Origin of the sequence: Arminella tubonensis (assembly GCF_003240585.1) — a bacterium.
Classification (GTDB): Bacteria; Pseudomonadota; Alphaproteobacteria; order Rhizobiales; family Rhizobiaceae; genus Rhizobium; species Rhizobium tubonense.
In genome coordinates this window covers 57473-99434 of sequence record NZ_PCDP01000045.1, presented here as the reverse complement: position 1 = coordinate 99434, position 41962 = coordinate 57473, and the positions used below count along the sequence as shown (strand labels likewise).

Here is a 41962-nt window from a genome sequence, read left to right as displayed (position 1 = left end):
AGCGCGACGTGCCGTCGGGCATGACGCCCTGGCCCTGGGTCGAGCGGATCGCGGTGCAGAGGTTCGTCTTGCGCGAGAGGCAAGAGGGGCATTGGCGGCATTCCGGCGTATAGAGCGGGATGACGTGATCGCCCTTTTTCACCGAGGTGACGCCGGGGCCGACGTCGACAACGATGCCGGCACCCTCATGGCCGAGAATGGCGGGAAACAGACCTTCCGGGTCAGCGCCGGACAGGGTGAAATCGTCGGTGTGGCAGATGCCGGTGGCCTTGACCTCGATCAGCACTTCGCCGGCGCGGGGGCCTTCGAGCTGAACGGTCATGATCTCGAGCGGTTTTCCTGCCTGAACGGCAACGGCGGCGCGAACGTCCATCGTCTTGTCTCCCTGGTGTCTTTGCTTTGATAAGTTTGATTGCAACGACATTGACACGGGCCAAGCGCGCCGCTCAAGCGAAAAATCAGTTGCTTAGCCGTGTTTGTTGCAAGAATGAGATGAACGGCGTGGTTGTTTGGATCGTGCTTGTCAGGATGCGCCACGGGGTGGGCGATCCGCGTCAAAACAAGGCTGCTGCCGCGTAGATGATCGCGTAGCTGTGCATCGCAACCGCTGAGTAAAGACCGAATCCGACCAGCATGCGTTCGGCGCTGCCCATCGGGTCCAACTTCTCCTTGGGCTTTACCGAGCCAGAGCCGATAAGGCTGAGAAGGGTAAAGACTGCAAGGCCTGCGAGAAGAGCGTTGTTTGGTGCGCCGATGAGCCAACCGACGCAGAGGATCGCCAGCGTCACGGCGAAGCTTGCGCCGAGGAGCGACTTTTTCGTCAGAAATACCTGACGCAATACCTGGCCGCCGTCGAAACGGTACATCGGCAGCAAATTGAGAAGATTAAAGCCGCCAAGGATCAGAAGGAACACCAGCAGCGGGCCGGCGAGCTCATGCGGCAATAACCCTAGCACAGACGCTTCGCGACCGGCGATCAGGATCGGCACGAGAAAGGCGGACATGCCCGGACCCATCAGTGCGCAGGTTGCGACCTCGAAAACGCTGTTGTAGGGCCGCCCGCCAATCGCAATGCCGCCGAGCAAGGGGACGAAGATCATGCGCACCTTTGCGTGCCCGAAGGCGCGGTAGGCGGCCATGTGGCCAAGTTCATGCAGAACGATCACCATCGTCAGAAAGGTGGAGATCATCAGGCCTACGGCATTCAACCCGAAAAACGGCCAGAGCATCAGCGTCGACGCTATCGCCAGGACCGCTTGGACCAGCGGATGTTCGAAATATCCGTTCGGCTTGGAGCGCCCGGTCGCGACCCAGCCCGCGAGGGCTCGCATTTCACGGCGCAGGACAAAATATCGGAACAGGAGGAAGGCGAGGCCTCGGTAGCGATCGGTTTGTTCGATCACCAGCATCGCGCCGTCGGGTGTCGCGATGACGTCCCGGCGTTCCCGGAAATCGCGCCAGAAGCGGCTGTCCAGCGCGCTGTCGTCAACGATACGGGCGCTGTAGGCGTGATCGTGCGGATGAGCTCCGTCTACCGGCCCTATGGAGAGCAGGCGGCGGATCGGCTGACCTCGACGATCCGAGTGGCGATAAATCTGTTCGACGATGCCGGGTCTGTCTTCAAGTTCACGGCTGGAAATTACCTGATGATGCCAATCGGCCATTTCCCCTGCCGGGTCGATCGCGCGCCAGAGCGTGTCGGAGCCGGTTCGAAAGTGGCGGCGAAGCCGGATCGTTCGCATGCCGAGCGGCGCTGCCATCAGCAACCAGAGCAGTCCGATATTGATGGTCAACAGCAGAACCGCGGAATGAACCGTCGACATCAGGCGCCTCCAGCGGGAACACTTCACCACTGTCCTGTTCTACTGTTGTCATCCTTAAGAAAACACGCGCGGAATTGGTTAGAATCTTAACGGTTCGGCCGGTTCAGGCGAACTCCATGATCACGGCGTCGACCGCCAGACTTTCGCCCTGCTTGGCGTTGATCTTTCCAACGATGAGATCCCGCTCGGCGCGGAGAACGTTTTCCATCTTCATTGCCTCGACGACCGCAAGCGTTTCGCCCGCCTTGACTTCCTGACCCTCGGCAACAGCAATGGCGACGACAAGACCGGGCATCGGACAAAGCAGCAGTTTCGAGGTATCTGGCGGCAGCTTGACCGGCATCAGGCGATCGAGTTCGGCCTGACGCGGGGTGAGTACGCGCGTCTTCACCGAGAGGCCCTGCCAATCGAGGCGCAGACCGTTCAGGAAGGGCCGGACCTGCGCGATTATGGTGGCACCGCCGACGCTGCCATTCCAGATCACATCACCCGGTCTCCAATCGGTGACAACGTTTATTGTCGCGCCGCCGATTTCGATGTCCATCTCGAAGGGGATGGTGATCATGCCGTCGAGCAGGCGTGCCGCGATATAGTCGTCAGTACCGAGTTTCACGATCCAGTCTTCACGCAGCGGCGGGGCGGCTGGTCGAAGCCGGTCGGCGTAGCGCTCCCGCCGGTTGGCCTCGATCAGGCTTGCGGAAAGGGCAATAGCAGAAAGTGCGGCAGTCTGCTGTTTGTCGGGCGTCATGGGCGCGAAACCGTCCGGATACTCCTCGGCTATGAAGGCTGTCGAGAGCCGGCCCTCACGCCAGCGCGGATGCTTCATCAAGGCGGACAGGAAGGGGATGTTGTGCTCGATGCCCTCGACCACGAAGCCGTCAAGCGCCCGGCCCATGGCCTCGATCGCTTCGGTTCGCGTGGGAGCCCAGGTGCAGAGCTTGGCGACCATCGGGTCGTAATACATCGATATCTCGGCGCCTTCGAAGACGCCGGTGTCGTTGCGGACGATGCAATTGCCGAATTTCCCTTCCTGCGGTGGCCGGTAGCGTGTCAGCCGACCGATCGACGGCAGGAAATTGCGGTAGGGGTCCTCGGCATAGAGGCGGCTTTCGATCGCCCAGCCATCGAGCTTGATGTCCCTCTGCGAGAAGGGCAGCTTTTCACCTGCAGCGACGCGGATCATCTGTTCGACGAGGTCTATGCCGGTCACAAGTTCGGTGACGGGATGCTCGACCTGGAGGCGGGTGTTCATTTCGAGGAAATAGAAATTCCGGTCGCTATCGACGATGAACTCCACTGTGCCGGCACTTTGATAATCAACGGCCCTGGCAAGCGCCACCGATTGTTCGCCCATGGCTTTTCGCGTCTTTTCATCGAGGAAAGGCGAGGGCGCCTCCTCGACTACCTTCTGATTTCGCCGCTGGATCGAGCACTCTCGCTCGCCGAGGTAGACGACGTTGCCATGTCCGTCAGCCAGTACCTGAATCTCGATGTGGCGAGGGTCGACGATGAACTTCTCGATAAAGACCCGGTCGTCCCCGAAAGAACTCCTGGCTTCCGAGCGGGCACGATCGAATCCGTCGCGCACGTCATCTTCGCTCCAGGCGATGCGCATGCCCTTGCCGCCGCCGCCGGCAGACGCCTTGATCATGACAGGGTAGCCGATCTCCCTGGCTATCTTCTCGGCGTGATCGGCGTCATCGATGACGCCGAGATAGCCCGGCACGGTTGAAACCTTGGCGGCATTCGCGAATTTCTTCGATTCGATCTTGTCGCCCATCGCCATGATGGCCTTGGGCTTTGGGCCGATGAAGATAATGCCTTGTCTTTCCAGGGCCTCGCAGAAAGAAGCGCGCTCGGAAAGGAAGCCGTAGCCCGGGTGTACCGCCTCGGCGCCTGACTGTTTGCACGCGGCGATGATCTTGTCGGGGACAAGATAGCTTTCCGAGGCCGGTGCTGCTCCGATATGAATGGCTTCGTCGGCCATTTCGACATGCAACGCATCCCGATCCGCATCAGAATAGACGGCGACCGTCGCGATACCCATGCGGCGCGCAGTCTTGATGACGCGGCAGGCGATCTCGCCGCGGTTTGCGATCAGGATTTTCTTGAACATCTGTACTCCACCCGGCCCATTCCCGGCTGCTGTTCTAGCCTCGAATCGCCTGATGGTTCAATGTATCAATAGTGATCGTGGCATGAAGCGATTGGACACTAGGCAGCTCGGCCGTCGGAAGCGAAAATATCGTCGGATACACGCAGCCAACGGCTTGTCCTTGGACGTTCTTCTTCGCACAGCTGTACACAGGCCATCAATTCTTCCCAGCCGGGATGGTTGACGGCGGCGCTCGTGGCCGCGGCGATTTTGCCCAATGCCGCAATTTCGGACGCCGATAGCAGCAGTCGTCCCCGATCATGGGCCGCGCGCAGGATCCGGTTGATGTAGTCGAGATCACGGAGGGTGATGCCGGGGCGATGCGCTGGGTCGGTGGGGCGAGTATAGGCACCGGCACCGCGGGTTATCGCCAAACGAAGCTGGTCGAGTGCAAGGGTGCTCAGGTCAGTCGATCTGTCACTCGACACCTCGATGATATGTAGTATCGCTTCCAGCTCGAGCGGCGACTTGACGACTCCGTCGTCCGACAGCATGCGTATCAGCCAGTCGACTTTGTTTTCACTGAGCAATCCTTGTGGATGGCTGTGATGAACGACGAATTCGGTGAGTGCCTCGACGAAGAACGTGTTCCATTGTTCGCATTTTTCGGGGCAGGCGTTTTGCAGGGCAAGCAGTGTAATCGCATCGTCCGGTGTCCGGATGCCATCCGGAAAGGTCACCTTGCGGAGCGTCATCAAATCTTCGGCCGACAGCCTGCTCTTCCCGGCGATAAGACTTGCCGGAAAAGAGAAACGAAACTCGTTCATCTTTTATCTCCAGTTTCATCATGAAACTGAGGCTGGCTTTTATGCCCGTCGCGTTGATAAAGCCTCAAAGAGACGAGTTAACGGAACCTTCCGCCGACATGGCAGATTTGAGCGAACGCGACTGAACCCGTTCGCGCCAGATGATGAAGAGGCCGGAGCCGACGATGATCAGGATGCCGAGCCACTTCGCGGCGTTCGGGAAATCACCGAAGACGGCGTAGCCGAGCACGGTCGCGGAGATGATCTCGAAATATTGGAACGGCGCCAGCAGGGACAGCGGCGCCAGCCGGAAGGCCCGCACGACGAGTATGTGAGCGTAGCCCGATATCGAGCCGAGAATCAAAAGCAGCAGCAGGCCAAGCCATGACGAGGGCAGGGAAAGAGCGAAATCGGCGCTGCCGATGGCAGATCCCGTCCAGAGCGCTGCGGCCATGAAAACTGTTCCGCCGATGCCAGCCATCGTCTGCATCGTCAGTGGCGAATCGGCTTCCCCGATCGCGCGGTTCATGAAGAGATAGACTGCGTAGAGGAAGGCGCAGGCGACCGGTAGCAACGCTTTCCAGCCGAAGATCTCGAAGCTTGGCTGGATGACGATCATTGCGCCGCCGAAGCCGACCGCGATCGCAAGCCAGCGCCGCCAATCGACCCTGTCGCCGAGGAAAATTGCCGATAGCGCCGCCAGCATGAACGGCTCGACGAAATAGATTGCGAAGACATCGGCGAGCGGCATGTATTTGACAGCGACGAAGAAAAGCAGGCTGGCAGCACCGTGCAGCATCCCGCGCAACAGGTTCAGCCAAGGCCGTTTTGCCGAGAGAGCCTTTGAGCCGAGCATGGTGAAAAGCAGTGGCAGGGTGCAGACGAGCTGGAAGAAGAAGCGATAGAAAGTCACCTGTCCCGGGGACATGTTCTCGAAGTTCGCCATGTATTTGGCGATCGCATCCATCGTCGGCAGGATAATCATGGCGGTGGCCATGATGATCATGCCTTGCAACGGATTTTGATGGGCGGAAATGGCAAATTGCTTCGACATGGGACTTCTTTGCTTCAGCAGCCATGAAACACAGGAGCCTTGTCCGATCAAGCGGGCGATGAAGGCCGGTGCGGCCAGACGTCGACTTGCCGGAGAGATTTTGTCGAATTAGACATGCCGGGCTGGCAGCATGCCGCTCACGGACCTATGTTCGACATGCAATTGGTCTAAAGACTTAAGTCTGTCCGTGAGTTTCGCTGCGTGGGGATTGAAGGAGAGCATCCGATGCTGAAGACGGAACGCGAGATCACCGTTTTTTCTGAAGAGAACGACGACACGCTCGGCGGACGCCTTTCCGCGGCGCTCGACGCGGCCGGTATCAGTGCCGAATCACTTGCCAACCAGCTGGGCGTTCGCCAGGAAACGGTAGTTGCGTGGGAATCGGATCGTTCGGAGCCGCGTCCGTCGCGACTAGTCGATATCGCCGGTATTCTCGGTGTATCGCCGATGTGGCTGATGACCGGGGCCGGCGAGGGGCCAGGGGAGCTCAACGACGAACGGGCACTCGAGGCCGTGAAGATCGAACTCGGGCGACTGCAGTCCGCCTATCAGGAAATCGGCCGGCTGATCGATACGACGAGCCGACAAATCGAGAAACTCGACCATCAAATCAAGTTGCGCAACCTGACCAGGGATGTGACGCACTAGTCATTCGGCGGTCGTATCGCCGAACACGGCCTCGAATGCCTGGCGCAGCTTGACGTCCACATCAGGCATCATCACCAGCAGGCCGAGATCGACGAGGCTGGTGACGCCATAGGCGGAGATCCCGCAGGGCACGATACCGGTAAAATGGGCAAGGTCTGGGTCGACGTTCAGCGACAGGCCGTGGAACGTCACCCATTTGCGAAGGCGGATACCGAGTGCTGCGATCTTGTCCTCGGCCATCGTTCCGTCGGGCAGCAGCGGCTTTTCCGGCCGGCGTACCCACACCCCGACGCGATCCTCCCGCCGCTCGCCGCGGACGTTCATCAGGTCGAGCGTGCGGATGATCACCTCTTCCAATGCAGCGACGAAGGCGCGCACATCCTGGCGACGGCGCTTCAGGTCCAGCATCACATAAGCGACGCGCTGGCCCGGGCCGTGATAGGTGTATTCGCCGCCGCGCCCGGTGGCAAAGACGGGAAAGCGATCCGGTTCGATGAGGTCGGCGGCGTCGGCGCTGGTCCCGGCGGTATAGAGCGGCGGATGCTCGACGAGCCAGACCAGCTCATCGGCGCTTCCGTCGGCGATATCAGCGACTTCACGCTCCATCGTGGCGACTGCTTTCTCATAGGGTACAAGGCCGTCGGCGATGCGCCAGCGCACTGGCGGGGAGCCCGCCAGCGGCAGCATGGAAAATTCGAGATCGGCGCGCAGCATCGACATATTCCTCATCACTGTTCGGGCACGCTGCTTTTTGCAAATCCGCGTCAGACAGGCAAGTTCACCGCTATATGGAGGCTTTCGCGAAGTAATTCAAACATCGGGGAAAACTCATGAAAAAAATCTGTCATATCGCTCTTGTGCCCCCCCAATGCTTTTGCTACATGCAGCCCCGCCGGAGCAATTCGGCTCTACCACGATGCGGTCGTGGCGGAATTGGTAGACGCGCAGCGTTGAGGTCGCTGTGGGGCAACCCGTGGAAGTTCGAGTCTTCTCGACCGCACCAAAGAAACCCGCTTCGGCGGGTTTTTTGTTGCCTTGACGTCAGGTTCGATTCCCTTTGCCTGCTCCCGGCCTTCCTTCGAAAACGCGGTCAAATAGTTTCTACAGCGTCGTCCGGCGATCTGCTCCGCTTCAGCCCCCGGCTGCAATTTCCCTGGGATGTTTCACATTTCGCTGGTGTTGTTGCCATATTTGGCTGCCAGTCTGCGAAGTGGCGCGACGGCTTTCGCGCGTCGATTGACAATCGCAAATGCGAGGTCAATAGTCGGTATATCATTGATAAATACGGAGGATCACACCATGACAAGTCGTACAGTCTTATTGATGTCGTTCGCGTCTCTCGCCGTCCTGGGTTCGCTGTCCTTCGTGACACCGGCAGCGGCGCTTACGATGAAAGAGTGCAGCACGAAGTACAAGGCCGCCCAAGCCGCTAACACGCTGAACGGCATGAAGTGGAACGATTTCCGAGCCGCGCAGTGCGGTACCGATGCGGGCGCGACAACGGCAGCTGCACCGGCCGCCGCTGCAACAGCGCCTGCCGCGACCACTAAGCCTGCGGCGACCACTAAGGCGATGACTGCGGCCGCTAAGCCGGCTGCAGCAGATGCCGAGCCCGATGCCGCGATGCCGCCGGCAAAAGAGCCGCCGAAGCCAACAATGAAAGCACCGGCCGGCGTCAGCTTCCCGTCCGCAGTGTCGCCTAAATACGCCACTGAAACCGCTGGCAAGGCCCGGTTCCATACCTGTGTCGACGCTTATAACGACAACAAGGCGAAGAACACGCTCAACGGCGTGAAGTGGATCGAGAAGGGCGGCGGCTATTACAGCCTTTGCAACTCGAAGCTGAAGGGCTGATTAGTCCGACGCTTACAAAATACGGGCGCCAGTGGGCGCCCGTTCTCGTTTGACCGGTGCGGTCATTCGTCGTCGTCCGGGATGTTGGCGTCGACGCCGATGATGCTCAGATTATTTTTCACCTGTGTCACGCCCGGTATTCCGAGTGCTTTGAGTTCCAGATGGCGAGCGGTGATGGCGTCATCTACCTGACCTTCGAGTATGATAGTCGACCCCTCGGCACGAACGTCTATCAGCTCGGGGCTGACGCCCTCAAAACCGCTGAGAGCGTCCATGACCCTTTCTTCCAAATCGTCGGCGTTTTCTCGACCACGGGTTCCGGCAGACAGCTGCTCGGCCTGGCGTTCCTGTTGTCCGGTTTCATCAGTGTCAACGACGGTGTAGCCCTTGTTGGTGTCTTCATCGAAATTTGCCGCGGTTTCGCCATAGGGGCGGTTGCCGGGCTCTTGTGATTTGGCGCCTGCGTCGTCGTCATAGGGCCATCCGTCCTGGAGGTCCCGCTCTTCATAGTCTCTATAGTCTTCTTCGCGCGTCAGGACTTTCTTCTTGGCGGTCATGCTCAGCCTCCTTGTTGATCTGACGGTAGAACGAGGAGATGGTGCGCTTGGTTCAATTTCCTTTCAAGCTTTCATCTTTTCCCACTTCCTGACCAGCCGGTCGCGCTTCAGTTTCGACAGCCGCTGCAGCCAGAATATGCCATCGAGCTGGTCGATCTCGTGCTGGATGCAGATGGCGAGGAAACCCTCGGCGTCCTCTTCATGGAGGACGCCACTCAAATCCTGATAGCGGAAACGGATCGACTTCGGGCGGGTTACATTTTCCGTAGCGCCAGGCATGGAAACGCTTCCCTCAATATGCTGCATGGTTTCCGGCGAAGACCATGTGATCTCAGGATTGACGTAGGTGCGGATGCCGTCGTCACGACTGAGCTCGATCACGGTCACGCGGCGGTGAACGCCGATATGCGCGGCGGTAATGCCGACGCCGGGTGCGGCGCGCATCGTCTCGAGAAGGTCGTCCGCGAGAAGGCGTAAATCGTCGTCGAAGCTTGAAACCGGGGCACATGCAGTTCTGAGGCCGGGATGGGGGAATTTTAGCAGGGGCTGGATGGTCACGTGATTGCTCTGTTAAGGGAACGACATGTCTGCGACTTGAGGATATGCATGCGGCATAGCAAATGCCATGGGCCTGATTCTGGTCTGCGGAATATCAACTATTGATCCTATCTATTTGTTGACAATACCTTTTTTGCCGCCATTCTCCTAGGCGGCACCTATGGTCCGAAGGTTCGGGCGGAATGCGAGGCGGCAGATGATGACGGTTGAAGAAGACGAACGCATTCGCAACAACCTTGATACGGACGATGATATCTACGACGAGGACGGCAATGTTCGCTCGGACTTTCTGACGCTGGTCGTTAGCGCCCTGACAGAGCGCAACGTCCCGTTTCTTCAGCACAACGTTGCCCGCCTGCACGAATCGGAAATCGGCGATCTGCTGGAATCGCTGCAACCGGAACAGCGCCTGTCATTGGTGCGGCTGCTTGGCGACGACTTCGACATGACGGCACTGACGCAGGTCGACGAGGCGATCCGCCGCCAGATCGTCGACCAGATGCCGAACGACCAGATCGCGGCCGCGATCGGCGAGCTGGACTCGGACGACGCCGTCTATATTCTCGAAGATCTCGATCAGGTCGACCGCGACGAGATCCTGTCGCAGCTGCCGTTCACGGAGCGGGTGCGCCTGCGTCGCGCTCTCGACTATCCCGAGAGTTCAGCCGGGCGCCGCATGCAGACGGAATTCGTCGCCGTGCCGCCGTTCTGGACCGTCGGCCAGACGATCGACTACATGCGCGACGAGGAAGACCTGCCGGAGAGCTTCTCGCAGCTCTTCGTCATAGACCCGACCTTCAAGCTGCTCGGCGGCGTTGACCTCGATCGCATCTTGCGCGCAAAGCGGCACGAGAAGATCGAAACCATCATGCGGGAAACCTCGCATCCAATCCCGGCCGAGATGGACCAGGAAGAGGCGGCACAGCTTTTCGAGCAGTACGACCTTCTGTCCGCAGCTGTCGTCGACGATAATGATCGTCTCGTCGGTGTGCTCACCATCGACGATGTGGTCGACGTCATCCACGAAGAAGCCGACGAGGACATCAAGCGCCTCGGCGGTGTTGGCGACGAAGAACTGTCCGACAACGTCACATCGACGGTGCGCTCGCGCTTCGTCTGGCTGTTCATCAACCTTCTGACGGCGATCCTGTCATCGAGCATCATCAGCGTTTTCGACGGTTCGATAGAGAAAATGATCGCACTCGCAGTATTGATGCCGATCGTCGCCTCGATGGGCGGCAATGCCGGTACGCAGACAATGACGGTTACCGTGCGCGCATTGGCGACCGGTGATCTCGATATCCACAATGCCTGGCGGGTCATCAACAAAGAGACCTGTGTAGGGTTTCTCAACGGCATACTCTTTGCGATCATCATGGGTGCGATCGCCACGTTCTGGTTTCATGATTCCCAGCTTGGCATCGTCATCGGCGCTGCAATGATCATCAACATGGTTGCGGCCGCGCTTGGCGGTATCCTCCTGCCATTGGCGCTCGATCGCATGGGTGCTGATCCGGCCATCGCGTCATCGGCGTTCGTGACGACGGTTACCGATTGCACGGGCTATTTTGCCTTCCTGGGCATCGCCACATGGTGGTTTGCCATCCACTGAGGCCACTATACACCAAGATTGAATTTTACTGCTTCCCGCTGTGGCCGACTTCAGCGCAGGTTGCCAAAAATTGACTTTTACGTAACAGTCAATATGATGTTTGCATCGGCGCGCGAGCTCGGACGGCAGGTGGCCGGGCAAAGGATTGCGCGCCTCATCGAACATTTGCCGCCCTCCCTGACGCTCGAGTACAGGCCTGGCGCGGCGGTACTGGGGGACGATTTGCCGGTGAGCAAGTACTACAGCATCACGGAATTGACGCGGGAATTCGGGGTTTCCACGCGAACGCTTAGGTTCTACGAGGACGAGGGGCTGATACATCCAGAGCGGCGCGGGCGGACGCGGCTCTTCCGGCAGGCGGATCGTAGGCTGATCATTGAAATCCTTCGCGGAAGGCGCATCGGTTTCACCATTGCCGAAATCCGCGAGATCATCCAGGTCTACAAGGAACCGCCTGGTGAAATCGGGCAGCTCAAGCTGCTGATGAAGCGTGTCGATGAGAAGCGCGAGGATCTGCGCCAGAAGCGCAAGGACATCGACGACACCTTGGCGGAGCTCAATCACATCGAGGAGTCCTGCCTCGGTCGGCTTGCTGAAATCGGAGTGGGCACCTGATTGAGCCTTATGCTTCTTCAGATCCAGCGGCGGGTATGTTTGCAGTAGGATTCGAAGTCGCAGCCGAAGCGCGACAGAAGAACGATCTCCTCCCGCTTGATCGCGACTGACGTCGTAATCGTCGCAGCAATGATAGCGGTGACCAGGAACCAAGGGTTGCCGGTCAGCAGCCCGAAGCTGGCTGTCATCAGCGTGTAGCCGAGATAGATCGGGTTGCGCGTGTAGCGAAACGGCCCTCTGGTCACGAGATGCCTAGCGCTACGCCTCCGCATTGCGGGCGCCCGGCTTTCAAGGAGCGTCTTAATCGCCCAAACGTTCAGCCAGATAGCGGCGATCGTCAGGCTGGCGCCGGTGATCCAGGCCACGGTCGATTGAAATTGTGGGACGGGGAGGCTAGCGATACGCTCAAGAACAAGGGCGGCGAGAATGGCAAGGCCGTAAAGCAACGGCGGCCACGGATACTTCAGAGGCTTCGAACGAAAGGCATTCATTGAATAATCCCGTCATTGTGCGTCTGTCGTGCACTGTATTGCGATTCGCCCTATTTGTTCATTGTCATCCGCCTTTATTTTACCGGACTGCAGGGGCTCGAAAAGTTGCTGCGCCTGAAGTTTATCAAGCGTGCACTGGCAGAAGCTTCGGCAAAGCGGTTCACCGGCAGACTTGATGCAGGACGCGTTGCATTGGCGCAGATAGCTCTGGACGGGATCCGGTTTCGGCGCCGGAGCTACCACTGACAGAAGATAAACAAGGCCGAACAGCAGGGGCTGATGGATAAGGTAGAAAAGCAGGCTGTGGCGCCCGGCGCGAGCGATCAGGTTTGTGCCGGTGCCGAGCCTGGCAAGCGGCGACAGCCAACCGCGAACAGTGGCGATTTGCGCGATCCCGAGACCGAAGAGAAACGGTGTGAGCCAGGGGAAAATCGGCACATAGTCGTTCGAGCGCGGCAGATGAGCTGACAGTCCAATCCACCGAAGCCAGGGCGCGTCGAAGAAGTCCGAGTGGAGATAGAAAGGCGCGGAGATATTGTCGACATAGACGCCGACAAGGAGGATGACCGCCACAAGAAGCGTCACCGCTGCCGGCAACCTCAGGAAGATCAGGCCGATAATGCTGGCCGCGGCAATCGAATGGAGGATACCGAAGAATATCCACTCGTCCCGCATGCCGATGAAAGTGACGACGGAGATCGCTGCTGCGGCTCCAGCGATCATGCCCAGCCGTTTGAAATATGACCGCCAGCGGATATCGGGAGAGTTCGCGAGAACAAGGCTAAAGCCTGCCAGGAACAGAAACGTACTGGCGATGACGCGGGCATAGATCTTCAACCAGCCCGTCTCCGCGGTTCCCGGTTCGAGATAGCCGAAGAACTCGAAGTCCCACGTGAAGTGGTAGCTCGCCATGGCGAGCAGCGCGACGCCTCTTGCCGTATCAAGGATGCCAATGCGTGGCAGTTCGCGCGGTGCATCGACGCTCTCGGCAATAGCGGCCATCAATGGGTCCTTTCAGGCGGGAATTCGTGTTGCGTCTTGCGCGCCGGGAGACAGGACAAGCGCGGCGATTTCATGGCGCATTGATGTCGAGGATGGCCAGTCTTGCGTCCGAGAAAAATTGCCGACGAATAAGTATGACGATGATGAAGACGCTGGTGACCATGAAGACATAGGGGCTGAGGAACCAGCCGAGATAGCCGATCGACAGGAAGATCGCGCGCAGTCCCGCATTGAAGTTTCTGGCGGCGATGATGTTCATGCGGATGACGCGCTCGACGGCCCGTTCCGTTGTGGCGCGATCGGCATCGACATAATCCATCATCGGAACGGCGCCGAAGAGGATGGTGCAATAATTGAACAGCCGATACGACCAGCCGAACTTGAAGAAGGCATAGCCGAACAGGCCAGCCAGGCCGGCGACCTTCAGTTCGAATGCCGTGCGGCCACCGTTGAACATGAAGGGCAGGTCGGCGAAGAACGCGTTGACCTTGTCCGTCGCGCCCAGCAAGGCGAAGCAACCGCCGATCGCGAAGATCGATGTGGAGGCGAAGAAGGCGGTGCCGTTCTGCAGGCCGGCGAGGATCTGCGTATCGATCATCTTCAGGTCGCGGCGCAGCGAATTATAGATCCACTCGCGCCGCCGCTCGATCATCGCCTGCGTCAGGCTCGTGCGGTCGAAGAAGCGGGCGCTGGTGGTGATCCAGTTCAACCCGATCCAGAGAAGAATAAAAGCGGCGAGAGCGACATAGTCGGCGGTCGTCATGAAAACTGATCCTCAAAAATCCATTGGCGTCGACTCTATCCATCGCCGACGAAGGTGCAATGGCGGGGCGGGCGTTGTTACTTGTTATGTTTGCCTCCGCTTGCGCCTGCCTGTAATGTCGCTTGGATGAAACCCGATGTCGGTCGGTCACCGTGTCTCTCGGTGCCATTGACGTAGCCTCGTATCGGCGATCTCTCCACAAGGTGCAAACAACCCATGTTTCTTTCCGTATTCGACGTCTTCAAGATCGGCGTGGGACCGTCCAGTTCGCACACGATGGGGCCAATGTCTGCCGCCAATCGCTTTCTCGACCTGTTGCTGTCGAACGAATGGCCGAGACCATCATCCAACGTGCACGTTACCTCCCTCAAGGTTAGCCTGCATGGGTCGCTGGCCTATACCGGGATCGGGCACGGAACGGGAAGGGCGGTCGTCCTCGGCCTGATGGGCGAACGACCTGATACGGTCGATCCGGATCACATGGATGCGATCATTGCCGAGGTGGAGCGGACCGGGCGTATCAACCCAGCCGGCCACCCGGCCTACGAATTCCAGCCTAAGACCGATCTTGTCTTCGACAAGAAGACGCCGCTACCGGGCCATGCCAACGGCATGAGCTTTTCGGCTTTCGACCGGGACGACCGTCTGCTCGTCAAGCGCATCTACTATTCGGTCGGCGGCGGGTTCGTCGTCACCGATACGGAGCTTGAACAGATGCGCGCTAACAAGTCGAAGCCGGCCGCCGGCGAGCGCGTCCCGTTTCCGTTCGCGACCGCAAAGCAGATGCTGGAGATGTCGACGCGTTCCGGGCTGACGATCGCGCAGATGAAGCGGGCAAACGAAGAGAGCCACATGTCGTCGGAGGAGCTGGACGCCGGGCTCGATCGGCTGTGGACCGCAATGAACAGCTGTATCGATCGAGGACTGAAGGGCGAGGGCGTCATGCCGGGCGGCCTGAATGTCCGCCGCCGTGCGCGAAAGATCCATGACAAGCTTCAGGAAGAATGGCGTAGCAACCACGTCAACCCGCTGCTCGCCAACGATTGGCTTAGCGTCTACGCCATGGCGGTCAACGAGGAGAATGCGGCAGGTGGCCGGGTGGTCACTGCGCCAACCAACGGTGCCGCCGGCGTCATTCCCGCGACGATCCGTTACTATACCCATTTTCATGAAGATGCGGACGCCCATGGCATCCGCGAATATCTGCTGACCGCGGCCGCCATCGGTGGCATCATCAAGCACAATGCCTCGATTTCCGGCGCCGAAGTGGGCTGTCAGGGCGAGGTGGGCTCCGCGGCCGCGATGGCTGCTGCCGGCCTTGCTGCCGTGATGGGCGGTTCGCCTGAGCAGATCGAGAATGCCGCCGAAATCGCGCTGGAGCATCACCTCGGGATGACCTGCGATCCGATTGCCGGATTGGTGCAGGTTCCCTGTATCGAGCGCAATGCGCTCGGTGCCGTCAAGGCAGTCACGGCTGCTTCGCTGGCGCTCAAGGGTGACGGTCAGCATTTCGTGCCGCTGGACGCTTGTATCGAGACGATGCGCCAGACCGGCAACGACATGAGCGAGAAATACAAGGAAACGTCGACCGGTGGCCTTGCTGTCAATGTCGTCGAATGTTGAACCGGTCGCGGAGTGTCGAGCTTGTGGACGCCGCTGTCTAAAAGCTTGACGCTGCCGGCCAAAAGGATTTCAACGGCGGCATGGCTTTGCATCTCATCAAACTGTGCGTGGGCGCCGACTCGATCGACGACCTGCGCGAATGGGTTTCCGGGCGCTCGCTGACGGCAATCGCCGCGGGCCTCGAGCCGCACACCACCCACACGACCCGCATGGTACCGAAACGCGTCGACGAGCTGCTGGAAGGCGGATCGCTCTATTGGGTGATCAAGGGACAGGTCCAGGCGCGGCAGAAGCTGCTGGATGTAAAATCATTTACGGACGCGCAGGGCATATCGCGATGCCATCTGGTGCTGGCCCCGCAGGTTGTCGAAACCGCGATCCAGCCGAGGCGCCCGTTTCAGGGATGGCGCTACCTGCCGCAGGAGGACGTCCCGCGCGATCTGGACAGCCTTGGCGAAGGGGTTGCCGAGCTTCCGGCGGAGCTGCGCCGCGAACTTTCCGAGCTGGGATTGTTGTAGGCTACGCCTTCAGCGCAGACGCATCAGGACCGGTGCTTGACCGACTGGAGAGGTGATGTGCAGGTGTATGCGCGCCTCCGGCTGGGAATAGCGCCAGGCGCGAGCGCCGTGGCAGAGGAGGACGTTTATCAGGTCCTTCGTCTTGGTACGGGGCCGATTGAGGCCGAGGTCAGCGATGCGCATCGCCGCTTCGTGAAGCGGATGCAGGGCGTGCCCCTTCTGCTTCGTCTTTGCTCCAGTATCGAGCGAGAAGTTGGGATAGTTCTCGTTCATAGCCATGTTGTTTCCCCGTAACGCAATACAAAACTCAGGGCCGAACCCGATAAACGCCGGGGTTCGATGGAACCGGCCGCCAACTGCAGCAACCGGCAAAGCTGGAAATATCGTTGCCGCGACTATGCGGCATCGACGATTTACTGTGCACTCGCCCAGCACTTCATGCCGGACCTCTTCAGTACGTTGCAGGCATTCACAGCATCGCGCTGATCGTCGAAGCCACCGAAGCGGGCGCGGTAGATCTGCGAGCTGCCGCTTCCGAAGGCGACGGCGTAGGGCTTGGCAGATTGAAGTGCCTTGCCGCCCTTGCTTTTGGCGTCATCCAAAAGGTTGCTTGCCAATTCCTTGCTCGGCGACACGCCCACCTGGATGACCCAACCGCCGGGGCCAGCGTTGGCCGACTTTTGGATTTTGCCAGTCGACCCGGTGGTTACAGTGTCGACCAAGTTCGTGTCGGTGGAGGCTTCCGCGTAGGACGGCGCGATGGACGCAACTTCGTTGGCCGGCACCTTCTGCTGATGCAGCTTGCCCACGACAAGCGGATTGGAAGACTTTGGCGTTACAGCGGCGAATGCTGCTTCGCTGGAGGGCCTGGATTCGTCGTAGCGCTGGTCCTGGGCCGGGATGCTCTTGGTTATATTCGTGTCGAGGGCCATACGGGCAGCTGCAGCGTTCGCGTCCGGCGCCGTGGGAACGGCTTTCTGCGGCGTGGCTCTGTCAGGTGCGGTCTGAGCAATGAGATTGCTCGGTCCGGCGTGAACAGATGCCTGTGGCAGGTAAGTGGCGACCAGCTTGCGCATCTGGTTGTCGCGGGCAGGGGTAGAGACACCGCCGAGGACGACGCCGACAATCGAACGGCCGTCGACTTGCGCTGAAGTCACCAGATTAAAGCCGGCTGCACGGGTGTAACCGGTCTTGATACCGTCGACGCCTCGTACCGAGCCGAGAAGACGGTTGTGATTGCCAATGACGCGGTTGCCGAACTGGAAGCTGTGCGTGGAGAAATAGCCGTAATACTGCGGAAAATGCTCGCGAAGGGCCATGCCAAGGCGGGCCTGGTCGCGGGCGGTCGTCATCTGGGCGGTGTTAGGCAGGCCGTTCGGGTTTCGGTAGGTCGTGCGCGTCATTCCGAGCGCATGCGCCTTGTTGTTCATCAGATGCGCGAAATTCTCTTCGGAGCCGCCAATATATTCTCCGAGCGCCATGGCCGCGTCGTTTGCGGAGAGCGTTACCATGGAAAGGATCGCCTGCTCGACGGTCACGGAACCACCGGCACGGACATTGAGCTTGGTCGGTGCTTGCGCAGCTGCGTGGGCGGAAAAAGGAACCTGCGAGTCAATCTTGATGCGACCCGACTCAAGTGCCTCGAATGTCAGATAGAGTGTCATCATCTTGGTCAGCGAGGCTGGATAGTGCAGGGTGTCCGCGTTGTCGCTGTAGAGCACGTTGCCGGTCTTTGCGTCGACGACGATACCGGCGTAGCCCGGGCCGCCCGAAGCCTTAGATGGAGAAGCCACCGCGACTGAAGCGATCGCCACGGTGAAACCAAGAAGCATCGACCTGAAAAACTTAGCCGGGCGGGATGACGATGCGGATAAAATTGACCTGGACACTACTTCACTCTTCGCTTGCATTTCGTTCTTAACTATTGGGCCGCTGGCCCCCACGGACGGCCGTTGACAGACAGAGTAGGACGTCAGCGTTACCAATCGGTTTATGATGAACATTTGGTTTCGAGAATTCGCCGTATTTTTATCGATCCGTTCCAAGGCCACGCCCACCGACTGGCTTGCTGTTGTCGAGACGATTTTCAACGAACGTCTGAATAGCTGCATCAATGTGATCCCAATCGCCCAACAATGTGCTCGAAAAACGGTAAAGGACGCTCAAATCCTTTCCGACTTTAATATCCCGCTGGCAGTCTCCACTCGTTGCCTTGTCCGAAGCAGTCGGCAGCAGGCAGCGGACAACAAAATCCGGCTTGCCTGCGCGGGGGGCGGTCAAGAGCACTTCGCCGCCGTAGCCCGCGTCGGCGCGAAGGCGGTGCGCCGTCAGGCCGTGCGGGCCAGCGAACGGGGCGCCTTCGATCAGGTGGGAATAGATCGGGTCCATACGGCCCGACATATCACGCGACATGGTGCTCTGGGTGAGCTGCATGAAAATCAACGTTGACGACTGTGAAATATCGTTGAAGCGCAGGCGATCGGCTTCGCTATAGCCCTGCATCTGTGGCCAGGTGAGGTAGAGATCGACGCGCTCAGCTGGGCCGTCCGCCCGCTCGCTCGGAAAGCGGATGGTATTGGCGGCAAGTCGAACGCTGTCGTCGCCGACGGTGACTGTGAATTCTCTCGTGCTGTCGGTGTGTCCGGCAAGCGAGATACGCTGGCCAAGCGAGCGTCCGCCGATGGTGATACCGACCGTCAAGACGGCAAGGACAGCAACCGCTGCCGTCAGGCGATAGACGAAACCGCTCGAGATCATCGGCGTTTCATGGATGGTGGCGGCGGGTGACGGAGGGGCCATGCAACTGCCTTTGATTCCATTGTCCCGTGGTCGATACAGGAGGGTTACGACAACCCGGGCAGGAACGCCAGATGAGTCTCGTTATGGAATAGTTGGAGCCGCGATGGTTAACGTGACGTTAATCGGGCGTGTTCTTGCCTCCGTGGCAAAAAATAAAAGAGCCGTTCCTGGGACAGCAGGAACGGCTCTGGGCACCGGTCGGGACGGGATTTGGGACGGAGACCGGGCCCTTCGTTCAATCGCCAACGGAGGTCGCTGGCGATTGAATGTTTGTTATTAGTTGACGCTACCAACCGCCACGGTGTGACCGTCCTGCAGCTTGACCCAGCGCGACGGATCGGCCGCGGACACACGCTTCAGAAAAGTATATTCCGTGTCCGACCAGAGCAGCACCTTGTTGCGCATGTTATCGAGGATGAAGTCGCCGTGATCTGTACGCACTGTCAGCACCGCGTGGCCCTCGCCATTCGGCTGGAGCACGACCGTCATCAGGGTGTCCGAAGGAGAGAAACCGGCAGCGATGAGTTCCTTGCGCTTCAGCAGGGCGAAGTCTTCGCAATCGCCAGCGGTTGTCGGGATAGCCCACTTCTCCTCGACGCCGTATAGCTCCATGTCGGTCATGGGCTTGATGGTGGTATTGACCGTATAATTGATGCTGAGCATCATCTTCCAGCGATCCTGCGTCAGGATTGCCGGCCCGGCGTCGCCGCCAGCGTAGGAGCATTCTGTCGGATTGTCGCGGCAGAATTCATAATGCCCGATCGGCGGCGCTGCGTTTCCGGTAATCGTCATGCTCGCCGGCGTCGCATTGGCCAGACCAAACATTCCGAAGGTCAAAACCGCAGCGGTGACGCCGCTGCGAAGCCAGGATGAAATTGTCATTACCGTCTCCCCGTTATGGAGAGGAGAATGACATCGAGCTTTTTATTCCACGCAAAATTACGTAGTCAAATTAAAGACTTAATAGAATCAAATGAAAATCTAAACGTAATAAAACAAGACTAAAACTTGCGTCAAAGTTGATCCTAATTTTCGTCAAATTTTACGGAAATCAGCAATATCAAGCGGAAGCCCGCCGCCTCTACCTTTCTGATTTTCAAGGGGTTTGGTCAGATGCGAATGCCGAAAAGGTTACGATTTCTCGCGGGCTGTTGAATTTCCACGATCTTGCGCACCTAAATTGAGCGCCTGTGAATGACAGGCATCGGTCTCAAAACGATCGAGTTGTGCCATTTCGGGAAAATGGGTCGGAATTTTTTATTGTGAAACACGTCGTTTTATCGCGCTGCGGCGAAGAGCGAACTGAAGGAGGCTCCGCGCAGATCGAGCGGGTCAGGCAGCAAAGACCTTGAGCATGGACGGCGCCGACATTGTTTCGTTGGCACGTCCGGCAATGATGTACCTTAAGGTGTCCTCGACGGTGCGGGGGCTCACCGGCTTGGAGATCACGCCCAGTGTGCCGGGCACTCCAGCTGCAACGACCTCGGCATTGCCGGTCATGAAGACGACAGTGATGCCGAACTGTTCAGCCAGAACGCGTCCGATCTCGGGACCGCTGGCGCCATCGGAAAGGTTGACGTCGACGAAGGCAATATCGCAAACAGGGGCAAGCTTGAGCGCATGGTCCCGACCGCTGGCCAAGCCGACGACGTCGAAGCCCATATCGGAAATCATATCTTCCAGGTCGAGTGCGATAATGAGGTCGTCTTCCACGATTAATATTCTGCATCGCGGTGCGTCATTCACCGCCGTCTCACGCGTGGAGATCGTCTGCATGATTATTTGCCCAATATTTCCCGGTAGCTTTGATAGTGCCAATCAAATTGCGCCAAGCAACCGGTTCCCAGCCTCGCTCGGACATGCCCGAAACGTCGAAGCATCGAATAGGTTCCATGCATTCGGCGTCTTGTCGGAACTCACTGGGAAAGGCTGCTGCGAACGACGGCTATCCGCTCAGAGAAACTCGCGCAGTGTGTCGCGTGATTGGATGGAGAGGAATTCGATCGCAACGCCCTCGGAGAAATGACGTATGACGCGGCCGCGCATATTGCCGAGCCGGACAGGGGTGCCAAGTGAGGGTCTTATCTCCATGTCCAGGGCCGCACCCGAAAGCGACAGGTCCATGATCCGACAGCTGTAGACCGTACCATCTTCCATCGTCAGCTCGCTGACGACGGTGCGCGGTGTCAAGCGGTCGTGGCGACGATCTTCCGGCAGACCAAGCTCATGCTTGTTGGCAAGCCAGGTCAGCTGTGCGGCCAACTTCTCGCGCTTACGATCGGTGGCATTGATCGACATGGTGAAGCCACGACTGTCGATGGTCAGTACGCTGCCTTCGACGCGGCCAAGATGGTCGATGTAGGCAATGACGCGTTCACCAGATCGGGGCCGGCCCTTGCATATGACGTACATGTCGCCCGGCGACATATCGACGACCATGCATTCAAACTCTTCGTAGGTTGCCAGCATCAGGCGGCCCTGCATATTGATCGGCACCCGTTGAAAGGCCCGCTGATCTGTGCGAGGGACATTCCGCGTCGTCTGAGCTGGCTGGAATGAGTGCATCAAAGTGCTTCTTAAATAAGATCTGCTTCACTCAATCATTAGCCGCAATCCCTTAACAGAAGATTGTGCCTCGCCGCTAGTTTCCGCAGTGCGAAGAAGCTTGTGGGCGTTTATCGTCTCGAAAAGGGTCAATTGGCGAGTAAGCGCTTTATCAGGTTCGTCCGCCCTCGAATATCTTCAGATGAAGCATGCGTCGCATGGTGCCTCCAAAGTCGCTGCCCGTGCTGACCAGGAGGGCGTTCGAGGCTTGTTGTTCCTCGGGCTCTTCTGTCTGCAGGGTCGAGCGGTCGGTGAGCATGCGGCTGCGGTCGAGGGAAAGAAATTCGACCGGTTCGGCGCCAAGTGAGGTGGAATTCGCCACAGGCGTCAGGCAGCCGAGTAACCGGTCGCAAGTCTCGCTCGAGGACCGTATCGGCATCATCGCCAATTCGACTGCCAATTGGCGACCGCTGACGGTGTAGCCTGTCGCGTTCATTAGCGCCGGTACGGCATGTGCCATCACGCTGCGGGCGATCCTGACCGGATCGTCCGACTGGTCGCCAGCCCAAAGCGAGGCGAAACTCCGCTCCCGAAGTTCGCGACCGAACAGATTACAGATCGCAGTTCCCGCCAGCCGGAAGCGTGATGTGCCCGAGGGCATTTCTTCAAGGATGAAAAGGTGCGGCAGAATGTGGCGCACCGACGCTGGGTCGATCTGCGCGCGCAGTGGTGCATCAAATTGACCGCGTATCCGGTCCCAATAGTTAAGGATTTCGATGCTGGCTTTCTGGCACATGGCAGTTCATGTTTCATTTCGGTTCAGAACAGGATCACTCGCACCCCTCAGACTTTCTCTTGCGAATTTCATGCCACGGGCAGGCCGTTAAGGTTAAGAGAGAGTTTCGATTGAGTTTCGTTGTCGGCCATGGGATGAAGGCTCAGCACTTCACGAAGGGTTGACCTTCGGCACCAACTGTTGAGGGGCAATGCTCCGAAAGCCGTCCGGCCCAGCTGGATGGCTTTTTTTTTGACATGCGCTCCTGTATGCCTGCTCTTCCCTACGAATTTGATTTCGAAATGATCGAGCAAGACATGGATGATGCATCGCCGCCGCCCGTACCTCAGGAAGGCGAATTCGAGCCGCGCCCGCCGCGCAATCCAGTCTTCAATCTGCCATCGGCGCTGGTTGGGACGCTTGGGCTACTGGCCGCTATCTTTCTCATTCAGAGCCTGCTGCTGCCACCCAAAGCCCTCGACTGGTTCTATTTCACCTTCGGTTTCATTCCGGCACGCTATGTGACGCCGCTGTCGAGACAGGGGCTCGAATGGCTCTGGACGCCGGTAACCTATTCGCTGCTGCACGGCGGTGTCGAGCACATCGTTTTCAATGCATTGTGGCTGATGGCTTTTGCTGCGCCTGTCGTCAGGCGGATCGGAACTACCCGATACGTCCTGTTCTGGATTCTGTCGGCCATTGCATCGGCCTGTTTGAATGCGGCGCTGCATTGGGGCGCGCTGACATTGCTGATTGGCGCCTCGGGTGTCGTGTCGGCACTGATGGGTGCAGCTTGCCGGTTTGCTTTTCCGACCGAGCGCCGGGGAGCAGCTATGCAGGAAGCCCACCTCAATCCACGGCTGTCGATCATCGAGGCGCTACGCAGCAGAACGGTGATGATGTTCATCCTGTTCTGGTTCCTCGGGAATATCTTGATCGCCTTCGGTATTCCACTGATCGGTGACGGCTCGCAGGAAATCGCCTGGGATGCCCATATCGGCGGCTTCCTGTTCGGATTCCTGCTGTTTTCCTTCTTCGATCGGGCGCCGCCGCCGATCGAGATCGTCAATATGGATGTGATCGAGCAAAATTGAATAATTGCATTCTGCAGGTCAGAAGAGCACCATTTGATTCCATTTCCGTGCGGGTGGCGGAGCGGCGCGGGGCTGTAAACGAGGAGAGTTCGTCTAACTTTCGGGAGGATCGAATGTCAGTTTCCATAAAATCCATACTGGACGCCAAAGGTCGCGATGTCGTGACGACCGGGCCGAATACCACGCTTTCAGAAGCGGCGAAGATGCTGAACGAAAACCGCATCGGCGCGATTGTCATCGTCGGGGCGGATGGGCGTATTTCCGGCATCTTTACCGAACGCGACGTGGTCAATGCGGTCGCCAAACACGGTGCGGACAGCCTCGGCAAGCAGGTGTCATCCCTGATGACGACGAAGGTGCATCGCTGCAGGGAGGATGCAACTATCAACGATCTCATGGAACTGATGACGCAACGGCGGTTCCGGCATGTCCCCGTCGAGGACAAGGGAAAGCTTACTGGCATCATATCGATCGGCGACGTGGTCAAATCCCGTATCAGGGAGATCGAGCTCGAGGCAGAGCAGATCAAGGCCTATATCGCCGGATAGAATCAAAGCAGGACGGTGGTGCGTTGCCGCCGTCCTCACAAGTCAGCGCGCGTAGGCTTCCTGCATGCGCCGGATTTCGGGAAGTCGTGCCAAGGTTTCCTCGTAGCCGCGCTCGATCGCCTCGCCGGCGCGATGAAACTCCGACAGACCGATATCGCTCATTCGCGGATGCAACGCCAGATCCGGCGGATCACCGGCAAGGCGAGCCCGCGAAATCCTGTCCTGGATGATGTTGAAAGCCTGCACCATGACGCCGGTCATGCCGAGCTTGGTATAGGGTGATTCCGCCTGGCGCTGGATTTCCGTCGCGGACAGGGTGGCATTATGCTTGACGACGGCCGAGCGGCCGTAAAGATCGTAGTGGAGGTTGACGGCGACGACGAGCGGTTGCTCGTAGGCCCTGCATACCGAGACTGGTACTGGATTGACCAGGGCGCCATCGATCAGCGTGCGGTTGTTGCTGCGCACCGGTTCGAAAATGCCGGGCAGGGCATAGGATGCCCGCAACGCGGTGATCAATGAGCCGTTGGCTATCCAGACCTCATGGCCGGTGTTGATTTCAGCCGCGACGGCGACAAAGGGACGGTCCAGGTCCTCAATGGTCAGGCCCTCGAGATGTTCCTGCATTCGCTTCGTCAGTCGCATGCCGCCGAATAGGCCGCTGCCGCCGATGGTCAGATCAAGGAGGCTGGCAATACGGCGCATTGTAAGGGAGCGTGCAAAGGTTTCCAGTTCGTCCAGCTTGCCCGCGAGGTAGCAACCGCCGACAAGGGCGCCAATGGATGTGCCGGCGATCATGCCGACTTCGATGCTTGCCTCGTCCAGCGCACGCAGCACGCCGATATGAGCCCAGCCGCGCGCGGCGCCCCCGCCGAGCGCCAGGGCTATCTTTGCCTTTGGCGGCGGAGCGGGCAGAAGGGGCAATTCCGGAACATCATGTGCGGGAGGCAAACTTGAATCGGCCGAAGCTGGTCCGGCCCCCTGACGATTCAAACCCCAGTACAGCATTTCATGCTTTCCTCCAGGACTTATGATTGTCCTTTGCTTTTAAGTAGTGTCCCTTTTTTGTTTCCAAATCGTATATATCAGAGTTGCCTGGCTATTTGGAGGCCAGTTGCCGGCTTCGATCCTATCGGTCGTAGACTTCGCCCGGATCAAAATGCCTGTGCTCATCGGTGATGCGCACGACCGGCTTTCCGTCCTTGAGCTCCACCGTCCGGTAGAAACATGAGCGACGGCCAGTATGACATGTCGCATGGTGCCCTGCGACCTCCACTTTCAGCCAGATTGCATCCTGATCACAATCGGTGCGAATTTCCTTCACGGTTTGAAGATTGCCGGAGGTCTCGCCCTTTTTCCAGATTTTTCCGCGAGAACGGCTGAAGTAATGCGCCGTCCCCGTCTGAATGGTGAGTGCCAGTGCGTGTGCGTTCATGTGCGCCACCATCAGCAATGCGCCGTCATGCGCGTCGGTGACGATCGCGGTGATCAGTCCGCGGTCGTCGAAGCGGGGCGTAAAGTCCCCGGCATCTTCCAGTTCATGCTTGTCGGCGGAGGGTTCGTCGAATGTCACGCTCATATCCGGCTCTCAATTGGATGCCGATCAGCGGCCCCGCACCATTGTCATGAAACGCACCTGTTCGGCAGGGTCGACCTTGAACGAACCGGTGAAGGTCGTCGTCAGTGTCGTTGAACCTTGCTTCTGCACGCCGCGCATTGCCATGCACATATGCTCCGCTTCGATCATGATCGCGACGCCGCGCGGGCGCAGCGTCTCGTCGATCGCAGCCGCGATTTGCGCCGTCATGGCTTCCTGCGTCTGCAGGCGACGGCCATAGATCTCGACCACGCGGGCGATCTTGGAGAGACCCAGGACGCGGCCGTTTGGAAGATAGGCGACATGCGCCTTGCCGACGATCGGCACCATGTGGTGTTCGCAATGAGAAAAGAACGGAATGTCCTTGACGAGAACCATGTCGTCATAGCCGGCAACTTCTTCGAAGGTACGGCCGAGGACGTCTTCCGGATCCATGTCATAGCCGGCAAACAATTCGCGATAGGATTTTGCAACGCGCGCCGGCGTATCCACGAGCCCTTCGCGCGTGGGATCGTCACCGGCCCAGCGGAGCAGAACGCGGACTGCGTCTTCTGCCTCCTGCTGCGACGGGCGATCCGACTTGAGGTCGGGCTGCGGAAAATTCTTTACAACGGCATCCATACTGCAAGGTCTCCTGATCCGCGGCGCGGATCCGTTCTTTCGGTCTCGCCGTTGGCATTCCCCGTGATTGAGGGAGGTCTACCGTGGCGGGCTCCGGGGCTTTCGGGCTGCTTTTCGCAGCCTTCCGGCACGGTTTCCCATCAAAACTCGCGAAAGACCGTTGCAAATGAGCGGCCTTCGAACAACATACATATAGTATGGTGATATCTCTATGAAAGTGTTCGAATGGGACACGGTGTGTTTTTTGTTATGATACGTCACGCCGCTGCGCCGGAGCAATAACGATGATGGACGACATCTACAACAGCAAGATTCTTGAGTTTGCCGGCAATATACCGGGAAATGGAACCTTGTTGGATGCCGATGCAAGCGCTCAGGCGCATTCCAGGCTCTGCGGCTCGCGTGTGAAAATCTGGCTGAAGATGGATGGTGACGTGGTGAGCGGCTTCGCTCATGAGGTCAAGGCATGCGCCCTTGGACAGGCGTCGTCCTCAGTCATGGCCCGTCATATCGTCGGCGCGTCAAAAGACGAGATCCGGCAGGCGCGGGAGGATATGCTCGCTATGCTGAAGGCGGACGGCGAGGGGCCGCATGGGCGGTTCGCCGAGATGCGTTATCTGAAACCGGTCAAGGATTACAAGGCGCGCCATGCCTCCACGATGTTGACGTTTGACGCTGTCGTCGATGCGATCGCGCAGATCGAGGCCAGGCACCTAGAGCCGGCGGCGGTTGGCTGAGCGATGTGCGACGGACCCGATTGCGGCCATGTCAGGCTGGAAAAACGACCATATGCCGGGCGCAACTGGCCGGGGCCGTTTCGGAAAACGCCTGACAGGCTCCTCGGCATCGGGTTCATTCGTTTCTATCAATTGACGTTGTCCGGGTTCATCGGCAACTCCTGCCGACACCTGCCGACCTGCTCTGAATACGGCTATGAGGCAATCGCGCGGCACGGTCTCTGGGCGGGTGGATGGATGACGCTGTTTCGGGTCGGCCGCTGCGGCCCGGGGGGAACGAGTGGCTTCGATCCGGTGCCGGAACGGCTGGCGGCGCGACTTCGCTGGTGGACACCGTGGCGGTACTTCCGCCTCGGCAGCAAATCTATCTAGTCGCCGTGGCGGTCTATGTCGCGCTGCTGCACAGCATAGTCCTCGGTGCCGGCCGTAGGGTCGTCATGAGCGAATTGCGCGCGATGGCGGCAGACCTCGGGTTCAGAAATCCGCAGACGCTTGTCGCAACCGGCAATCTCGTCTTTGAAGGCGACAATCCTTCCATCCCCGATATCGAGAACATGCTCGAGACAGCTTTCTCAGCGAGCTTTGGCAAGTCCGTCGATATCATCGTCCGTGAGGCCGGCGCCTGGCGTCGGCTGGCTACGAACAATCCATTTGCGGACGGGATCGGGAGCGATGTCGTCGTCCGCGTCATGCGCACGCCGCTGGACCCGAGCGTTCTCGATATGCTCAGCGATCGAAGAAGCGGATCTGAACGGATCGCAATCGTCGGAGGCGACCTCTGGGTCAATTTCGGCGGCAAGCCGAGCTTGTCGCGCCTGCTCTCGGTCCTGACGACGAAGCGCCTCGGCGTCGGCACGTTGCGCAACTGGAACACGGTGCGTGGACTTGACCAGATGCTCGGCCCTTAGCATCGCTTCTTCTTTACTAGGGCGCGAAAAGCCTTTATCAGGCGCCGCGAGATCGTTCGGCATTGGACGGTCTCGAACGACAGCACCACCCGCATTCGTTGGCGGGACTGGATGAAGGAGAGTCTCGATGTCTGAACTAATTTCCCTAACATTTCCCGATGGTTCCGTGCGCAGCTTCGAGGCTGGCGCAACCGGCCGGGATGTTGCCGAATCCATTTCGAAGTCGCTTGTCAAGAAGGCCGTCGCGATTGCGATCGACGGCACGGTGCGTGATCTTTCGGATCCTGTCGTCGACGGGAAGATCGAAATCATCACCCGCGCGGATGCGCGCGCGCTGGAGCTGATCCGCCATGATGCGGCGCATGTGATGGCTGAAGCCGTGCAGGAATTGTGGCCGGGTACGCAGGTGACGATCGGTCCAGTCATCGAGAACGGCTTCTATTACGATTTTGCCAAGAACGAGCCATTCACGCCCGACGATCTTCCCATCATCGAGAAGAAGATGAGGGAAATCATCCAGCGTAACAACGCGTTCACCAAGCAGGTCTGGTCACGCGAAAAAGCGCGGCAGGTCTTCGCCGACAAGGGCGAGAACTACAAGGTCGAACTTGTCGATGCCATTCCTGCCGGACAGGATTTGAAGATCTACTACCAGGGTGACTGGTTCGATCTTTGCCGCGGCCCACATATGGCATCCACGGGGCAGATCGGCACGGCGTTCAAGCTGATGAAGGTGGCCGGCGCCTATTGGCGCGGCGACAGCAACAATGCGATGCTGACGCGTATCTATGGCACGGCGTTTGCCGAACAGGCGGAGCTCGACAACTACCTCCATATACTGGCGGAAGCCGAGAAGCGCGACCATCGTCGTCTTGGACGCGAGATGGATCTGTTCCATTTCCAGGAAGAGGGGCCGGGCGTAGTCTTCTGGCACGGCAATGGCTGGCGGATGTTCCAGTCGCTGGTGTCCTATATGCGTAGGCGGCTCGAGGGCGACTACCAGGAGGTCAATGCGCCGCAGGTGCTCGACAAGTCGCTTTGGGAAACCTCCGGCCACTGGGGCTGGTATCGCGACAATATGTTCAAGGTGACGGTTGCCGGTGACGATACCGATGACGAGCGCGTCTTCGCGCTGAAGCCGATGAACTGCCCGGGCCATATCCAGATCTTCAAGCATGGCTTGAAGTCTTACCGGGAACTTCCGATCCGCCTTGCGGAATTCGGCAACGTGCATCGCTACGAACCATCAGGTGCCCTGCATGGTTTGATGCGGGTCAGGGGCTTTACGCAGGATGACGCGCACATCTTCTGCACGGACGAGCAGATGGCGGCCGAGTGCCTGAAGATCAACGAACTGATCCTTTCGGTCTACGAGGATTTCGGATTTGACGAAGTCGTCGTCAAGCTGTCCACGCGTCCTGAAAAGCGCGTCGGCTCGGATGCGCTTTGGGATCGCGCCGAAAGCGTCATGCTGGATGTTCTGCAGACGATCGAAGCGCAGTCCGGCAATCGCATCAAGACCGGCATCCTGCCGGGCGAAGGTGCGTTTTACGGTCCGAAGTTCGAATATACGCTGCGGGATGCGATCGGGCGGGAATGGCAGTGCGGCACAACGCAGGTCGACTTCAACCTGCCGGAGCGCTTTGGTGCCTTCTACATCGACCAGCATTCCGAAAAGACGCAGCCCGTCATGATCCACCGCGCGATCTGCGGCTCGATGGAGCGGTTCCTCGGTATTCTGATCGAAAACTTCGCCGGCCATATGCCGCTGTGGATTTCGCCGCAGCAGGTCGTGGTCGCGACGATCACGTCGGACGCCGACGAATACGGCCTGGAAGTTGCCGAGACGCTGCGTGATGCCGGCCTCACCGTCGAGACCGATTTCCGCAACGAGAAGATCAACTACAAGATCCGCGAGCATTCCGTTACAAAGGTGCCGGTCATCATTGTCTGCGGGAAAAAGGAAGCCGAAGAGCGCTCGGTGAACATCCGCCGCCTCGGTTCGCAGGCCCAGACATCGATGTCGCTCGATGAAGCGGTGTCTTCGCTGGTTATCGAGGCGACGGCTCCCGATATTCTTCGCAAACGTGCGGCGAGGAAGGCGAGGGCGGCCTGAGAAAGTCTGTCTGACGGCGTTTAAGGAGACGCTGTCAGACAACTGACATACAACAGTAATATATGCGCCTTCATCGGTAAGGAGCGGGTCAAGCCCCGGCAGACATTTGAACTTCAACGAACTGTCTTATGCCAACGAACGGAACACGCGCATAAAGCGCTGGTTCATCCGTTCGATCGAGGGCCTTTCCGGTCGTGACCGCTATGCAAGGCTCTATGATATCTGGCGAAGCGACATCGTCGGCAAGAGCGAGCGCGTCTTCGGCAAGATGCTCGACCTGATCGACATACGCATGGACGTGCGCGGCGAATGGCCGCCGCGAAACATGCCCGATGCGCCGATCGTCATCGTGGCGAACCACCCGTTCGGCATAGGGGACGGTATCGCCGTGCTGGCTCTCGCGGAGCAGCTCGGGCGACCTTTCAAGGTGCTCATCAACGACGAGCTTCTGAAGGTGCCGGAAATGAGCGAATACTCGTTGCCGGTTTCATTCGAGGAAACCAAGGAAGCAATGGCCATCAACATGCAGACGCGCCACGAGGCGGTGCGCCTGCTGAAGGAAGGCGTGACCATCATTGTCTTTCCGGCCGGCGGCGTTGCCACGGCCAAGAAGGGCTTTGGCAAGGCTGAAGACCTGCCGTGGAAGATATTTCCGGCGAAGCTGATCCAGGCGGCGCGGGCAAGCGTCATTCCGATCTATTTCGAGGGACAGAACGGCCGATTGTTCCACCTCGCGAGCCGGGTCTCGCTGACGCTGCGCATTTCGCTGCTGATCCGGGAGTTCCGTCGTCTTTCAGGAAGCACGATCACCTCCCACATCGGCGACGTGATCTCCTGGGAAACGCTTAGCAGCGGTGCGGATCGCAAGGATCTGTTGTTGCGGCTCTACAGCGCCGTCTTTTCCATGGAGCCGCCGCGGCGGCAGTTCTTGAAGCGCGCCGGCTGAGGCATCAATCCATGCTGGTGCCGCTGTCGCCTGCGGGTAGCGGTTCCTGCACCGGCGGAGCAGCCTGCACCTGAGCTGGTACATGGCCCGGCGTGGGTTGCTGCTGAGCCTGGGGGATCTGCTCCACTTGCGGCTCGGCGTCGATATCCGGAGCGTCCTGCGGCTGCTGCTCCTTCATCAACACTTCCACATCGGTATTCCTGCCGGCTACGACGGTGAAGTCGCGCTGATAGATCTTGTCCTTGTTTCGGGCGACGGCGGAATACTTGCCTTCGGCCAGGATCAGCGTCGGAAAGGCGCTGACGCTTTCGCCGACGATGTCGCCGGCTGCCGTCAATATCGACCAGGCCGTGTCGGCAAGCGCCTCGCCACCCTTATCGGCTACAAGCTTCAAGGTGATCTTCGCGGCCCTATGCTGGATTGTTGCCTGGGTGACGTGTCCGGCTTCGACCTGGATATCGGCGCGGATGACAGCGTTGACACTGCCGTATTCAGAGACGACGTGATAGGTGCCGGCGCTCAGCCCCACCAGCGTGTTCGGCTTTACATCCGCCATCACGAGGCCGCGCGTGCCGTCTTCCTTGACGTCGTTCGAGTAGATCGAAAAACTTAGCTCATCCGGAGGGATGCGCACATCCGAACCGGAGACGGCATTGAGCAGCATGCCGCCGGCGTCGAGCACCATCACCTGCTTTTGCGTCTCGCCTTTTGCCGGCACCGTAAGCTTCTTTGTGACGCCGGCGCGCCCGAAGGAGACGTTGACGAAATAGTCGCCGGGAGCGAGCTGAAATGCGGCGGATCCACCGGAGGAGCTTGCCAGCAGCGGCAGCTTACCATCCGGGCCGGCAATCGGGCTGAACACGTACCAGGAAAGGCCCTGTTGCAATGGCTGGCCGTCTGTCGACAATTTCGCCTCCAGCGCCACATCATGCAGCGCCGTGGAGGGAGCAGTCGAGGTCCCGGGAGCAATGAAGGCATTCAGCTTCGGCATTTTCGGCGTGCTGTCGAGCTGCTTGAATTGTTTAAACGCATCCTGCGCCGATGCCGCAACGCTGAGGCTCAAGACTATTGCTGCGGCTAAACCGAACCAGCGAAAGGGCGATATGCGTGACATGGGATCCCAATCGATCGACGTCATGAGCGACCGATCCACTTCAAGACCAATGTGGTGGCAAATTCAAGACTATCGGGGTCGTCGCAACGTGTTTCCGGCGCGTTTTCACGGTCGGCCCGAAAACCTCGCCGTTGCAGCCGCCTCCAAGCGCCGTGTCGCGAGGATGCGCGCCACTTCCCTTGGACCGTGGTCGCGGTTTTGCTGGAGCGCAGCGCATTGACATCGCCAGCCGCCGGGGCGAAAACCCGGGCTCGAACCGTCTGTTCGCAGCGCCCCCAAAGATGCCAGGCACGGAAAAACACCCCATCATGAAAACCGATATCAAGCTGATAGACTATCTCGAGGTCCGCCGTTCCATTCCCGCCTTCCAGATGTCAGAGCCGGGACCAGACAAGGCCCAGATCGAGCATATCCTGCGGATCGCCTCGCGCGTGCCGGATCACGGCAAGATCGCCCCCTGGCGGTTCATCGTCTATCGTGGTGCGGAGCGGCAGCGTATCGGCGAGGCATTGCTCAAGCTCGCGCTGGAAGCCAAGCCGGATCTTTCCGAAGAGATGATCCAGGTCGAGCGGGCGCGGTTCACCCGCGCGCCAGTTGTCGTTGCCGTGGTCAGCAAGGCCGCACCGCATTTCAAGATCCCCGAGTGGGAACAATTGATGTCGGCGGGCGCGCTATGCCTCAACCTTTTGATCTCCGCCAATGCGCACGGCTATGTCTCGAACTGGCTGACGGAATGGTTTGCCTATGATGAGCGGGCCTATCCGCTGCTGGGCATCAAGCCTGGGGAGAAAGTCGCAGGTTTCATCCACATCGGCTCGACTGACTTCCCCGCCGTAGAGCGGCCGCGCCCCGAGCTCGCCGAGACGGTCACTTGGGTGGGAGGCGAGGACGCCTGATGTTCTACAAGACCGATACCAACCATCACGGTCTTTCTTACGATCCCTTCAAGGCGATCGTGGCGCCACGGCCAATCGGATGGATTGGAACAAAGGGCAAGGACGGCTCGGTCAACCTGTCGCCCTATTCCTTCTTCAATGCCGTCTGCGACAGGCCGAAGATCGTCATGTTCTCATCGGATGGCCGGAAGGACAGTGCCCGGAATGCGGAAGAGACCGGCGTATTCACTACCAATTTCGTCAGCCGCAATCTAATCGACAAGATGAACGCTTCCTCGATCACGGTGCCCTACGGCATCGACGAGTTCGCCCTGGCGGGGCTGACTGCGACCGCCGGGACGCTGGTCGACGCTCCCTACGTCGGCGAGGCGTTTGCGGTGCTGGAATGCCGGGTCACCGAGATCATCAACCCGATGACGCTGACCGGCGAACGAGCCGCAAACGTCATGGTTTTCGGCCAGGTCGTCGGCATTCACATCAGCGAAGCGATCGTGAGGGATGGCCGATTGGACATGGCGATGGCTCGGCCGGTCGGGCGCATGGGTTATATGGACTACAGCGAGAGCAGCGATGTCTTCGAGTTGATGCGCCCGAGGCCGCCGCAAGGTTGACAGTTGGAAAGCCGGAGCTTCGCGAGGAAATCCTGCAATCCGAGTTAACAGACATGGTGAACTAATCATAAACTTTTAGGCGCTAACGTGAGGCTCATAGGTTGTTGAGCGAGAATCGTCTCGCAGGTTTCGGGGCTCCACGTGATCGTAGAAGCATTTCTTCGTTGGGCGGAAACGGCCAAGGCCGGAGATAGGGCGCGGGCCGCCAATGTGCTAGGGCGGGCTTTTCTCGGAACGACGATGCCCAAAGCGGAGCGTCGCGCTGCCGAGATGGCGATGACCTATTTTCTCGATGATCCGTCGCCACGCGTGCGCCTTTCGCTTGCGGAGGCGCTTGCTCATTCGCCGGCGGCGCCGCGCAGCGTGGTACTATCTCTTGCCGAAGACCAGCCGGAGATCGCCGGCCATGTCATTCTCTGCTCGCCGCTCTTTACGGATGCCGACCTGATCGATCTTGCCCTACGAGGCACCAGCCTGACGCGAGGGCTCATCGCCTCGCGCGGAGAGGTTTCATCGGTGGTTTCCGAGGCTATTGTGGAGATTGGCGGCGAGGAGGAAATTGTCTGTCTGTTGGAAAACGCCGGCGCCTCGATTTCGCGGGCATCGATGAAACGCCTGGCGGAACGGCTTGGGCATAGGGCCGCGGTGCGCAATCTGCTTCTTGAACACGGAAATCTGCCTTCGGACGCTCGCCACGTGCTGATGCAACAGGTCAGCGCAGCGCTGGCCGGTTTCCGCCTAGTCCGGGCGGCGGTCGGGGACAGCCGGCTGCGCCATGTCACCCGGGAGGCCAACGAGAGCGGAACCGTGGCGATTGCCGGTGCTGTTCAGCATGACGACATTCCCGGCCTGGTGGAGCATTTGAGGCTTTCCGGGCGGCTGACGCCGGCTTTCCTGATGCATGCGCTCTGCTCGGGCAAGGTCGACTTCTTTGCGGGCGCCATCGTCAATCTTTCCGGCTGCGACGACCGTCGCGTGCGCTCGATCCTCGGCACCGGCCGGATGCATGCGGTGAGGGCCTTGTACGAATCCGCCGGTCTTCCTCGCGATATCAGCACCATCTTCGTCGAGGCGACATTGCTCTGGCGCAATGCATCCCGGGCAACAAGGGGAACTATCCTCGAAAACGTGTCGTCACGCCTGCTGCAGACATTCCGCCGCAAGCGCGGAACATCGAATGCCGCGGCAGAACTGCTTGATATGGTCGAGAAGCTGAATATCGCCGAGCAGCGGCAGTCGGCTCGCAGCTTCGCGTCGCAGGCATCCCTGGCTGCCGCCTGATCGCTGCTTTTAGTTCGTCAACCGCTTCGCTACCCATGAATAGCCATCCGACGCAAAATGCACGGGCTGGATCAGGACAGTTTTGACGCTGTCAACGGACGGAAGCATATTTCGAGCCTGGTCGATCGCACGGGCCGTGAAGCCGACTATGCCATGGGAGGGCTTTGGCTGGGCATCGGCTTTGACCGGCGGCATGGCGGGCGGCTCGACCGCCGTCTTTGGCGGCGTGGTTGCGGCTACAACCTGAATTGGCTGGCACACGGCGATAACAGTCGGGTAGTGGACATTGGCATATGTCCGCAGCCGCCTTTCCATATCGGCGTCGCATTGGGCCACCGTATCCCAGCGCTTTTCGGGCGAAGCAATATAGTTGCACTGGGTGACGCTGTCGTCGCAGCCGAGAATGGTCATGGCAATCAGAAGGGCGTGCATGGTAGACCGTTTTGCTTGATTCAATCGATCATTGTGGGAATCCCTTTTGCACCGCGAATTGCCTCGGAAAAAAGGCAGTCGTGCGTTAACTTTTTGTCATTTCGCGGAGGAACCATTGTTGCTCAGCATTGGCGCCTAATCACCCGCGCGGAGCCGGCGCTCTTCGTCTGCACGACCAGCGGCTTGGGCGTCGGCGGCTTCGCGGTGCAAGCGGACTTGCAGTTCAGGTTCGCGTTGCGCCTGTTCTTCCGCCAGTTCGACTTCGCGGATCGATTCCCGCCAGATCGCGACGATGATGGCCATCAGGACCGGACCGATGAACAGCCCGAGAAACCCCATGGTCTTTACGCCGCCGACGAGGCCGAAGAAGGTCGGCAGGAACGGCAGCTTGATCGGCCCGCCGACGAGCTTGGGCCTTAGTGTCTTGTCGACGATGAAGAGCTCGACCGTTCCCCATATCAGCAGACCGATGCCGGCGACGTGGTCGCCGCTGGCAAGCAGATAGATCGAGACCAGGGTAAATGAGAGCGGGGCACCTCCGGGGACAAGAGCCATCAGTCCGGTGATGACACCAAGCGTCACCGGCGAGGGAACGTCGGCGATCCAATAGGCCACGCCAAGCACTATGCCTTCGCCGATGGCGATCACGGTCATGCCCATGACGGTCGAACTGATCGTTGCCGGGACGACGCGGGAGATGCGCTCCCAGCGGTTCGGCAGGATTCGCTCCCCGAGAAGGTCAAGCTGACGGACGAAGGACGGCCCGTCACGGTAGACGAAGAACAGTGCGATCAGCATGAACAGCAGCGTCAGCACGACATGAAAGGCGCCACCGCCGGCAGCCAGAACCGCTCGGTAGATATTGCCGATATTGGCGCCGCTGACGACCTGTGCCAGTTCGCCGATCGAACCGGGGCTGCCGATATAGCGTGTCCATTGCTCGCCAAGCCATGGGCCGACGACAGGCAACACCTCGATCCATTGCGGCGTCGGCGCGCCGAAGCGATTGGCATGTACCGCCCAGGCAAACCACTCCTTGATCTCACCTGAGGTATAAATGACCGCAAACACGATCGGCAGAACGAGGAAGGTGACGATGAGGACAATCGCGATCGTCGCGGCAATCGTCTTGTTGCCGACCCGCCGCCGGAGATCGCCATAGAGCGGCCATGTGGCAAAGCCGATCACGAGTGCTGCAAGCACCGGGACGATAAAGCCGTAGAAAAAATAGATGCCCGCGAGCGCGATCAGGATCAGCAGCCAACGCGCCGCCGAAATAGACGGAATCAGGGCCATGCGCGCCGGCGCGGAGGGCCCCAGCCATCTCGGCTCCCTTGACTTCTGTCGCTCGAACATACCCACCCGGACTTGCTTTACTGCTTATTGGTTGAACCGGTTATGAGCCATGATATGGGCCGATTCAAGGGAGACATCTCGTCAAGGTGTATAATCCTTCGCCGTGACAGCCGGAAGACGACCATTGCCGGCGAAGCTAGCGCGGACGACTGAGGACCTTGAACGCGTAGAACTGGGTTTTCTGGGTGGGGTTGAAGTTGTTGTCGGCGACCAGGATCATCACGTCGGCGCCGTCCTTCGCCTTGCCGAAGGTTATCCCCTCGATATTGTCAGGCGCGACGCCGAGGGCGCGCAGGTCGACGATCTGGGTTTTGCGGACGGGCACAATCGGTTGATCGCTCGTTGCCAGCGAGGCGATACCGGAGACATCAGTGGCGCCTTCGAGGTCGAACATCTCGATCACGACGGAGTTGCCGACGCCTTGCGCATAACCGCGCTCGATCGCCAGGATGCGGTGATCGTCCAGGGCCAGCATTTCTGAAACACCAAAGTCATTCCAACCGCCGGGTTTCGCGGGAGCCTGCGGAATTGGTGACACCGGATAGACATATTCCGCCTTTTGCACGCCGCTGCCTGCGTCGTAGCGGATGATCCGGGCGAGGCTGCCATTGGTCAGGGTGGTCATCGGGCCATCCTGGTAAAGCGCCGATTCGAGCCCGACGATCAGGTCGCCCGATGACAGGAAAGTGGTGCTTTCGAAGGCGAGGTTGTCGCGGATGCCTGTGCTGTGGTCGGCGGTCGGTATGAAACCGGACGGCAACTGCAACTCGCGGATAAAGGTTCCGTCAGGCTTGGCGACGCGCACGAAAGGCGGGATCAACGCCTTGCCGTCGCCTTCGCTGCTCCAGTAGATGCCGTCCCTGCCGATGCGAATTGATTCCGGGTCAACGCCCTTGATCATGAACGGCAGATTGTTCTTGTCCATGAGCGTGACATGATCGAGTACAGCTACGCTTTTGAGGCCTGCTGCGCCGACGTCGATGTCGAGATGATAGAAGCGCGCTGGCGCTCTTTCGGAGCGATCGTCGCTAATAGCTATGTAGCGACCCGTGGCAGGATCGAAATCGATCCCGGAGAGACCACCGACTTCGACACCGTTTTCCATGAACCCTGTCGGGATGTCGAATTCGCCGAGATAGGAGAGGCCTATGCCGGCGTGGCAATCTCCGACCGGGCAGGGGACATCGATTGTAGTCCCGATGTCGGTGGCGCCGGCAGCTTGGATAAGGAAGAGCAGCAGCGACGCAGTTGTCAAAAAGGGCTTGAACATGGCGATCGGTAAAATCCGGTGTGGTGAAATGTCATCGACGCGGTTTCAGCGCACGGTCATCTCGCCGCACGCCTGCTATCCACGCGATGCATCTATCCACGGCTCCGTGACGCTTTCGTTACGGTAGGCTGTCGTTTCAATGAAATTCGAGCCTATGCCGCTTCGCGTCGTTCAGATGTCGAGATTTTCCGCGAAAGCGGCGCGCTCCTGGATGAAGCGGAAACGGGCATCTGGTTTTGTGCCCATGAGGTTGTCGACAGCGACCCTCGTGCCTTCGAAGTCGACATCGTCAATGGCGACCTTGAGCAACGTGCGCTTGGACGGATCCATCGTCGTTTCCTTGAGCTGGGCGGGCAACATTTCTCCGAGACCCTTGAAGCGGCTGATCTCGATCTTGCCTTTGCCCTTGAAGACGGTGTCCGTCAGCTCCTGGCGGTGGATATCGTCGCGGGCGTAGGCGGATTTTGCCCCCTGCGTCAGCTTGTAGAGCGGCGGGACGGCCAGGAACAGGTGGCCGCCGCGGATCAGTTCCGGCATTTCCTGGTAGAAAAAGGTGATCAGCAGAGAGGCGATGTGGGCGCCGTCGACGTCGGCATCGGTCATGATGATGATGCGCTCGTAGCGCAGATCCTCGTCGCGATATTTCGTGCGCGTCGCGCAGCCGAGCGCCTGGATGAGATCGGACAGCTGCTGGTTGGCGGTGAGCTTTTCGCGGCCGGCACTGGCAACATTGAGGATCTTGCCGCGCAAGGGCAGGATCGCCTGGTTCGAGCGGTTGCGCGCCTGCTTGGCGGAGCCGCCAGCCGAATCGCCTTCGACGATGAAAAGCTCGGCGCCGGCTGCAGTGTTCTGCGCGCAATCGGCGAGCTTGCCGGGAAGGCGGAGTTTTCTAACGGCGGTCTTGCGGCCGACTTCCTTCTCCTTGCGGCGGCGAAGGCGCTCTTCGGCTCGTTCGATCACCCAGTCGAGCAGCTTTTCGGCCTCGCCGGGATTGTCGGCGAGGTAATGGTCAAAGGGATCGCGCAATGCGTTTTCGACAATGCGCTGCGCCTCGGCACTTGCCAGCCTGTCCTTGGTCTGGCCGACAAACTCCGGCTCGCGAATGAAGACAGACAACATTCCGACTGCTGAGATCATCACGTCATCAGTGGTGATGCCGGCCGCGCGCTTGTTCTGCGTCAGATCAGCGTAATTCTTCAATCCCTTCAGCAGCGCAATCCGGAGGCCGGCCTCGTGCGTGCCGCCTTCGGTGGTCGGGATGGTGTTGCAATAGGAGTGAACCTGCGGATCGCCGCCATACCAGGTGATCGCCCATTCAAGCGAACCATGGCCATTCGCTTTTTCCGATTTTCCGGAGAATATCTCACGGGTAACCGTGAACTCCTTGCCCATCGTCGCCTGCAGGTAGTCCTTCAGGCCGCCCGGAAAATGCAGGACCGCCTTTTCGGGAGTCTCCGAGCCCTCGGGCAGCATGCCTGGGTCGCAACTCCAGCGGATTTCGACGCCGCCGAACAGATAGGCCTTCGAGCGCGCCATGCGGAAAACGCGGGCCGGATCGAACTTGGCGTGATCCCCGAAAATCTGCGGATCGGGGTGGAAGCGAACGCGGGTGCCGCGGCGATTGTGGACGTCGCCCAGTTCCTCCAGGCCGCCCTGAGGCAGGCCGCGTGAGAAGCGCTGGCGGTAGAGCTTGCGATTGCGGGCGACCTCGACCTCGAGATCATCCGAAAGCGCGTTGACGACCGAAACGCCGACGCCGTGGAGGCCGCCGGAGGTTTCATAGGCCTTGCCGTCGAATTTGCCGCCGGCGTGAAGCTTGGTCATGATGACTTCGAGTGTCGAAACGCCGGGCACCTGTGGGTGGTTCTCGACAGGAATACCGCGGCCGTTGTCGCTGACCGTCAGGTAGCCCTTGATGTCGAGATGCACCTCGATGAAGTTGGCATGGCCGGCGACGGCCTCGTCCATCGAGTTGTCGATGACTTCGGCAAAGAGATGATGCAGCGCCTTTTCGTCCGTGCCGCCGATATACATGCCGGGGCGCATGCGCACTGGCTCAAGGCCTTCGAGCACGCGGATAGCCGATGCATCGTAATTTTCGGAATTGGATTGCGACGGCGGCTGAGGGCGCGCGGCCGCGGCGACCGGCGCTACCCTTTCAGCCGGCACGACGGGCTTTTCTACCGGTTGCTTCTGAGAAGCCGGTATTGCGGAAAAGAGATCGTTGTTGTCATCCATGAAGCGTTCAGATCTTACCTTAGAGAAAGGGCTGTTGGCTCGCCGGGATCGAGCCGAACCCTGGAAAATAGCGCATTTACCGCTGCGTTCGCGAATCATCCGGATATTGCCAGAAGGCCGGGCAAAACGCGATGTCGGCGATCCAGCGTTACATCAGGAGAAAAGATTTGCTTCCTCGCGGCGGTAATGGCAAGCCAGACCGGTCCCAGGGAGCCGAACCGCGCACGAATGTCCACAGCTCATTTCGTCACTATCGCCGCAATTGTGGCGCTTCTATCACCCTTTGCCGCGTCGAACGTCGCCGCCGAGGCGCTGGCACCTTACAAAGACGAGCTGTTCTCGAACCAGACGGTTATCGAAAGCCACGACAAAGGCGCCTTCGAAACGATCGACTATCAGGAGATGCGTGACATCAACGGTCGCGACATTGTGCCCGAGCGACGCGTGAAGCCGGCCTACCTGTCGCTTGGTGTCCGCGACAAGCAGACGGACGAGACATTGATGCTTGGCGATCGGAAACTCGATGTCACCAGGGTGGGACTTGACGCGGGGCAGGCATTCACGGTCATCTTCATCCATGGACGGGACGGCGATCGCCGGCTCGGCGCCAACGACTACATGTTCGGCGGCAACTTCAACCGGCTGAAGAACCTCTCCGTCGGCAATGGCGGCAGCTACTATTCTCCGAGCGTCAGGACCTTCGACAGCGATGGTGTTGCCGATATTGCGGCGCTGATCCGCTACTCCTATGAGAAGTCAGGCGGCAAGCCTGTGGTTCTTTCCTGTGCTTCGATGGGCAGCCTGATCTGCTGGGGGATTACGCGCGATGCGGAAAGCGTCAAGCGGCTGAAGGGAATGGTCATCCTCAGCGGAGTGACCGACCCGGCCTTTCTGAAGAGCGCATTTCATAAAGCGAAATTGCCCATCTGGTTCACGCATGGCAGCAATGACCCCGTTTACGCGGCAACCGATCAAGAGCAATTGTTTGAAAAACTCTACAAGGCAAACTATCCAACGCGGTTCACTCTTTTTGCCACCGGTTCGCACGGGACGCCGGTGCGCATGACGGATTGGCGAAAAGTGCTGGATTGGATCCTGGCGGCGAGGTCGTAGTGGTTATTTTCACGCTTCGTAATTTTCAAACGATTTGAATTGATCGGAACGGCTTCCGGCAACTTTCTTTTTCTCCAAGCTTTTGTTAGTCGGCATAGAGTTGAGGGGAGTGAAATACCAAATGACAGAGAGAATGCGCCCGCTACTCGCGGGGAACTGGAAGATGAACGGAATCCGAGATTGTCTTCCAGAGATCAAGGCGATAGCCGAAGGCGTCAAGCACCCACTCTCTGAGAAGATTGAGACGCTACTCTGCCCGCCAGCGACTTTGCTGTATGTCGCCACGGCGCTTTGCAGCGATAGCCCGCTGGCGATCGGTGCGCAGGATTGTCATCAGGACGTCAGTGGGGCGCACACAGGCGACATTTCGGCGGCGATGATCGCTGATTGCTTCGGCACCTACGTCATCGTCGGACACTCGGAGCGCCGCAGGGATCACGGCGATACGGACGAGCTGGTGCGCGCCAAGGCGGAAGCGGCGCATGCGGCCGAGCTGGCGGCGATCATCTGCATTGGCGAAACCGAAGATCAACGGTTGGCTGGCGAGACCCTCGACGTATTGAAACGGCAGATCGCGGCTTCCGTGCCGGATGGCGCGACGGCTGAGACGACGGTGATCGCCTATGAGCCGGTCTGGGCGATCGGCACCGGGAGGACACCGACGCGGCCCGATATCGAAGCTGCGCACGCCTTCATGCGGGCTGACCTCATTGCCCGCTTCGGCGCGGAAGGCAAACGAATCCGAATCCTTTACGGCGGCTCAGCCAACCCCAGGAATGCGAAGGAGTTGGTCGGCATTGCCAATGTCGACGGGCTTCTCGTTGGCGGCGCCAGCTTGAAAGCCGCGGATTTCCTCGCCATCTATGGGGCATACGAGCAACTTCACGCTTAAACGCTTTGCTTACACCTCCCGGTTCTCTCAAAAGGGCTTGGAATAGGTGAGAGCC

The 41962-nt window shown here is 59.2% G+C and carries 44 protein-coding genes and 1 tRNA gene; 19 read left to right on the top strand and 26 right to left on the bottom strand.

Annotated elements, in window-relative coordinates; genetic code table 11:
* The 5 genes from CPY51_RS22520 to CPY51_RS22500 form a co-directional block, all read right to left on the bottom strand.
* A partial coding sequence (locus tag CPY51_RS22520) for an alcohol dehydrogenase catalytic domain-containing protein (protein WP_154677728.1) occupies window positions 1-373 on the bottom strand: 373 nt, incomplete at its 3' end.
* 181 nt (window positions 374-554) lie between these two features.
* Window positions 555-1823: a zinc metalloprotease gene (locus CPY51_RS22515; protein WP_111162466.1), complete on the bottom strand. Its 1269-nt coding sequence runs from the start codon at window positions 1821-1823 to the stop codon at window positions 555-557.
* Between the two features lie 103 nt (window positions 1824-1926).
* Window positions 1927-3939: an acetyl-CoA carboxylase biotin carboxylase subunit gene (locus CPY51_RS22510; RefSeq protein ID WP_111162465.1), complete on the bottom strand. Its 2013-nt coding sequence runs from the start codon at window positions 3937-3939 to the stop codon at window positions 1927-1929.
* Window positions 3940-4037: 98 nt separating this feature from the next.
* Window positions 4038-4673, bottom strand: coding sequence for a hypothetical protein (locus CPY51_RS22505; protein ID WP_244598756.1), 636 nt, complete (start codon window positions 4671-4673; stop codon window positions 4038-4040).
* Between the two features lie 136 nt (window positions 4674-4809).
* On the bottom strand, window positions 4810-5778 hold the full coding sequence (locus CPY51_RS22500; protein ID WP_111162463.1) for a DMT family transporter: 969 nt from the start codon (window positions 5776-5778) through the stop codon (window positions 4810-4812).
* Window positions 5779-6003: 225 nt separating this feature from the next.
* On the opposite strand from CPY51_RS22500, the gene CPY51_RS22495 reads away from it, so the two are divergent.
* Window positions 6004-6426 carry a helix-turn-helix domain-containing protein gene (locus CPY51_RS22495; protein ID WP_111162462.1) on the top strand — a complete coding sequence of 141 codons (423 nt, stop codon included), beginning with the start codon at window positions 6004-6006 and terminating at the stop codon, window positions 6424-6426.
* On the opposite strand, the gene lipB is transcribed toward CPY51_RS22495, so the two are convergent.
* Window positions 6427-7146: a lipoyl(octanoyl) transferase LipB gene (gene lipB / locus CPY51_RS22490; RefSeq protein WP_195909606.1), complete on the bottom strand. Its 720-nt coding sequence runs from the start codon at window positions 7144-7146 to the stop codon at window positions 6427-6429.
* A gap of 198 nt (window positions 7147-7344) precedes the next feature.
* On the opposite strand from lipB, the gene CPY51_RS22485 reads away from it, so the two are divergent.
* Window positions 7345-7429, top strand: a tRNA-Leu gene (locus tag CPY51_RS22485).
* Between the two features lie 296 nt (window positions 7430-7725).
* Window positions 7726-8280, top strand: coding sequence for a hypothetical protein (locus CPY51_RS22480; RefSeq protein ID WP_111162460.1), 555 nt, complete (start codon window positions 7726-7728; stop codon window positions 8278-8280).
* A gap of 62 nt (window positions 8281-8342) precedes the next feature.
* Here the strand turns inward: CPY51_RS22480 and CPY51_RS22475 are convergent, their stop codons facing one another.
* Both CPY51_RS22475 and CPY51_RS22470 read right to left on the bottom strand, forming a co-directional pair.
* A complete protein-coding gene (locus tag CPY51_RS22475) occupies window positions 8343-8837 on the bottom strand; it encodes a BON domain-containing protein (RefSeq protein ID WP_111162459.1) in 495 nt (164 codons plus the stop codon).
* A 63-nt stretch (window positions 8838-8900) separates the two neighbouring features.
* Entirely contained in the window at window positions 8901-9395 is a 495-nt protein-coding gene (locus CPY51_RS22470; protein WP_111162458.1) for a peptide deformylase, read from the bottom strand.
* Window positions 9396-9591: 196 nt separating this feature from the next.
* Here CPY51_RS22470 and mgtE point away from each other — a divergent pair, with 196 nt between their 5' ends.
* Window positions 9592-11007: a magnesium transporter gene (gene mgtE, locus CPY51_RS22465; protein ID WP_111162457.1), complete on the top strand. Its 1416-nt coding sequence runs from the start codon at window positions 9592-9594 to the stop codon at window positions 11005-11007.
* Window positions 11008-11229: 222 nt separating this feature from the next.
* A complete protein-coding gene (locus CPY51_RS22460) occupies window positions 11230-11622 on the top strand; it encodes a MerR family transcriptional regulator (RefSeq protein ID WP_111162479.1) in 393 nt (130 codons plus the stop codon).
* Window positions 11623-11639: 17 nt separating this feature from the next.
* Here the strand turns inward: CPY51_RS22460 and CPY51_RS22455 are convergent, their stop codons facing one another.
* From CPY51_RS22455 to CPY51_RS22445, 3 genes are all read right to left on the bottom strand, one after another.
* Entirely contained in the window at window positions 11640-12113 is a 474-nt protein-coding gene (locus CPY51_RS22455) for a methyltransferase family protein (RefSeq protein ID WP_111162456.1), read from the bottom strand.
* Between the two features lie 12 nt (window positions 12114-12125).
* Window positions 12126-13115: an acetyltransferase domain-containing protein gene (locus CPY51_RS22450; RefSeq protein WP_111162455.1), complete on the bottom strand. Its 990-nt coding sequence runs from the start codon at window positions 13113-13115 to the stop codon at window positions 12126-12128.
* 70 nt (window positions 13116-13185) lie between these two features.
* A complete protein-coding gene (locus CPY51_RS22445) occupies window positions 13186-13878 on the bottom strand; it encodes a DUF599 domain-containing protein (RefSeq protein ID WP_111162454.1) in 693 nt (230 codons plus the stop codon).
* Between the two features lie 216 nt (window positions 13879-14094).
* On the opposite strand from CPY51_RS22445, the gene CPY51_RS22440 reads away from it, so the two are divergent.
* A complete protein-coding gene (locus CPY51_RS22440; RefSeq protein WP_111162453.1) occupies window positions 14095-15501 on the top strand; it encodes an L-serine ammonia-lyase in 1407 nt (468 codons plus the stop codon).
* 80 nt (window positions 15502-15581) lie between these two features.
* Window positions 15582-16019, top strand: a complete 438-nt coding sequence (locus CPY51_RS22435; RefSeq protein ID WP_111162452.1) for a DUF1489 family protein — start codon at window positions 15582-15584, stop codon at window positions 16017-16019.
* 9 nt (window positions 16020-16028) lie between these two features.
* Here CPY51_RS22435 and CPY51_RS22430 read toward each other — a convergent pair whose 3' ends face one another.
* The 7 genes from CPY51_RS22430 to CPY51_RS22400 all read right to left on the bottom strand — a co-directional run bounded on the left by CPY51_RS22430 (window position 16029) and on the right by CPY51_RS22400 (window position 22158).
* The gene (locus tag CPY51_RS22430; RefSeq protein WP_111162451.1) at window positions 16029-16298 is read right to left on the bottom strand and encodes a hypothetical protein; all 270 of its coding nucleotides are present in this window, start codon (window positions 16296-16298) and stop codon (window positions 16029-16031) included.
* 134 nt (window positions 16299-16432) lie between these two features.
* A complete protein-coding gene (locus tag CPY51_RS22425; protein WP_111162450.1) occupies window positions 16433-17929 on the bottom strand; it encodes a D-alanyl-D-alanine carboxypeptidase in 1497 nt (498 codons plus the stop codon).
* Between the two features lie 118 nt (window positions 17930-18047).
* Window positions 18048-18818 (bottom strand): hypothetical protein, encoded by a 771-nt coding sequence (locus CPY51_RS22420; RefSeq protein WP_111162449.1) that lies wholly within the window; start codon window positions 18816-18818, stop codon window positions 18048-18050.
* A 276-nt stretch (window positions 18819-19094) separates the two neighbouring features.
* A complete protein-coding gene (locus tag CPY51_RS22415; protein WP_111162448.1) occupies window positions 19095-19700 on the bottom strand; it encodes a transglutaminase-like cysteine peptidase in 606 nt (201 codons plus the stop codon).
* A gap of 450 nt (window positions 19701-20150) precedes the next feature.
* On the bottom strand, window positions 20151-20594 hold the full coding sequence (locus tag CPY51_RS22410; protein WP_111162447.1) for a response regulator: 444 nt from the start codon (window positions 20592-20594) through the stop codon (window positions 20151-20153).
* Between the two features lie 177 nt (window positions 20595-20771).
* The gene (locus tag CPY51_RS22405) at window positions 20772-21383 is read right to left on the bottom strand and encodes a PilZ domain-containing protein (protein ID WP_111162446.1); all 612 of its coding nucleotides are present in this window, start codon (window positions 21381-21383) and stop codon (window positions 20772-20774) included.
* Between the two features lie 151 nt (window positions 21384-21534).
* Window positions 21535-22158, bottom strand: a complete 624-nt coding sequence (locus CPY51_RS22400) for a PAS domain-containing protein (protein WP_111162445.1) — start codon at window positions 22156-22158, stop codon at window positions 21535-21537.
* Between the two features lie 296 nt (window positions 22159-22454).
* On the opposite strand from CPY51_RS22400, the gene CPY51_RS22395 reads away from it, so the two are divergent.
* On the top strand, window positions 22455-23231 hold the full coding sequence (locus tag CPY51_RS22395; RefSeq protein WP_111162478.1) for a rhomboid family intramembrane serine protease: 777 nt from the start codon (window positions 22455-22457) through the stop codon (window positions 23229-23231).
* A 113-nt stretch (window positions 23232-23344) separates the two neighbouring features.
* The gene (locus tag CPY51_RS22390) at window positions 23345-23779 is read left to right on the top strand and encodes a CBS domain-containing protein (RefSeq protein ID WP_111162444.1); all 435 of its coding nucleotides are present in this window, start codon (window positions 23345-23347) and stop codon (window positions 23777-23779) included.
* Between the two features lie 42 nt (window positions 23780-23821).
* On the opposite strand, the gene CPY51_RS22385 is transcribed toward CPY51_RS22390, so the two are convergent.
* From CPY51_RS22385 to folE, 3 genes are all read right to left on the bottom strand, one after another.
* Entirely contained in the window at window positions 23822-24787 is a 966-nt protein-coding gene (locus tag CPY51_RS22385; protein ID WP_111162443.1) for a patatin-like phospholipase family protein, read from the bottom strand.
* A gap of 121 nt (window positions 24788-24908) precedes the next feature.
* Window positions 24909-25358: a phosphoribosyl-AMP cyclohydrolase gene (gene hisI, locus CPY51_RS22380; protein WP_111162442.1), complete on the bottom strand. Its 450-nt coding sequence runs from the start codon at window positions 25356-25358 to the stop codon at window positions 24909-24911.
* Window positions 25359-25382: 24 nt separating this feature from the next.
* Window positions 25383-25997, bottom strand: coding sequence for a GTP cyclohydrolase I FolE (folE, locus tag CPY51_RS22375; RefSeq protein ID WP_111162441.1), 615 nt, complete (start codon window positions 25995-25997; stop codon window positions 25383-25385).
* 287 nt (window positions 25998-26284) lie between these two features.
* Here folE and CPY51_RS22370 point away from each other — a divergent pair, with 287 nt between their 5' ends.
* The 5 genes from CPY51_RS22370 (at window position 26285) to CPY51_RS22350 (ending at window position 30704) form a co-directional block, all read left to right on the top strand.
* The gene (locus tag CPY51_RS22370; protein ID WP_195909605.1) at window positions 26285-26734 is read left to right on the top strand and encodes an iron-sulfur cluster assembly scaffold protein; all 450 of its coding nucleotides are present in this window, start codon (window positions 26285-26287) and stop codon (window positions 26732-26734) included.
* A gap of 3 nt (window positions 26735-26737) precedes the next feature.
* Window positions 26738-27106, top strand: coding sequence for a membrane protein insertion efficiency factor YidD (yidD, locus tag CPY51_RS22365; RefSeq protein WP_111162439.1), 369 nt, complete (start codon window positions 26738-26740; stop codon window positions 27104-27106).
* The gene (locus CPY51_RS22360) at window positions 27061-27642 is read left to right on the top strand and encodes a DUF1697 domain-containing protein (protein WP_275540493.1); all 582 of its coding nucleotides are present in this window, start codon (window positions 27061-27063) and stop codon (window positions 27640-27642) included. The genes yidD and CPY51_RS22360 overlap by 46 nt, the downstream gene beginning before the upstream one ends.
* Window positions 27643-27769: 127 nt before the next feature.
* Window positions 27770-29758, top strand: a complete 1989-nt coding sequence (gene thrS, locus CPY51_RS22355; protein WP_111162437.1) for a threonine--tRNA ligase — start codon at window positions 27770-27772, stop codon at window positions 29756-29758.
* Window positions 29759-29864: 106 nt separating this feature from the next.
* Window positions 29865-30704: a lysophospholipid acyltransferase family protein gene (locus CPY51_RS22350; protein WP_111162436.1), complete on the top strand. Its 840-nt coding sequence runs from the start codon at window positions 29865-29867 to the stop codon at window positions 30702-30704.
* 4 nt (window positions 30705-30708) lie between these two features.
* On the opposite strand, the gene CPY51_RS22345 is transcribed toward CPY51_RS22350, so the two are convergent.
* Window positions 30709-31818: a hypothetical protein gene (locus CPY51_RS22345; RefSeq protein ID WP_111162477.1), complete on the bottom strand. Its 1110-nt coding sequence runs from the start codon at window positions 31816-31818 to the stop codon at window positions 30709-30711.
* 308 nt (window positions 31819-32126) lie between these two features.
* On the opposite strand from CPY51_RS22345, the gene CPY51_RS22340 reads away from it, so the two are divergent.
* From CPY51_RS22340 to CPY51_RS22330, 3 genes are all read left to right on the top strand, one after another.
* Window positions 32127-32714, top strand: a complete 588-nt coding sequence (locus CPY51_RS22340; protein ID WP_111162476.1) for a nitroreductase family protein — start codon at window positions 32127-32129, stop codon at window positions 32712-32714.
* Window positions 32714-33325: a flavin reductase family protein gene (locus CPY51_RS22335; protein ID WP_111162435.1), complete on the top strand. Its 612-nt coding sequence runs from the start codon at window positions 32714-32716 to the stop codon at window positions 33323-33325. Before CPY51_RS22340 ends, CPY51_RS22335 begins: the two co-directional genes overlap by 1 nt.
* Window positions 33326-33466: 141 nt before the next feature.
* On the top strand, window positions 33467-34606 hold the full coding sequence (locus CPY51_RS22330) for a DUF2336 domain-containing protein (protein WP_111162434.1): 1140 nt from the start codon (window positions 33467-33469) through the stop codon (window positions 34604-34606).
* A gap of 9 nt (window positions 34607-34615) precedes the next feature.
* Here CPY51_RS22330 and CPY51_RS22325 read toward each other — a convergent pair whose 3' ends face one another.
* From CPY51_RS22325 to parE, 4 genes are all read right to left on the bottom strand, one after another.
* Window positions 34616-35038, bottom strand: coding sequence for a hypothetical protein (locus CPY51_RS22325; RefSeq protein WP_111162433.1), 423 nt, complete (start codon window positions 35036-35038; stop codon window positions 34616-34618).
* Between the two features lie 135 nt (window positions 35039-35173).
* Window positions 35174-36394, bottom strand: coding sequence for an AI-2E family transporter (locus tag CPY51_RS22320; RefSeq protein WP_111162432.1), 1221 nt, complete (start codon window positions 36392-36394; stop codon window positions 35174-35176).
* 136 nt (window positions 36395-36530) lie between these two features.
* Entirely contained in the window at window positions 36531-37664 is a 1134-nt protein-coding gene (locus tag CPY51_RS22315) for an esterase-like activity of phytase family protein (protein WP_111162431.1), read from the bottom strand.
* A gap of 171 nt (window positions 37665-37835) precedes the next feature.
* On the bottom strand, window positions 37836-39902 hold the full coding sequence (gene parE / locus CPY51_RS22310; RefSeq protein ID WP_111162430.1) for a DNA topoisomerase IV subunit B: 2067 nt from the start codon (window positions 39900-39902) through the stop codon (window positions 37836-37838).
* A 228-nt stretch (window positions 39903-40130) separates the two neighbouring features.
* On the opposite strand from parE, the gene CPY51_RS22305 reads away from it, so the two are divergent.
* Together CPY51_RS22305 and tpiA are read left to right on the top strand one after the other, a co-directional pair.
* Entirely contained in the window at window positions 40131-41015 is an 885-nt protein-coding gene (locus CPY51_RS22305) for a dienelactone hydrolase family protein (protein WP_111162475.1), read from the top strand.
* A 121-nt stretch (window positions 41016-41136) separates the two neighbouring features.
* On the top strand, window positions 41137-41907 hold the full coding sequence (tpiA, locus tag CPY51_RS22300; RefSeq protein WP_111162429.1) for a triose-phosphate isomerase: 771 nt from the start codon (window positions 41137-41139) through the stop codon (window positions 41905-41907).
* The last annotated feature ends 55 nt before the right edge of the window (window positions 41908-41962 follow it).

Coding starts and splice junctions, on each gene's coding strand:
- CPY51_RS22340 (WP_111162476.1), top strand. CDS start 32,127: ATGAAAACCGATATCAAGCTGATAGACTATCTCGAGGTCCGCCGTTCC.
- hisI (WP_111162442.1), bottom strand. CDS start 25,358: ATGAGCGTGACATTCGACGAACCCTCCGCCGACAAGCATGAACTGGAA.
- CPY51_RS22510 (WP_111162465.1), bottom strand. CDS start 3,939: ATGTTCAAGAAAATCCTGATCGCAAACCGCGGCGAGATCGCCTGCCGC.
- CPY51_RS22515 (WP_111162466.1), bottom strand. CDS start 1,823: ATGTCGACGGTTCATTCCGCGGTTCTGCTGTTGACCATCAATATCGGA.
- CPY51_RS22475 (WP_111162459.1), bottom strand. CDS start 8,837: ATGACCGCCAAGAAGAAAGTCCTGACGCGCGAAGAAGACTATAGAGAC.
- CPY51_RS22405 (WP_111162446.1), bottom strand. CDS start 21,383: ATGCACTCATTCCAGCCAGCTCAGACGACGCGGAATGTCCCTCGCACA.
- CPY51_RS22445 (WP_111162454.1), bottom strand. CDS start 13,878: ATGACGACCGCCGACTATGTCGCTCTCGCCGCTTTTATTCTTCTCTGG.
- CPY51_RS22400 (WP_111162445.1), bottom strand. CDS start 22,158: ATGTGCCAGAAAGCCAGCATCGAAATCCTTAACTATTGGGACCGGATA.
- CPY51_RS22440 (WP_111162453.1), top strand. CDS start 14,095: ATGTTTCTTTCCGTATTCGACGTCTTCAAGATCGGCGTGGGACCGTCC.
- CPY51_RS22325 (WP_111162433.1), bottom strand. CDS start 35,038: ATGCACGCCCTTCTGATTGCCATGACCATTCTCGGCTGCGACGACAGC.
- CPY51_RS22395 (WP_111162478.1), top strand. CDS start 22,455: ATGGATGATGCATCGCCGCCGCCCGTACCTCAGGAAGGCGAATTCGAG.
- CPY51_RS22480 (WP_111162460.1), top strand. CDS start 7,726: ATGACAAGTCGTACAGTCTTATTGATGTCGTTCGCGTCTCTCGCCGTC.
- CPY51_RS22315 (WP_111162431.1), bottom strand. CDS start 37,664: ATGTTCAAGCCCTTTTTGACAACTGCGTCGCTGCTGCTCTTCCTTATC.
- tpiA (WP_111162429.1), top strand. CDS start 41,137: ATGACAGAGAGAATGCGCCCGCTACTCGCGGGGAACTGGAAGATGAAC.
- CPY51_RS22505 (WP_244598756.1), bottom strand. CDS start 4,673: ATGACGCTCCGCAAGGTGACCTTTCCGGATGGCATCCGGACACCGGAC.
- CPY51_RS22495 (WP_111162462.1), top strand. CDS start 6,004: ATGCTGAAGACGGAACGCGAGATCACCGTTTTTTCTGAAGAGAACGAC.
- CPY51_RS22435 (WP_111162452.1), top strand. CDS start 15,582: ATGGCTTTGCATCTCATCAAACTGTGCGTGGGCGCCGACTCGATCGAC.
- CPY51_RS22450 (WP_111162455.1), bottom strand. CDS start 13,115: ATGGCCGCTATTGCCGAGAGCGTCGATGCACCGCGCGAACTGCCACGC.
- CPY51_RS22415 (WP_111162448.1), bottom strand. CDS start 19,700: ATGACAATTTCATCCTGGCTTCGCAGCGGCGTCACCGCTGCGGTTTTG.
- CPY51_RS22320 (WP_111162432.1), bottom strand. CDS start 36,394: ATGTTCGAGCGACAGAAGTCAAGGGAGCCGAGATGGCTGGGGCCCTCC.
- CPY51_RS22500 (WP_111162463.1), bottom strand. CDS start 5,778: ATGTCGAAGCAATTTGCCATTTCCGCCCATCAAAATCCGTTGCAAGGC.
- CPY51_RS22305 (WP_111162475.1), top strand. CDS start 40,131: ATGTCCACAGCTCATTTCGTCACTATCGCCGCAATTGTGGCGCTTCTA.
- mgtE (WP_111162457.1), top strand. CDS start 9,592: ATGATGACGGTTGAAGAAGACGAACGCATTCGCAACAACCTTGATACG.
- CPY51_RS22410 (WP_111162447.1), bottom strand. CDS start 20,594: ATGCAGACGATCTCCACGCGTGAGACGGCGGTGAATGACGCACCGCGA.
- parE (WP_111162430.1), bottom strand. CDS start 39,902: ATGGATGACAACAACGATCTCTTTTCCGCAATACCGGCTTCTCAGAAG.
- CPY51_RS22430 (WP_111162451.1), bottom strand. CDS start 16,298: ATGGCTATGAACGAGAACTATCCCAACTTCTCGCTCGATACTGGAGCA.
- CPY51_RS22425 (WP_111162450.1), bottom strand. CDS start 17,929: ATGCAAGCGAAGAGTGAAGTAGTGTCCAGGTCAATTTTATCCGCATCG.
- CPY51_RS22370 (WP_195909605.1), top strand. CDS start 26,285: ATGGACGACATCTACAACAGCAAGATTCTTGAGTTTGCCGGCAATATA.
- CPY51_RS22390 (WP_111162444.1), top strand. CDS start 23,345: ATGTCAGTTTCCATAAAATCCATACTGGACGCCAAAGGTCGCGATGTC.
- folE (WP_111162441.1), bottom strand. CDS start 25,997: ATGGATGCCGTTGTAAAGAATTTTCCGCAGCCCGACCTCAAGTCGGAT.
- yidD (WP_111162439.1), top strand. CDS start 26,738: ATGTGCGACGGACCCGATTGCGGCCATGTCAGGCTGGAAAAACGACCA.
- CPY51_RS22420 (WP_111162449.1), bottom strand. CDS start 18,818: ATGGCCCCTCCGTCACCCGCCGCCACCATCCATGAAACGCCGATGATC.
- thrS (WP_111162437.1), top strand. CDS start 27,770: ATGTCTGAACTAATTTCCCTAACATTTCCCGATGGTTCCGTGCGCAGC.
- CPY51_RS22335 (WP_111162435.1), top strand. CDS start 32,714: ATGTTCTACAAGACCGATACCAACCATCACGGTCTTTCTTACGATCCC.
- lipB (WP_195909606.1), bottom strand. CDS start 7,146: ATGTCGATGCTGCGCGCCGATCTCGAATTTTCCATGCTGCCGCTGGCG.
- CPY51_RS22385 (WP_111162443.1), bottom strand. CDS start 24,787: ATGCTGTACTGGGGTTTGAATCGTCAGGGGGCCGGACCAGCTTCGGCC.
- CPY51_RS22345 (WP_111162477.1), bottom strand. CDS start 31,818: ATGTCACGCATATCGCCCTTTCGCTGGTTCGGTTTAGCCGCAGCAATA.
- CPY51_RS22455 (WP_111162456.1), bottom strand. CDS start 12,113: ATGAATGCCTTTCGTTCGAAGCCTCTGAAGTATCCGTGGCCGCCGTTG.